General features: G+C 59.5%; 47 protein-coding genes and 2 pseudogenes (1 of these 49 running past the window's edge). 19 read left to right on the top strand and 30 right to left on the bottom strand.

What is annotated here, in order from left to right:
* Positions 1-46: 46 nt before the first annotated feature.
* Both B9N88_RS19440 and tnpB read right to left on the bottom strand, forming a co-directional pair.
* On the bottom strand, positions 47-1,579 hold the full coding sequence (locus B9N88_RS19440; protein ID WP_027604575.1) for an IS66 family transposase: 1,533 nt from the start codon (positions 1,577-1,579) through the stop codon (positions 47-49).
* 18 nt (positions 1,580-1,597) lie between these two features.
* On the bottom strand, positions 1,598-1,957 hold the full coding sequence (gene tnpB / locus B9N88_RS19445; RefSeq protein WP_019412232.1) for an IS66 family insertion sequence element accessory protein TnpB: 360 nt from the start codon (positions 1,955-1,957) through the stop codon (positions 1,598-1,600).
* A gap of 72 nt (positions 1,958-2,029) precedes the next feature.
* Between tnpB and B9N88_RS19450 the strand changes: the two genes are divergently transcribed.
* The gene (locus tag B9N88_RS19450; protein ID WP_143491257.1) at positions 2,030-2,323 is read left to right on the top strand and encodes a hypothetical protein; all 294 of its coding nucleotides are present in this window, start codon (positions 2,030-2,032) and stop codon (positions 2,321-2,323) included.
* A 107-nt stretch (positions 2,324-2,430) separates the two neighbouring features.
* On the opposite strand, the gene B9N88_RS19455 is transcribed toward B9N88_RS19450, so the two are convergent.
* From B9N88_RS19455 to B9N88_RS19505, 14 genes are all read right to left on the bottom strand, one after another.
* Positions 2,431-3,678 carry an MFS transporter gene (locus tag B9N88_RS19455; RefSeq protein ID WP_027605653.1) on the bottom strand — a complete coding sequence of 416 codons (1,248 nt, stop codon included), beginning with the start codon at positions 3,676-3,678 and terminating at the stop codon, positions 2,431-2,433.
* A 2-nt stretch (positions 3,679-3,680) separates the two neighbouring features.
* Entirely contained in the window at positions 3,681-4,661 is a 981-nt protein-coding gene (locus B9N88_RS19460; protein WP_143491258.1) for a HesA/MoeB/ThiF family protein, read from the bottom strand.
* A complete protein-coding gene (locus tag B9N88_RS32385) occupies positions 4,654-6,087 on the bottom strand; it encodes a hypothetical protein (RefSeq protein WP_143491259.1) in 1,434 nt (477 codons plus the stop codon). Before B9N88_RS32385 ends, B9N88_RS19460 begins: the two co-directional genes overlap by 8 nt.
* A gap of 39 nt (positions 6,088-6,126) precedes the next feature.
* On the bottom strand, positions 6,127-7,356 hold the full coding sequence (locus tag B9N88_RS32390) for a hypothetical protein (protein ID WP_143491260.1): 1,230 nt from the start codon (positions 7,354-7,356) through the stop codon (positions 6,127-6,129).
* 151 nt (positions 7,357-7,507) lie between these two features.
* The gene (locus tag B9N88_RS19465) at positions 7,508-8,494 is read right to left on the bottom strand and encodes a cupin-like domain-containing protein (protein WP_256221192.1); all 987 of its coding nucleotides are present in this window, start codon (positions 8,492-8,494) and stop codon (positions 7,508-7,510) included.
* A gap of 90 nt (positions 8,495-8,584) precedes the next feature.
* The gene (locus B9N88_RS32580; protein WP_155954377.1) at positions 8,585-8,725 is read right to left on the bottom strand and encodes a hypothetical protein; all 141 of its coding nucleotides are present in this window, start codon (positions 8,723-8,725) and stop codon (positions 8,585-8,587) included.
* Between the two features lie 427 nt (positions 8,726-9,152).
* The gene (locus B9N88_RS19470) at positions 9,153-10,568 is read right to left on the bottom strand and encodes an efflux transporter outer membrane subunit (RefSeq protein ID WP_027605654.1); all 1,416 of its coding nucleotides are present in this window, start codon (positions 10,566-10,568) and stop codon (positions 9,153-9,155) included.
* Positions 10,565-13,744, bottom strand: a complete 3,180-nt coding sequence (locus B9N88_RS19475; RefSeq protein WP_027605655.1) for an efflux RND transporter permease subunit — start codon at positions 13,742-13,744, stop codon at positions 10,565-10,567. The genes B9N88_RS19470 and B9N88_RS19475 overlap by 4 nt, the downstream gene beginning before the upstream one ends.
* A 15-nt stretch (positions 13,745-13,759) precedes the next feature.
* Positions 13,760-15,001, bottom strand: coding sequence for a multidrug efflux RND transporter periplasmic adaptor subunit MexE (gene mexE, locus B9N88_RS19480; RefSeq protein WP_027605656.1), 1,242 nt, complete (start codon positions 14,999-15,001; stop codon positions 13,760-13,762).
* A 287-nt stretch (positions 15,002-15,288) separates the two neighbouring features.
* Positions 15,289-17,502 (bottom strand): GMC family oxidoreductase, encoded by a 2,214-nt coding sequence (locus B9N88_RS19485; protein ID WP_027605657.1) that lies wholly within the window; start codon positions 17,500-17,502, stop codon positions 15,289-15,291.
* Positions 17,499-18,011 (bottom strand): sorbitol dehydrogenase, encoded by a 513-nt coding sequence (locus tag B9N88_RS19490; protein ID WP_027605658.1) that lies wholly within the window; start codon positions 18,009-18,011, stop codon positions 17,499-17,501. The genes B9N88_RS19485 and B9N88_RS19490 overlap by 4 nt, the downstream gene beginning before the upstream one ends.
* Entirely contained in the window at positions 18,008-19,375 is a 1,368-nt protein-coding gene (locus B9N88_RS19495) for a hypothetical protein (protein ID WP_027605659.1), read from the bottom strand. Before B9N88_RS19495 ends, B9N88_RS19490 begins: the two co-directional genes overlap by 4 nt.
* A gap of 156 nt (positions 19,376-19,531) precedes the next feature.
* Positions 19,532-20,047: a sterol desaturase family protein gene (locus B9N88_RS19500; RefSeq protein ID WP_027605660.1), complete on the bottom strand. Its 516-nt coding sequence runs from the start codon at positions 20,045-20,047 to the stop codon at positions 19,532-19,534.
* 119 nt (positions 20,048-20,166) lie between these two features.
* A complete protein-coding gene (locus B9N88_RS19505; RefSeq protein WP_027605661.1) occupies positions 20,167-21,081 on the bottom strand; it encodes a LysR substrate-binding domain-containing protein in 915 nt (304 codons plus the stop codon).
* 105 nt (positions 21,082-21,186) lie between these two features.
* Between B9N88_RS19505 and B9N88_RS19510 the strand changes: the two genes are divergently transcribed.
* Complete coding sequence (locus B9N88_RS19510; protein ID WP_027605662.1) at positions 21,187-21,999, top strand: phytanoyl-CoA dioxygenase family protein; 813 nt, start codon at positions 21,187-21,189, stop codon at positions 21,997-21,999.
* A gap of 79 nt (positions 22,000-22,078) precedes the next feature.
* On the top strand, positions 22,079-23,047 hold the full coding sequence (locus B9N88_RS19515; RefSeq protein ID WP_027605663.1) for an ABC transporter substrate-binding protein: 969 nt from the start codon (positions 22,079-22,081) through the stop codon (positions 23,045-23,047).
* Between the two features lie 113 nt (positions 23,048-23,160).
* Here B9N88_RS19515 and B9N88_RS19520 read toward each other — a convergent pair whose 3' ends face one another.
* From B9N88_RS19520 to glnH, 5 genes are read right to left on the bottom strand one after another with little or no spacing between them, the layout of a single operon-like run.
* Complete coding sequence (locus B9N88_RS19520) at positions 23,161-24,066, bottom strand: MurR/RpiR family transcriptional regulator (RefSeq protein WP_027605664.1); 906 nt, start codon at positions 24,064-24,066, stop codon at positions 23,161-23,163.
* A gap of 40 nt (positions 24,067-24,106) precedes the next feature.
* Complete coding sequence (locus tag B9N88_RS19525) at positions 24,107-25,168, bottom strand: acyl-CoA--6-aminopenicillanic acid acyl-transferase (protein ID WP_043293534.1); 1,062 nt, start codon at positions 25,166-25,168, stop codon at positions 24,107-24,109.
* Positions 25,169-25,177: 9 nt separating this feature from the next.
* Positions 25,178-25,900 (bottom strand): glutamine ABC transporter ATP-binding protein GlnQ, encoded by a 723-nt coding sequence (gene glnQ / locus B9N88_RS19530; protein ID WP_027605666.1) that lies wholly within the window; start codon positions 25,898-25,900, stop codon positions 25,178-25,180.
* On the bottom strand, positions 25,897-26,553 hold the full coding sequence (glnP, locus tag B9N88_RS19535) for a glutamine ABC transporter permease GlnP (protein WP_027605667.1): 657 nt from the start codon (positions 26,551-26,553) through the stop codon (positions 25,897-25,899). Before glnP ends, glnQ begins: the two co-directional genes overlap by 4 nt.
* Positions 26,554-26,583: 30 nt before the next feature.
* Complete coding sequence (glnH, locus tag B9N88_RS19540) at positions 26,584-27,327, bottom strand: glutamine ABC transporter substrate-binding protein GlnH (protein ID WP_027605668.1); 744 nt, start codon at positions 27,325-27,327, stop codon at positions 26,584-26,586.
* Positions 27,328-27,686: 359 nt separating this feature from the next.
* Here glnH and B9N88_RS19545 point away from each other — a divergent pair, with 359 nt between their 5' ends.
* Both B9N88_RS19545 and B9N88_RS19550 read left to right on the top strand, forming a co-directional pair.
* Positions 27,687-29,015, top strand: coding sequence for an aspartate aminotransferase family protein (locus B9N88_RS19545; protein ID WP_027605669.1), 1,329 nt, complete (start codon positions 27,687-27,689; stop codon positions 29,013-29,015).
* Between the two features lie 11 nt (positions 29,016-29,026).
* Complete coding sequence (locus B9N88_RS19550) at positions 29,027-29,590, top strand: carboxymuconolactone decarboxylase family protein (RefSeq protein ID WP_027605670.1); 564 nt, start codon at positions 29,027-29,029, stop codon at positions 29,588-29,590.
* Between the two features lie 18 nt (positions 29,591-29,608).
* Here the strand turns inward: B9N88_RS19550 and B9N88_RS19555 are convergent, their stop codons facing one another.
* From B9N88_RS19555 to B9N88_RS19570, 4 genes are read right to left on the bottom strand one after another with little or no spacing between them, the layout of a single operon-like run.
* Positions 29,609-30,118: a response regulator gene (locus tag B9N88_RS19555; protein WP_027605671.1), complete on the bottom strand. Its 510-nt coding sequence runs from the start codon at positions 30,116-30,118 to the stop codon at positions 29,609-29,611.
* Positions 30,115-32,430 carry an ATP-binding protein gene (locus B9N88_RS19560; RefSeq protein ID WP_027605672.1) on the bottom strand — a complete coding sequence of 772 codons (2,316 nt, stop codon included), beginning with the start codon at positions 32,428-32,430 and terminating at the stop codon, positions 30,115-30,117. Before B9N88_RS19560 ends, B9N88_RS19555 begins: the two co-directional genes overlap by 4 nt.
* A 10-nt stretch (positions 32,431-32,440) precedes the next feature.
* The gene (locus B9N88_RS19565) at positions 32,441-33,094 is read right to left on the bottom strand and encodes a response regulator (protein ID WP_027605673.1); all 654 of its coding nucleotides are present in this window, start codon (positions 33,092-33,094) and stop codon (positions 32,441-32,443) included.
* A complete protein-coding gene (locus B9N88_RS19570) occupies positions 33,091-34,269 on the bottom strand; it encodes a sensor histidine kinase (RefSeq protein ID WP_027605674.1) in 1,179 nt (392 codons plus the stop codon). Before B9N88_RS19570 ends, B9N88_RS19565 begins: the two co-directional genes overlap by 4 nt.
* 163 nt (positions 34,270-34,432) lie before the next feature.
* Between B9N88_RS19570 and B9N88_RS19575 the strand changes: the two genes are divergently transcribed.
* The 3 genes from B9N88_RS19575 to B9N88_RS19590 all read left to right on the top strand — a co-directional run bounded on the left by B9N88_RS19575 (position 34,433) and on the right by B9N88_RS19590 (position 37,580).
* Entirely contained in the window at positions 34,433-34,951 is a 519-nt protein-coding gene (locus tag B9N88_RS19575; protein ID WP_027605675.1) for an SgcJ/EcaC family oxidoreductase, read from the top strand.
* A 904-nt stretch (positions 34,952-35,855) separates the two neighbouring features.
* Positions 35,856-36,014, top strand: a complete 159-nt coding sequence (locus B9N88_RS32585; protein WP_155954378.1) for a hypothetical protein — start codon at positions 35,856-35,858, stop codon at positions 36,012-36,014.
* 234 nt (positions 36,015-36,248) lie between these two features.
* Complete coding sequence (locus B9N88_RS19590; RefSeq protein WP_027605676.1) at positions 36,249-37,580, top strand: ABC transporter substrate-binding protein; 1,332 nt, start codon at positions 36,249-36,251, stop codon at positions 37,578-37,580.
* A 3-nt stretch (positions 37,581-37,583) separates the two neighbouring features.
* Here the strand turns inward: B9N88_RS19590 and B9N88_RS19595 are convergent, their stop codons facing one another.
* Genes B9N88_RS19595 through B9N88_RS19615 form a run of 5 tightly spaced genes read right to left on the bottom strand, consistent with a single transcriptional unit; the run spans position 37,584 to position 45,137 of the window.
* Positions 37,584-39,215: a dipeptide ABC transporter ATP-binding protein gene (locus B9N88_RS19595; protein ID WP_027605677.1), complete on the bottom strand. Its 1,632-nt coding sequence runs from the start codon at positions 39,213-39,215 to the stop codon at positions 37,584-37,586.
* Positions 39,212-40,096 carry an ABC transporter permease gene (locus tag B9N88_RS19600; RefSeq protein ID WP_027605678.1) on the bottom strand — a complete coding sequence of 295 codons (885 nt, stop codon included), beginning with the start codon at positions 40,094-40,096 and terminating at the stop codon, positions 39,212-39,214. Before B9N88_RS19600 ends, B9N88_RS19595 begins: the two co-directional genes overlap by 4 nt.
* 3 nt (positions 40,097-40,099) lie before the next feature.
* Positions 40,100-41,050 (bottom strand): ABC transporter permease, encoded by a 951-nt coding sequence (locus B9N88_RS19605; protein ID WP_027605679.1) that lies wholly within the window; start codon positions 41,048-41,050, stop codon positions 40,100-40,102.
* Positions 41,047-42,660, bottom strand: coding sequence for an ABC transporter substrate-binding protein (locus B9N88_RS19610; RefSeq protein ID WP_043293540.1), 1,614 nt, complete (start codon positions 42,658-42,660; stop codon positions 41,047-41,049). The genes B9N88_RS19605 and B9N88_RS19610 overlap by 4 nt, the downstream gene beginning before the upstream one ends.
* Before the next feature lie 44 nt (positions 42,661-42,704).
* On the bottom strand, positions 42,705-45,137 hold the full coding sequence (locus tag B9N88_RS19615) for a TonB-dependent receptor plug domain-containing protein (RefSeq protein WP_027605681.1): 2,433 nt from the start codon (positions 45,135-45,137) through the stop codon (positions 42,705-42,707).
* Positions 45,138-45,642: 505 nt separating this feature from the next.
* On the opposite strand from B9N88_RS19615, the gene B9N88_RS19620 reads away from it, so the two are divergent.
* The 11 genes and pseudogenes from B9N88_RS19620 to B9N88_RS19665 all read left to right on the top strand — a co-directional run.
* Positions 45,643-48,516 (top strand): PAS domain-containing sensor histidine kinase, encoded by a 2,874-nt coding sequence (locus B9N88_RS19620; protein WP_027605682.1) that lies wholly within the window; start codon positions 45,643-45,645, stop codon positions 48,514-48,516.
* Positions 48,516-49,145, top strand: coding sequence for a response regulator (locus B9N88_RS19625; protein WP_027605683.1), 630 nt, complete (start codon positions 48,516-48,518; stop codon positions 49,143-49,145). Before B9N88_RS19620 ends, B9N88_RS19625 begins: the two co-directional genes overlap by 1 nt.
* A gap of 634 nt (positions 49,146-49,779) precedes the next feature.
* Positions 49,780-50,490, top strand: coding sequence for a methyl-accepting chemotaxis protein (locus B9N88_RS33335; protein ID WP_371263376.1), 711 nt, complete (start codon positions 49,780-49,782; stop codon positions 50,488-50,490).
* Positions 50,491-50,503: 13 nt separating this feature from the next.
* Entirely contained in the window at positions 50,504-50,872 is a 369-nt protein-coding gene (locus B9N88_RS19635) for a response regulator (RefSeq protein WP_027605685.1), read from the top strand.
* Between the two features lie 33 nt (positions 50,873-50,905).
* Complete coding sequence (locus B9N88_RS19640) at positions 50,906-51,223, top strand: STAS domain-containing protein (RefSeq protein ID WP_027605686.1); 318 nt, start codon at positions 50,906-50,908, stop codon at positions 51,221-51,223.
* 4 nt (positions 51,224-51,227) lie between these two features.
* On the top strand, positions 51,228-53,360 hold the full coding sequence (locus B9N88_RS19645) for a chemotaxis protein CheA (RefSeq protein ID WP_027605687.1): 2,133 nt from the start codon (positions 51,228-51,230) through the stop codon (positions 53,358-53,360).
* Between the two features lie 23 nt (positions 53,361-53,383).
* Positions 53,384-54,901: pseudogene (locus B9N88_RS32960) on the top strand (MCP four helix bundle domain-containing protein); the annotation flags it as partial.
* Positions 54,902-54,964: 63 nt separating this feature from the next.
* A pseudogene (locus B9N88_RS32965) lies at positions 54,965-55,681 on the top strand (methyl-accepting chemotaxis protein); the annotation flags it as partial.
* 123 nt (positions 55,682-55,804) lie between these two features.
* Positions 55,805-56,317, top strand: a complete 513-nt coding sequence (locus B9N88_RS19655; RefSeq protein WP_371263367.1) for a chemotaxis protein CheW — start codon at positions 55,805-55,807, stop codon at positions 56,315-56,317.
* Between the two features lie 105 nt (positions 56,318-56,422).
* The gene (locus tag B9N88_RS19660; RefSeq protein ID WP_027605690.1) at positions 56,423-56,947 is read left to right on the top strand and encodes a chemotaxis protein CheW; all 525 of its coding nucleotides are present in this window, start codon (positions 56,423-56,425) and stop codon (positions 56,945-56,947) included.
* A 21-nt stretch (positions 56,948-56,968) separates the two neighbouring features.
* Positions 56,969-57,671: the 5' portion of a CheR family methyltransferase gene (locus B9N88_RS19665; protein ID WP_027605691.1), read on the top strand. 101 nt of this gene lie beyond the right edge of the window; 703 of the gene's 804 nt are visible here — the first part of the coding sequence; it begins with the start codon at positions 56,969-56,971; its stop codon lies beyond the right edge, outside the window.

Consider the following 57,671-nt stretch of genomic DNA (forward strand, 5'->3'; position numbering starts at 1 on the left):
CGTAAGCGCTCCATAAACCCCACCTGTTCAAAAATAGGCGGCGCGCTTAGCTAGGCGATGCGGGCGAACAGTTCCACGGCAGCAAGGCTTCGTAATCTTCAACCGAGGTTGCCTGTGGCAGGCGCTCAAGGGCGTGGCGCAGCCACGCATAGGGCTCTTGGCCGTTGGCTTTAGCCGTCTCGACCAAACTGTAAAGTTGAGCGCTGGCCGTCGCGCCTTTGGGCGTGTCGCTGAACAGCCAGTTCTTGCGCCCGATCACGAAGGGCCGGATCGCACGCTCGGCCGCATTGTTGTCGATCGGCAAATATCCGGCTTCGGTGTAGCGCACCAACTTGATCCAGTTGCTGGCCAAGTAGCTGATGGCTTTGCCCAGTGCATTTTGCGCCGTCACTTGTGGCTGGGTTTTCTCCAACCATGTTTGCAATTGGGCCAACACCGGCAAGCTGTTTTGCTGTCGGCTTTCGTGGCGATGTTCATCGCCGACTTCTTTTAAATCTCGCTCGATACCGTACAGCTTGTTGATCAGATTCAGGGCGATATCGGCACGCCCGGTTTTACCTTTAGGCTGCACCTTTTGCGCCTCGACAAACTTGCGTCGTGCATGGGCCCAACAGCCTAAACGTTCGACACCGGACTGCGCGCCCAAGGCGTTGTAACCAACATAATCGTCGGTCATCAGGTAGCCGCGATAACCTTCGAGCAGGCGCGACGGAACCTCCTGCGCCCGGCTGGTCGAGTAGTCAAAAAGGATCACAGGCTGATTAGGCGGTCCGCCGGTTTGCACCCACATCCAGGATTGACTGGTCGGCTCTCGATCAGGCTCTTTCATCACCTGTACACGCGTTTCGTCGCAGTGGATGATGCGACTTCCCAGCAGTCGATCCCGCATCAAGTTGAGCAAGGGTTGCAGGTGTTCGCCGCACTGGATAACCCAGCGCGCCAAGGTCTGGCGTGGGATATCGATACCGTGGCGGCCCAGCACTTTTTCGAAGCGGTGAAGCGGTAAGCCATCGACGTATTTGGTCGTCAGCAGCATCGCCAGGACACTTGGGCTGGCCATGCTTTTTTCAATCAGTTGAGCGGGCTTGTCCGCGGTAACCGGTGCGGTCTCGCAATCGCGGCAACCGTAGATCTTGCGGACATGTTTGATCACACGGATTTGCATCGGCACGATCTCCAGCTGCTCGCTGATTTCCTCACCAATGGTGTGCTTGCGGCAACCGCAGGCGCAGGTCAGTTCGTGCTCGGGCAGTTCGTGGATGACGTCGATGCGCGGAAGATCGGCGGGCAGAGGCTTGCGTTTACCGCGATGTTTGGTCGGAGCGACAACCTCTTCTTCCACCGTTTCGTCGACAGACTCGGCCACGCTTTCAACTTCGTTGAACAAGGCCATTTGCGGGGTCGCGGGATCGGCTGTCTGCTCTGACTTACGCCCGAAAAGGCGCTGACGCAACAACGCGTTTTCTTCTTCGAGATGAACGATCTTGCCCTTATCCGACTCGCGCTCACTCAGCATTTGCTCAAGCAGTTGCTTGAGCAAAGCAGGGTCGTCAGGAAGGTCTTTGGGCATGGAAATCATGCCCTGGATTATACCGAATCAGGCGACAAATCGAGGCGTCAAAACTTGATGCGGGCGGTTGCGCCACAAATCAAAACCATCCAATAACCAGTTGAGTTCTTGAACCGTCAGCACGATGGCTTCATCCGAACAATCCGGCGATGTTTTGAAGCGCTCGGACTCCAGCCGCTTTAGCCAAAGGCAAAAACCGTTACGCTCCCAATACAAAATTTTCACTCGGTTTCGAGGCTTGTTGAGGAACACGAAAAGTACCGGGTCAAACACCGCGACCTTAATGTCCAGTTCGACCAGAGCGGCTAGGCCATCGATGGATTTTCGGAAGTCGACGGGTTTGGGGTAGAGATAGACTTTTTCGACTTTTGCGTCGGGACGCATCATGAGGTGCTGGCTCCGGAAAGGAATCGGGAGCACAGCATCGGGGATCAGATGGTGACTTTGAATGTGGGGTTCATGGAGCGCTTACAAAACAACCGGCCCTTGTACGAGGAAAATGTGAAAGCGATTCAACAGGCGCTGGACAAGGCCAAGGCCACAGGTGGTGTAATTACCGAACAATTGCCCGTCAGGATTATTCGCAAGCGTGCAGTCAGCAGCGCTCCTTTGCCGCGCTTTGTACTGATGCGCCACGACCAGACGGGCAACATCGTCCAGGTGCTGGAGCGGGTCCCCCGGCCTGGGAGGCACGGGCCTCACGCTCCACGGTCTGTCAGCGATGTCGTTCAAGAGGTGTTCAAGTGGCACTGAAGCGCATGTTTGAATGCACCTGGGGAAGCAACGGCTTGGCTGAAATTTGCCGTTTAAAACCACGATAGTTCAACGACTCGACTGCCCCGTGGAAAACCTGGGACGATTCAAGCTTCTTGTTTTTTTAAATGGTCTTTTTGCCCACTTGACAGCAATGTTGTACTTACACCCAATAAACCAACAAAACAGGAGACTGCAACGATGATCAACGTCACCGAAAAACCATATGCATCCAGCAAACCGCCGAAAACAGTATAGGAGATACCGATAATAACTGAGTTAATCAGGTTCGCAACAGAGAGACACGATGCTCGGATGTGTGACTCAATATTTTCATGAATATAGGTTTCGTATGAGGTTTCATATATGGCAGGGAGCGACATGATTAGAAGGAAGCTCGCGACCGAAGTGGTTGTACCGATATTCAATGAAAGAATGAAAAGAAGAAAGGTGGCAATAAGGGTGGTAGAGAAAGCAATTATGCCGAGAGAAAAACGAGAACAAAAAAAGCCAGCAGCCATGAACATTAATGCCGATAGGGCTTCAACAGCAGCATAAATGCCAGCGATGATAGGTACCTCTAAACCCCGCATGGAAAAAAAGGGTTGGCCATAGATGAACAAGGGGATCGTTGAAAGCTCGAATAAAGCATATCCAATAAACAAAGGTATAAGAAATGCGCCTTTTTTAGACCGAAAAAAATTAATCAGCAAGGTGAGATGTCCCTCCGTTTTTTCATTAATTTTGTGACTTTTTTTATTCAAATTCAGTGAGAACGCCGGGAGCTTCATTTCGGGAATGAATGTCACAACAACAGCTCCAATGAGCTTTGATGCCGCAAAACAAATATAAACACTGTTCCAAGACCATGTGTCTTGTAATACGCCACCAAGCAGCATAGATAAGCCTAATGAAATCGCACCAATGGCACGGGCGCGTGAGAGTATTTTAGGATACTCTTCGGCGCGATGCTGGGCCAGTAAGTTATCATACAGTAATGCCCTGTCCGAACCGGAGCCCATGGCAATGCTGGCGCCGAACAGACAAAATATTATGGCGAAAGGAATAAAGGAGGAAAATAGCAGAAATCCAATGCCGCTTATAAATAGCCCTAAAAAGCCGAGTATGAGAGAATATTTACGACCATATCGATCCGCGAGCAAACCGGATGGGATTTCTAACGCTACGGAAGAGAAGAATAAAAAAGATTGAAGAATTCCTATTTCTCCTTGTGTGATTCCAAGTTGCAGCAGGTAAAGGACAAACAGGCTTCTTTGGACATCAAGATTCATAAAAATTGATAAAGAGTAATATAGGTTGTCGTTTTTATTATTTGGAAATTTAGAAGCGTCCATTTTTATTTAAATACCTGTTTTTTTGTAAGTTCGAAAGATTTGAAGTTTAAGTTTAAGATGCATGCATCTACTTTTGAAGGGCCAATTTTTGCCAAATATTGAAAAGCTTCCCAGGCTATAAGGTTGGCAATAATCGAGTTTGTGATTCCATTGGATGGAAAACGTGCAGGAATAATTATTTGCCCACAAACTCTGTGTATCTCTCCAATCCAGCGTAGATAGTTTTGAAATGAAGATATATCTTTGAGAAGCGGTCCAAGTATACCGTTGTTAATACCAACGGCACCGAACAGCGCTGACGTCCCTGCTTTTACTGCTGCGTTAGCAACGTAACTCTGAATGGCTCCCTTAGGTTCATCAGCACAACAGATTATTAAATCCGCTCCCGCAGCTAACTTTGCTAGCTGTGTGCTGGATGTTATCTCGGATATAACAGGTTTGGCATTTACTACTTTTTGATTCTCTCTTAGCTGCTTGGCAAGTATATTGGCCTTATATTGACCGATATCTTGTGCGCTAAAAACAAATTGACGATTAAGATTGTTCATTTGTACTTTGTCAAAATCAATCAAAACAAAAGAACCTACACCTGAACCTGCAAGGCTTTGTGCAACTAAAGATCCGGTGCCGCCGCATCCAACAACTACTATTGATGATTTTTTTAGCTGTTGACTCATTTCTTGGTTTGGTGCAACAGCTTCATTCCACGACCATTGTATATTCTGTAACGGAGTCAACCCATAAGGAGGGGCAGTATGAATGAGATTAGCATTCATTAGTTCTTGAAGAAAATTTCCTTCTAGACTCTTATCGAACTCCAGCGCGACTCCTGTTGTACTAAGTAGATGGAGTAGTTTAGTGATGTTGGAATTATGTGCCTTGATGCTTTTTATGCCGTTCTCTGCGACAAATTTTAGTTGATTGCCTTCGCTAAGAACAACAACATCGCCACGCAATACCCATCGGTTCTCTTTTTTAAGCAAGGGAGGAGTCCTCTGTTATATTCGCATCGCCTGTGTGTTTAAAAAACATAGCCATCGGTCTATAAACGGTTTCAGCTAACAGCATGGGTAAAACAGTACTACTGGATTTTGAGTAAAGTTTTAGAAAGATAGACCTAATAAAGTTAATGGATTCAACGGAGGTATCCAAGCCAGATATTTTTCTTTGGAAGAGAGTTAGACGCAAACTTTTTTCACTTGCGGCATTTACAATTAGTGTCTTCAATTTTTCTTTTTCTTCATTTGTGAGCTCTTGCAAAAGTTGACTGCACTCCGTAATTAGGTGAAGCGGTTTTTCTTTGTTTTTTTGTCGTGGTTCAACAAATGTTTGAAGCAAGGTCTCTTCGTGACTCATTATTTCAAATGGGCTATTTAATCGCTGATAGCTTGCAAGAATAGGGAAGGAGTAATATGAAGAGAATGCAGACCACGATAATAGTATTTTTGTATTTGTATTGGGAATTACATCTAGTGCCTTAGTTAGTCCAATGCCACGAAACTGTGGATGTACAATAACGCGAAATGATTGCAATATATATTTATTTATTTCTGAGAACTCAGGAAATATCTCAAATGCTTTTGGCCATGGACGAATACATAGATTAACACCAATCAGCTCTCCTTTAGAGTAAGCGGCGACAATATGATCAACTAGAGGGGCTAATGTATTAATATCATTCGGGTTGTCATTTTCATAATGATAACGAGAAAGTTTTTTGTAGTCGTCTATAGTGCCTTTTTTAATTTCTATTTCTAGGCTTTCTAATATGCTGGTGCTTTTTATTTTTTTATTAAGAACACAATGTTTTCCATTTGAGTGAAGCTCAATGTGGACATCTGGCTTTAAAAAATCGACGATGTCATCGTGACAACTTGCAATGAAAGCACTTTGTTTATTGGAGCGAAGAATTTTCCCTAAATTTATAGCGACAATCTGGGCTGTACGTCTGTCTAATCGTGTAGTGAACTCGTCAAGGATAAGTGGCCCTATTCCTTGGAGTAAAGCTGAAGCAATAAGGAAGCGTTCTTTTTGTCCATCAGATAGTTGAGAGAAAGTACCAATAAGAATACGTGGTTCTCCCAACCCAAATTTTGAAAGATAACGAATGACTTCCCCTGCATCTTCATAAGAAATAATTTCTGCGATAGATTTATCTTCGTCAATGTGAGTTGGGATTTTTATTGTTGTTGGAAAGTGCTGGGATATATTTTTTAATAGCAAGCTTTTACCTACTCCGCTTGCGCCCGTTATTAGAATAATTCCATCTGCAGGAATATCCAAATTTGATAATGACTCCATCCACCCTTCTTCAGAGAGGCCAAAAGTTTTGATTATATCTTTACAAACTTTGCTCGAGCTATTTAGCGGGGGGATATGTAGGTCTACTTTTGTGTTTATTATGTTCATAACGCGACTCACGTTAACTTGTTGGCCTCGGCAGGCATATTAATTTTTAAAATTAACATTGCTCAAGCAGATACTTGGAATGGCACCAATCATCACGCTTGGACATAAATCGTCTAATAAGTCATCGAGCAATTTTTTGTGTGTACTGTTAAATACAGATGATTTTAATATGCTTACATATAGTCTTTGAGCTTTTGATTCGCTTCGCCAGGCGGGACATAATGTTAATGACGCGTATCTACTCCAAGCATCATCGGTTGGGCCTGAAACGATCATTAGTCGCATAGCGGCTTTAACTTTAGGATTTGAATAACTGTCAGAAACGGGAGTGCAAGGTATACCGTATTTATGAAGTGTCGTCGCAATAGACCAAGCAACTGTAGCGTTAGGGTAATAATCGGGAAATGCTAGAATAAGACCGTTTCTCGCTGCTATAGGAGACCAATCTAGAGTTATTAAATTTTTTAGTGGCGCTGGATCATCAGAGGGTGTCGATGCTTTTGCCCAACCTACATGTTCTCCGCAGTTGGTATTTTTTAAAATATTTTTTATTTCTATTCGAAGTGATCTTTTGTCATCTCCGCCAAGCTCACCTGAAAAAACAAGAATACCTCTAAGAGAGGTTTTTTTAATGATACGCTGTCCATTTGCTGATGGGGTTGAGTTAAATGGGGTCGCGGTGTCTGCAGTTTGATTAATAATTCCTTTTTCGTAAAGAATGACATTTTCTTCAGCGTTACGAACAACTTCTATAAGAATAGAGGGGGTTCTATTGTAGGGGCAAAAGGCCTCCCAGCGATTAGGGGAAATTTCACGAATTTGCCGTGCTCCCGGCCATTTATCACCACGGAACGGTATCCAGGCAGGGGATGATAGCAACCCTTCAAACGCTGGAACTTTTTCCTGGAATCTGATAATAGCACTGCCATCTTGTGTTAATCCTAACTTTGCTTTAGTCATGATTAGATGGCGGACAATAACATCATGACTAGCTAGGAAATTAAGCCCGTTCAAATAGTCTTTCCCTGAAATATTATCTTTACAGCTACTATTGACTCTGGGGGAAAGAGTATATGTATGCCCCTCATCTCTAATATTTATATCACAGCCGCCCTCTATGCTCACGTTTGGGAGTGGTGTAGACAATGGTGCTCGTGGAGGTAGCGCTCCCAAACTTGCTAATTGTAGAGCTCCATAGTTACGAGGAGACCTCAATGATCCAGGAGCTGCATCCACAGCAATTCTAATTAACTTATTGTTCTCCTCCATAAAGCCTCCTTGGTTTCTCGGTGCCAGTTTTATAGGGATGTTAAATTTTAATTTTTCTTCGGCTCTAGTTGTTTGTGTTTTTTGAAAAAATATGTGCAAAAAATATATAATCAATGTTTTGTTGGTTTAAGCTTTGTGAGTGATTTTTTATTTAGCTGCTAGAGTTATTTAAATAATAGCTGCTTAGAAAATCTTCAGACCTTTTTGCTGAATCTTTAAGGCGCGTAATATAGTTTTTTTCATGTTCAATAAAACATCCAATCTGATGAGATAAAGGGGGGGGAAGTGCTTTTTCTGCTTTGAATAGTTCTTCTCTGGCCTCCCTTCCTAAATTTTCGATTTTAGTTAATATGGGTAAAACTAATCCGCGTATTTGCTGTTCAAAAAGTGGAAATCTATAAGTGTCTACATGTAAGTTTTGTACGGCGATAGTGAAGCCGCAGTTGATTACGTTATGCCACCACCCAGGCGGGATATAAAATGCATCACCTTCCGATATTGTACCTTCAAAAATATCTGCACCTTGCTTGAGCACTTGCTTAGCAATTTCGGGGTTAAATAAATCTTGTCCATTTGAAACTGCAAATGTATGGGATGGCGACACCATGCGTGCTTTTTTTTCACCCACAATCATGGTTAATACAGAATTAACGAAAAATGAATCTGTATGGAGTGGACTTGATACATTTTTATATCCGATGATTAAGTTTGTCGGTGGTATTGAGATTGAAGGTGGCAGTTTGTATAGCCAGTTATCAGGAAAACAAGGCAGCATCATATCTATATCATCTAAAAGCTCAGGGAACTCTTCGTAATAGATCCATCCGCCCAAATATGGTAACTCGACGTCACTGTCGATGTGGTTGTTTTTTTCTGCTAAGCATATATATTCCTTTAGAGGTATTTTAACTTGGTCTCTGTAGCGCTCTTGCTGTTTTGTCTTGTAGTAGCAGACAGGCACTTTAATGTGCCCATAGGTGTTTTTAAAAAAAGTAGCGGACCAACGTCTAACTGCAGGCCAATCCTTGCCCATTCCTTTTATAATGACTGGCTTTTCATTCATGAGATAGTTCTTTTGGAATGCTATGGAATCGCTAGCATTAATGCTCTCAAGATGAATTATATTTTTATTTGACAAGGGGATAATCCTTGCTTTATGGGTTGCTGTTGTTTTTTAAAAAGGTCACTCATAATGAATGACCTTTCTTGTAATAGTCCTAGCGAACTATTAACAGCGGCTAAAAACAGCCTGAAGCATTAATTCATCATCTGCCGCGTCCATGAAGAAAGAGACGTCTTCACTTTCATTCTGGGCGGCGAAGGCATTGTCTGACTCTAGAGTGTATTCAATCATGTCTTCATTTTTCATTTTATATTCTCTCATTGGTTAATCGGTAAGGTAGTGTCAAGCTTAGATTAAACGGTCGCTGATTATATTTCGGTCCAGAACCACGCGGGATAGCCTGATTTGTCGGTGAGGATCCGCGAAATTTCTGAACTAATCAGCGACTCCTAGAGTAAAGACCATCTTGCCGGTATAACGCAAATGCACACATTGCGATTTTATGTATCAGTGCTTCGATAATAGAAGAAATGGCAGCCGCAATAAAAAGCATGTACTCCTGATTGCCAGGCGCAGCGCGGTATTAGGAAGTGACCTACGAAGGACTTCTTGTTTCGCTTACAGAAGTAACTTTCAACATTTTAGGACGCTCCAAACAAAAAAAGCCCCATAACCAAATAGGCTACGGGGCTAAAAATTGGCTGGATGCGACCAACCAAAGGAGCTCTTTACGTTACTGGGCAGTCGCCACGACGGTGTCCGGCTTCCAGCCACCCCCCAGCGCCTTGTAGATCGCCACGATTCCGCGATACAGGTCCACTTCGGCCTGGGCCTGGGAGTCTTCGGCGGCCAGGCGTTCCCGTTGGGCGTCGAGCAGGACGAGGAAGTCCACGGTGCCTTCGCGGTAGCGGATCGCGGCGAGGTCGGCGGCGGCGCGGCTGGATTCGCTTTGGCGGATCAGCGAGACCAGGCGTTGCTGACGCTTGCCGTAATCGCTGAAGGCATTTTCGGACTCTTCCAGCGCCAGCAGTACTTGCTGCTCGTAGGTCGCCAGGGCGCCATCGGCTTCGGCGTCTGCGCCACGCAGACGGGCGCGTACGCTGCCCAGGTCGAAGGCGGCCCAGGTGATGCTCGGGCCCAGGGCCCAGGCATTCGCGGCGGATGAGCCGATCTGCGAACCGCGTCCGGCGGTGAAGCCGAGGAACCCGCTGAGGCTGACCCGTGGGAACAGGTCGGCCTTGGCCACGCCGATACGCGCGGTGGCGGCGGCCAGTTTGCGTTCGGCGCTGAGGATGTCCGGGCGCCGTTGCAGCAGTTGCCCCGGGTCGCCGATCGGCAACGCCTTGGCAATCGCCGGCAGGTCTTTCGGGCTCAGGTCCACGGTCAGCTTGTCGGGACGCTGGCCGAGGAGGGTGGCGATGCGGTTGCGCTCACGCACCTGTTCGGCCTGCAGTTGCGGCACGCTGGCTTCCACTGCGGCGAGGCGTGCGTCGGCACGCTCCACGTCGAGTTGGTCACCCACACCGGCATCCCGCAGGCTGACGGTGATGGTGCGCGAGTCCTGCTGGTTCTTCAGGTTGTCGAGGGCGATGCGTTCACGCAGTTGCGCGCCGCGCAGTTGACCGTAGGCGTCTACCAGTTCGGCAATCAGGGTGACTTGCAGTTGGTACAGGTCGGCCTCGGCGGCTTGCTGGTCGGCATCGGTGGCTTCCAGGTTGCGCTGGATGCGCCCGAACAGGTCCAGTTCCCAGGCCATGTCCAGGCCCAGGTCGTACCGCTCGGTCTTGACCCGGCTGGTGGTCTGGCCGGGGATCTGGCCCTTGCCCTGGTCGCTGCTGACGCGGCTGGTAATCGTCGGCATGGCGTCATTGCTGGCGTCATCGCGGATTGCACGGGCAGCACGCAGACGGGCAAACGCCACGCGCAGATCACGGTTACCTTGCAGCGATTGCGTGACCAGCTGGTTGAGGGTCGGGTCGTCGAACTGCTGCCACCAGATGCCTTCGAACTTGGCGTGGTCATACTGCTTGGCGTCCGCGGCGGCGGTGATGTTCGCCGCCTCCGGGGTCTGGGTCTTGTAGTCCGGGCCCACGGCACAGGCGCTCAGCGCCAGGACCAGCAAGCTCGGCAGGAATACTTTCACACTCATTGCTGTGTCTCCAGCTTCAAGGCCTTGGCCGCTTTGCGCGCTTCGCTGCGCTCCACATAGCGACGGATCAGTACGTAGAACACTGGTGTCAGCAACAGACCGAAGAAGGTCACCCCGATCATCCCGGAGAACACCGCCACGCCCATGGCATGACGCATCTCGGCACCGGCGCCGCTGGACAACACCAGTGGCACCACACCCATGATGAAGGCGAACGAGGTCATCAGGATCGGCCGCAGACGCAGGCGGCAGGCTTCCAGTACCGCAGCGAGCGGGTCGAGGCCTTCCTGCTGTTTGTCCTTGGCGAACTCGACGATCAGAATCGCGTTCTTGCACGCCAGGCCCACCAGTACGATCAGGCCGATCTGGGTGAAGATGTTGTTGTCGCTACCCGAGATGATTACCCCGGTAATGGCCGACAGCAGCGTCATCGGGACGATCAGGATCACCGCCAGCGGCAGGCTCCAGCTTTCGTATTGGGCGGCCAGGACCAGGAACGCCAGCAGTACGCAGAGCGGGAACACGAACAGCGCGGTGTTGCCCGAGAGGATTTGCTGATAGGTCAGGTCGGTCCACTCGTAAGTCATGCCGTTGGGCAGTTCATCCTTCAACAGTTTTTCAATCGCCGCCTGGGCCTGGCCGGAGCTGTAGCCCGGTGCCGCGTTGCCGTTGATTTCAGCGGTGATAAAGCCGTTGTAGTGCATCACGCGGTCCGGCCCCGAGGTGTCGCTGACCTTGATAAAGGTCGCCAGCGGGATCATCTCGCCCTTGTTGTTGCGTACTTTCAGCTGGCCGATCTGGTCGGCGTCCTGGCGGAACTGTTGTTCAGCCTGCACGTTGACCTGGTAGGTACGCCCGAAGCGGTTGAAGTCGTTGGCATACAAGGAACCCAGGTAGACCTGCAGGGTGTCGAAGATGTCGCTGATCGCCACGCCGTGGGTCTTGGCCTTTTCGCGGTCGATGGCGGCATCGACTTGGGGCACGTTGACCGTGTAGCTGGTGAACAGGCCGAACAACTCGGGCACGCCACGGCTCTTGGTGATGACGTTCTGCACTTCTTTGTACAGCTCGTCATAGCCGAGGTTGCCACGGTCTTCGATCTGCAGGCGGAACCCGCCGATGGTGCCCAGGCCCTGTACCGGCGGCGGTGGGAAGATCGCCATGTAGGCTTCTTCGATGTTGGCGTATTGGCCGTTCAGCGCACCGGCAATCGCACCGGCGGACATGCTCGGGTCTTTACGCTCATCGAACGGCTTCAAGGTCACGAACACGATGCCGCTGTTCGGGCTGTTGGTGAACCCGTTGATCGACAGGCCAGGGAACGCAATCGCAGCTTCCACACCGGGCTGCTTCAGGGCGATCTCCGACATGCGCTTCATCACGTTTTCGGTGCGGTCCAGGCTCGCAGCATCGGGCAGTTGGGCGAAGGCCACCAGATATTGCTTGTCCTGGGCCGGTACGAAACCGGTCGGGGTGTGGGCAAACCCGAAGAAGGTCAGCACCATCAGGCCGGCGTACACGAACAGGGCAATGCCCGTGCCGCGAATCACCCGGCGTACGGTACCCACGTAGCCATGGCTGGACTTTTCGAAAAAGCGGTTGAAGGGACGGAACAGCCAGCCACCGAGGAGCTTGTCGAGGACCTTCGAGAAACGATCCTTCGGTGCATCGTGACCGCGCAGCAACACGGCGGCCAGGGCAGGGGACAGGGTCAGCGAGTTAAACGCCGAGATCACCGTCGAGATCGCAATGGTCAAGGCGAACTGTTTGTAGAACTGCCCGGTCAAGCCACTGATAAACGCCGCTGGAATGAACACCGCACACAGCACCAGCGCCGTGGCGATGATCGGGCCGGTCACTTCGCTCATGGCTTTTTCAGTCGCCGGGAACGGCTCCAGGCCCAGCTCGATGTTACGTTCGACGTTCTCCACCACCACGATAGCGTCGTCCACCACGATACCGATGGCCAGTACCAATCCGAACAGCGACAGCGCGTTGAGGGAGAAGCCGAACAGGTGCATCACCGCAAAGGTCCCGATCAACGAGACCGGCACCGCCACCAACGGAATGATCGAGGCGCGCCAGGTCTGCAGGAACAGGATCACCACCAGCACCACAAGGATCAGCGCTTCGAACAGGGTGTGCACCACCGCTTCGATGGAACCGCGCACAAAGATCGTCGGGTCATAGGCGATGCGGTAATCCATGCCGGCCGGGAAGCTCTTTTTCAGCTCGGCCATCTTGGCGCGCACATCGTTGGAGATGTCGATGGCATTGGAGCCGGGGCGCTGGAAAATCGGAATTGCGACGGCCGGCTGGTTATCGATCAGCGAGCGCAGCGCGTATTGGCTCGACCCCAACTCGACCCGGGCGATGTCCCTGAGGCGCGTGATTTCACCGTTGGCGCCGGCGCGGATCACAATGTTCTCGAACTCTTCCTCGGTGACCAGGCGGCCCTGGGTGTTCACCGACAACTGGAAGCTGGTGTCCGACGGTGCAGGCTGGGCGCCCAGGGCACCGGCTGCCACCTGGCGGTTCTGCTCGCGGATCGCGGTGACCACATCGGTCGCAGTCAGGTTGCGCGAGGCGGTCTTGTTCGGATCCAGCCAGACACGCAGGGAGTAGTCGCCCATGCCGAACAACTGCACGTCGCCGACGCCGCCCAGGCGGGCCAGTTCATCCTTGATATTGAGGATCGCGTAGTTGGACAGGTACAGCATGTCGTAGCGCTGATCCGGGGAGGTCAAGTGCACCACCATGGTCAGGTCGGGGGAGGCCTTGTCCACGGTGATACCGATGCGCGTCACTTCCTCAGGCAGTTTTGGCTGAGTCCGTGTCACCCGGTTTTGCACCTGCACCTGCGCATTGTCCAGGTCGGTGCCCAGGGCGAAGGTGATGGTCAGGGTCAGCTTGCCGTCGGCCGTCGATTGCGAGGACATGTACAGCATGCCCTCGACGCCGGTGATGGCTTGCTCCAGCGGCGCGGCCACGGTTTCACCGATGACCTTGGGGTTGGCGCCCGGGAAGTTGGCGCGTACCACCACGGTCGGCGGCACGACTTCCGGGTATTCGCTGATCGGCAATTGGAACAGCGAGATCGCACCGGCGATCAGGATCAGCAGCGACAGCACCGCTGCGAAGATCGGCCGTGAAATGAAGAACTTGGAAAAATTCATCTTGAGTCGTATCCCTTAACCGCGTGGAGACGCAACGGCTGCGAGCTTGGGCGCGGTTTTTTCCGGCGCCACTTGCTCCAGGTTGCTGGCTTCAAGCGCTTGTCGTTGTTGGGCCAAGGCGGCGAGGGTTTCCTTGCTGGCCATCGGAATGGTTTCCGGGGCGACCGGCGAGCCGGGGCGCGCGCGTTGCAGGCCCTTGACGATAATGGTGTCGTCCTTGTTCAGGCCGCTGCGCACGATGCGCAGGCCTTCGATCTTCGGCCCCAGTTCCACCGCGCGATACGCCGGCTTGTCGCCTTCCATCACCAGCACGAACTTCTTGCCCAGGTCGGTGCCGACGGCCTCGTCGTTGATCAGCACGGCGGAGTAGGTGCCGCTGCCGACCAGCTTCAGGCGCGCATACAGGCCAGGGGTGTATTCGCCCTTGCTGTTATCGAACACGGCGCGCCCACGGATGGTGCCGGTGGCCGGGTTGACCTGGTTGTCGACGAAGTTCATCTGGCCGAGGTGCGGGTTACCGGTTTCATTCGACAGGCCCAGGTACACCGGGGTGGTGGCGCCACGGCGGCCTTGGCGAGCCAGTTCGGTGTACTTGAGGTACACACGTTCATCGGCGTCGAAGTAGGCGTAGACCTTGTCGGTGGAGACCACGCTGGTCAGCGCGGTAACGTCGGCGGTCACCAGGTTGCCGGCGGTGATTTCGGCACGGCTGACACGGCCGCTGATCGGCGAGGTCACGCGGGTAAAACTCAGGTTCAGCTTGGCCAGGTCCAACTGCGCCTGGATCCCGGCGACGGCGGCGCGGGCTTCCTGGGCGGCGGTGGTGCGCGAGTCGGCCAGTTCGGCGGAGATCGCATTGCTCTGGCGCAGGCGTTCGCCGCGCTGGGCTTCGTTATCGCTGCGGGTGGCGGCGGCTTTGGTTTGAGCCAGTTGGGCTTCCAGGCGGCGCACTTCGGCCTGGAACGGACGCGGGTCGATCTGGAACAGCAGGTCGCCTTTCTTGACCAAGGCGCCTTCGGTGAAAGCGACTTGGTCAATCTGGCCAGACACCCGTGGACGAATCTGTACGGTTTCGGGCGCTTCCAGGCGACCGGTGAATTCATCCCACTCGTTGACCGGCTGCTCAAGCACCTTGGCCACGCTGACTTTTGCCGGTGGCATGGCGGCCGCTTGGTCCGGGGTCTTGCCGCACGCGCTCATCACCACCACGGCCAGGATCGCCAGGGGGAAGCGCAAATGTTTGAGTGACTGTTCCATGAGGTGCATCCGCCAATGTATTTGAGATGGGCGGATCATGCGCGGCGACGCGGTATGTCACGAATCGAATGAAGCAAAGGTAACTATCATTCGGAATGATATAAGCGCGGGATTAGCCCTCTAGCATGGGGCTTTCGTTAGGGGGCTATCAATGGGCGTGATGACAAAGGACTGTTGTCGAGGGTGCAAGGAACTATTTCAACAGCGGTTTGCAGGGGGCGACGAAGGCCAGGATGGGTAAAAAAACGCCCGGTTCACCTGAGCCGGGCGCCAATCTCCAGCGTGCGTCAGGCGGTACCGAACCCCACCTGCACCGTCAGCGCCCCCTGGTTATCCCCCAAACCAATGCCATAACGCCCCTCCAGATCATCGTTGATACACAGCTGCAATTCCCCGGTCTGCCCCGCCGGAATCTCCGCCAGGTCACCCACCAGAAACGGTGTCCCGCTGCTGCCCACCCGGCCAATCAGCGCCCCCTCATTGGCGCCCGGCAAGGTGTAGCCCGCCTTGGCGATCAGCCCGGGGCTGCCGTTGCCATCGACCATGCCGCCCACCGGGCTGGCCAGCCACTTGCCGCTGACATACCGCACCCGGCGCGGGCTCGGGCCGCTGATCTGCACGCCGGTGCCTTGCCATGGCTGGTTGGCCTGCACCTGTAGCGTCGCGGCCTTGAGCTCGTTGCACAGGGTGTCGCCGGCCTGGATCGACAGCGCGGCGATGGTCAGGCTGGGGTTGGAGGTGCCGGTGGTGGGGAACACGCCGTCACCCACCAGGAACAGGTTGTTGTGGTCCCAACTGCGTTGGCTCTTGTCCACCACCGAGGTCTTGGGGTCGTCCCCCATGCGGTAGGTGCCCATCAAATGCCCGGCACCCTGGAACGAATAGGATTGCCCTTGGTAGGTGAACACCCCGGGCGGGATGTCGGCAGTCAGTTCGGTAGCCCCGAGCAGTTCGGTGATGACATGGCTGGCCAGGATCCGCGCCTGTTTGAAACCTTCCTTGGTGTAGTCGGACAGGTCGTAGTGGATTTCCGGGCGCGGGATGCCCAGGCGGTCCTTGTATTGGCTGGAAGGCACGATATAGCAGTTGGCGTTATTGGGATCTTCCTCCACTTGCTCCACCAGGAAACCTATCCGAAATTGCCGTGTGAGCAGGTTGTTCAGCTGTTGCACCAGCGCCGTGCCGAACAGCACCTGGGGCGCGCCCGTGGCGTTTGGCAGCGGGTTGGTGTGGCTGACGTTGGTGCCATCGATCAGGTCGGCGACGGTGGTGTAGGGATCGCCGATCGGCCAGTTGAAGCCCTCGTTGCCGATCTCGATCCGCCAGGCCGCGCGCTGGCTGCGGAAGGCGCCGTCGCGCAGGCTTTCGATGCCGGAGGTGGACACCGGGCCGCGATACGGGAACACCGTCTTGCCTTCGGGCATCAGGCCCCAGGCCAGGTAGATCGGGTGGTCCGCCAGGCTGCGCCCGACCTGGCCGCTGCTGTTGGCCACGCCGTTGGGCCAGGCGCTGCTGGTGGAATTGAGCAGCAACTTGGGCGTCTCGATGGCATGGGCGGCGATCACATAACGTTGCCCCACGGCCACGCCGGTGCCGGTCGGTGGTCCATCGCCGAGTTGGTACTGGATGAACTCGATACCGCTGATGCTGTTGTCCGCCGCCACGGTGACCTTGCTCGCCACGGTCTTGTACAGCACCCGCACATTGCCGGTGTTGAGCGCGTTGTTCATGGTCACCGTGGCATCGTACTTGGCCTGGATCGGGCAGATCGGCGTGCAGTTGGTGTTACCCGCGCACACCCGTCGCCCGGCATACGGCTGCGAGTTGCGCCCGGCCGGCGTCGGGCTGACCACCAGGGGCAGGCCCTCGAACGACTGGCCCTGCACCGCGCTGACGAAGCTGCCATCGACCAGCGACAGCGGGATACTGGTCATCGGGTATTCATAGTTGGCCGGGAAGGTAATGCCCAGGTACGCCTGGTCCGCTACATTCGCGGCCACACCGATTTCCGCCTCGGCACGGCAATAGGCGCTTTGCAGGTCGTTGTAGCTGATCGGCCAGTCCACCCCTACGCCATACAGCGTCTTCATCTTGAAGTCATTCGGCAACATACGCAGGCAGGTGGCGACCCAATGCCAGGTGGTGCCGCCGCCCACGCGCTCATAGGTACTGGTGAACGGCAGCGGGCCTTTTTGCACCAGGTAGCTGACCTCGGGGTTTTTCCAGTTGTCATTGATCAGGTCGGCGATGGTCGCGCGCGGTGCGTTCTGTTCGGCGGGGTTGCGCGCCGGGCTCAGGGTGCTCACCGGCGGGTAGGGTGATTCGGGGGTCTTCAACGTCGCGGTATAGAAACGCTCCAGGTACTGGTTACGATTGGGCGGGATCTCCGGCCCCGATTCCAGCACCAGCACTTGCACCCCGGCCAGGCCCAATTGATAGGCAATGAGGCTGCCCGCAAGGCCCGCACCGACAATCACCACATCTGCTTGTTCGCTACTCATGACGATGCTCCTGGCTGCGTGCTGGCGTTAACCCCGGTGAAGTCTTCCAGGCTGGGCGGCGGGCTGTTCCAGTAGCCGAAGAAGAACTCGCTGTAGCCCATGGGGTGGGCCTGGGCAATACTCCACGCCCAGCTCTGGGTGTAGGCCTCGTCACTCACCACGGTTTGCTCGTCGACCGGGAAGGCACCCTGGGTATACGGCTGGTACCACACGCCCAGCAGCCAGAGCTTCATGATCGCGCGTGCCACCTGGGCGGTTTGCGTCGGTGCCGGTTGGCCGTTCTGCATCAGGATCGCTGTGCCGATTTGCTGCGGTGTCGCCTGCTCGGCCGCCAGCGTGGCGTACTGGGCCAGCAGGGCGCTGAGCACGCTTTGGCCGACACGCGGGCCGATGAAGTTGAGAAAGGTGCTGGGCAGGCCGATGGGATCCACGGAGGGCGCCAGCAGTTCCTGATCGATGCCGGTGAGCACCACGCTCAGGCCGGTGAAATTGTCCAGGTCGGTACTCATGGCTGACTCCTTGTCACACCGGTGGATTGGGCGCGCTCGAGCAGGTAGGTGAAGTCCGCGAAGCTGGTGCGCGGCGACTGGGTCACGTGGGTGGCGGCATTGCCGTGACAGGCGATGCAACTGGACGACGCCTGGGGCACGGTGCCCTGGATATAGGTCTCCAGCGTGGCATTGGCGAGGAACGACGGCGCCGGGTTGCCCAGCGGCCGGGTTGCGGAGATCTGGCACGGCGGCTGGCCGCTGAGCGTCGGCCACTGGGTGCTGATCAACTGGTAGTTGGCCCATACGCTGTTGGGATTCACCGTGCGCAGCAGGGTCTGGTAGGTGGTGTTGAGGGCCTTGGTTTCATCCGTCAACGGTATCTCGCGCACGATCTGCGAGGGCGTGGCCTTCACCGCCGGGTTCCATGGCCTGGGCGGCGGCTGGTTGACCTCGGCCTGGCTGCTGGCGTTGTAGAACAGGTACGGGCCTTTGCGCTCGGCGGGCGGCGTGGTCTTTTCCGGCACATTGTCGACGTGTTCGAAGGTCGACCACACCCACTGCGGCGCGCTGGTGGTCTTGTGCACGATATGCAGGCCCACCAGCCCGACCGGCTCGGCCACGCAGGACTCGGTCACCACCGGCCCCTTGCTCGGGTCGCTGTTGCCCGGCGTATACACCAGGGCATCGACACTGTGGAAACTGGCGGGATTGTCGTTGCCGTCCAACACCTTCCACGCGGCCTTGACCATCAGCGAACCCACCTCACTGGTGTTCGGGTTACCGCAACTGAACGCCACCGCATTGGTCGGGCTGGCGGCAAAAAACGCCTGTTGGCCCTGGATGCTGTAGAGGCCGTTGTTGACGATGCCGTCGAACATGGCTTGGTTGACCACGATTTCATTGCGCGTGTACACGCCGCTCTGGTCCACCAGGGGGCCGCTTTCAAACGGCTGGATAAACTCGTCGAGCACATCCGGAACCTTGCCCATCTGTTGCAGCAAGCGCCCGGAACCCTTGCCTTCACAGGCTTTCGGCACGCTGGCGGGCGCATTAAAAGGCAGCGGCTTCTGCCCTTGGGCCAGGAATATCTGATAGCTCTCCTTATAGCTTTCCCACACGGTGGCCGCGTCCTGCTGGCCGATCTGCACAGCGCTATTGGGTTGACCCGTGTCCAGGGCCGGCCAGTTCAGCGCGATGAACGTCTGCCACGACATTTCATCGAAGTTGGCTTGCAGGCTGGACAGGGAAAAGGGCGGGGTCGCCGTGACATCGAAGGGTATTTGCGTAGACAACGTGGGGGCCGCGACGACCAGGGGGCTCAGCAACGCGCCAAACAGCGCACAGCCGAACCCGGGCCGGGGGCGATGGGTTTCCATTCTCATCGGTATCTCCTAGGCATCAGGCGCCGGGAGACAGTGGGTCCGTCATGGACTCTTCAATGCGCCTCCTGGCACGGGCTAGAGCGTAGATAAGGTTGGCGGCGCAGGTGTATGGGCGGCTAGATTTGTTCGTAATAAAAACAATCGCCAAGAGGCGGTTCAGGCGCGCCCTGTTCGAATGTAAGTGCGAAACACATGGTCCCACAGCGGCGAAGACACCCCGAAGTTCTTCTCGATGCCTTTGCGATGATGCAGGTCGTGATTGGCCACCAGCCCCGGAATAAATCCATAGGCCCAATGCTGCGGGCGGTGCATCACGTAATGCAGCGAGATGTAGACGAAATAGCCCGCTACGGCGCCGATAAAGGCCGAGGCGAGGCCGGTGGACCAGGCGAGCAGCAACAGCACGGCGAAGGTCGAGCTGGTTTTCCAGCTGGACACGCCGATGTAGGCCAGCACGTCGATGTGGTGGGTCCAATGCTCGCGGCGATACAGCGAGTGGAACAGGAAACGGTGCGCCGAATATTCCACCAAGGTCCAGGCCAGCAGGCCGGCAAGGGCGAGGGTCAGGTCAAACGGCGCGAGGTAAAGGGCAAGGGCGACGAACAGCGGAACGGTAAAAAAGTCGAGGTAATAAGCGACTGACGACATCAGCCATTTATTTGAAGCAGCCATGTGCGGAATATCCCTGTAGTGCGCGATGGATGAATGGAGGCGCGAGTGTCAGCTTTCGCGGCTCTGCACACAACTGGCAGCGTGGGCACCGGTGACAGGATGAGTGTTGCGTCACATCGTCAAAACGTCGCAAACGGTTGTCGCTGTGAGAACCACGCCAACGCGTGCGCCTTGAACGCCTCGGCGGGCGGTGTCAACGGGTAGCGCTGATCGTAGGCGAGCACGATACGTTGCGCAGGCAGCTGCTGTTTGATCGGCCGGCACACCAGCGGCTGGCCGTCGTAGCTGTGGTCGCCGAAAGGGCGGGTGTAGGTGAGCGCCACGCCGAAACCATTGGCGACCAGGCTGCGCTGGAATTCGAAACTGTGGGTGGGCTGAACGCTGGCGGGCACCAGGCCAAAAGCGTTGAACAGGTCGAGGATGTGCTGCCAGCTGTGGATCTGGTCCATCACCACCAGGTTGCACGCACTGAGCGCGGCCATGTCCACCTGCCTTTCTGCCGCGAGCGGATGATCTGCCGCCAGCAGGGCGTGGGCGGTCAGTTGGCAGAGTTCGACGCGCTCCATGTTGGCCGGCAAGCCCAGGTCGTAGGTCAAGGCCAGTTCCAGGGCCCCTTCGCCGAGCCGTTTGCCCAGGTATTCAAACCCGCCTTCGCGCATATCCACCCTGACCCGAGGCGAGACTTGCTGCAGGCGCTTGAGAATTTGCGGCAAGCAATACGGCGCGAGGTCCGCATAACAGCCCAGCACCAGGTCCCCGGCGAAGTCATCGGCTTGGCTGCCGATGTCCGCGAACGTCTGCGCCTCGGCGAGCACGCGCTTGGCCTGGGCCATGACGGTGCGCCCAAACGGCGTCAATGACACGCCCAGCCCGCGCTGGCGAACGAACAACGGTTGCCCGTAGAGGCCTTCCAGCTCGGTGATCGCCGTGGAGATGGACGGCTGGGAAACATGCAACTCTTCAGCCGCCAGGGTGAGGTTGCCGTGCTTGGCCGCCGCCAGGGCATAGCGCAATTGTCGCAATGTAAAGTTCATAGGTTTTTCTTGGGTGATATATCAAGACTTATTATTTTATCTTACTTGGTTGTCATGGAATATTGGCCCTGCACAACTTTCATCTTGTTAAGGGAGTACCCGGCCATGACCCACAGCTCATACACCGTTGGCCAAGAAGACATCGACGCCTTCCAGCGCGATGGCGCGGTGTGCCTGCGAGGCATCTTCAGCGATTGGACCGCGCAGATCGCTGCGGGCATCGAGCGCAACCTCGCGGAGCCTGGCGTGTACGCAAGCCGCTACATCGAGCAGGGCGGGCAGTCCGGCGGTTTTTTCGACGACTATTGCAACTGGCAACGCATCCCCGAATTTCGCGCGATCATCGAGCAGTCGCCGGCCGCCGCGATTGCCGCGCAGGTGATGCAGTCACGCACAGCACAGTTTTTTCATGACCATGTGCTGGTCAAGGAGCCCGGTACGCAAAAAGCCACGCCTTGGCACCAGGACATCCCGTACTACTTCGTCGACGGCAGCCAGTCCGTGAGTTTTTGGATTCCCGTGGACCCGGTACGCGAGTCAACCCTGCGGCTGCTGCCCGGTTCCCATCGCTGGGATAAAGGCATCCGGCCGGTGCGCTGGGCCGACCAGAGCGACTTCTACCAAGGCGCGGATGACTACCGCGACGCACCGGACCCGGACGCGGAGGAGGGTATGCCGGTGTTGGAATGGGAAATGCAACCGGGTGACGCGGTGCTGTTCGACTTTCGCACGGTGCACGGCGCCCGGGGCAATGGCTCCGCGCAGCGTCGACGGGTACTTTCGTTGCGCTGGGTCGGGGATGATGTGCGCTATCTCGAACGCCCGGGGCGTACGTCCCCACCTTACCCAGGCCACGCCATGCAAACCGGCCAGCGCCTGCGCGAAGACTGGTTTCCAACGATCCATACAGCTGGCTGACGCACAACTTTTAGAGCGTAATTTCGCTGACATCTGCCCCTCCCTGATCTGACCCTTTCACTGCATAGGTGCATCGATGATGAAGCTGAATAAAAACGTGATGGCATGGCTGCTTTCTTGCGGGCTGTTAGCGGGCAGCGCCACGACCCAGGCTGCCGGATGGTGCGAATCCGGCAAACCGGTGAAGTTCGCCGGCCTGAACTGGGAAAGCGCGATGCTGCTGACTGATGTGCTGCAAACCCTGCTCAAGGATGGCTATGGCTGCGCGGTCGACACCTTGCCGGGTAACTCCATCACCATGGAGAGCGCGCTGGGCAGCAACGACATCCAGGTGCTGGCCGAGGAGTGGATCGGGCGCAGTGAGGTGTGGAACAAGGCGGCGGCCAGCGGCAAGGTGGTGGGCGTCGGCGCTCCCATCGTAGGCGCCACCGAAGGCTGGTACGTGCCGCGTTACCTGGTGGAAGGGGATGCCAGGCGCGGGCTGAAAGCCAAGGCCCCCGAGCTGAAGAAGATTGCCGATCTGGCGCAGTACGCCCAGCTGTTCAAGGACCCGGAAGAACCCGGCAAGGGCCGCTTCTACAACTGCCCGGCGGGCTGGACGTGCGAGCTGGAAAACAGCGAGATGCTCAAGAGCTATGGCCTTGAAGCCAGCTACACCAACTTTCGCCCGGGCACCGGCCCGGCGTTGGATGCGGCGGTGTTGTCGAGCTACAAGCTCGGTGAGCCGATCCTGTTCTACTACTGGACGCCGACGCCACTGATGGGGCAGGTCGACCTGGTCAAGCTGGAGGAAAAACCGGGCGTGGACAAGAAGATCAGCATTCAGGTCGGCTTGTCCAAAGCGTTCCATGAACAGGCACCGGAGCTGGTGGCGGTGCTGGAAAAGGTCAACCTGCCGATTGACCTGCTCAACCAGAACCTGGCGCGGATGACCAAGGAGCACATCGACTCTCCCAAGCTGGCCAAGCTGTTCTTCAAGCAGCACCCGGAGATCTGGCATGGCTGGGTGAGTGAAGCGGCGGCGAAGAAGATCGAAACGACGTTGTAGGTCGTTCCAGGGCAAGGATGCCTTGCTTCACGAGTAAAAGAGATTAATCAGCACGTCCGCGGCGATTAACGCCCCGGCGAGGATAAACAGTACCCGAAGGCTCATGAGGGCGCTTACAGCGATGCGTTAAGTTCGTCGATCAGCGTCTCTCGGTACTTCAGCGCCGATATCGACAGCTCACCGAGCTTGCTGGCAACCGCGCTTAACAAACCCTGCGCCAGCAACATAAAGGCACACATGCTGTTGCTGAAGAACAAGCTGTGATTGGGGACATAGAAGCTGTGCAAGGCCACCTTCGCCAGTGGCGAGCTGGCAGAGTCGGTCAGTGCGATGACCTTGATCCCATGGCGAGCGGCGACCTCGGCCGTGGCCAGGACGCTGGGTGTGTAGGGAAAACAGCTGGACACCACCAGTACGTCACCCTTGTCCAGTTGTGCGAGGGCATCCGCAACACCTTGGCGACTGGAATCCAGGGCCGCCACATCCGGACGCAACATACCCAGGCCGTAGGACATGAACAGCGCCAGTGAATTGAACTGGCGCATGCCATGGATCCGAACCCGGCGGGCACTGGCCAGCAGTTCCACCGTCTGTACAAACACATCGGGATCGACCTGCTCGATCATGCTGGCGATGTTGGCGTTTTCCTGGCGGCCCAGGCGCGTCAGCTGATTGAGGATGTCCTTGTCTTCATGATTGATGACCAGCCGTGAGGCCTGATCACTATAGAAATGCTTGCCTTCGGTGATCTCTCGGCGAAACACATCCTGCAATTTGCTGAAACCGCCATAGCCCAGCCGTTGCGCCAGCCGGGACAGGGTCGAGGCGTTGACATCCAGTTGCTGCGCCAGCTCGCTGATCGAACACACTGCGGTGCGTTGGGGGGATTCGATCAGCGCCATCAGCACGCGCCTGGAGCTGCTGCCCAAGGCAATATCGACCTCACGCCGCTCGATGGCCGCGAGCAGTTGCTTGAGGCCGTCCAACGTGTCGGGAAGTGCTGCCGGGACTTTATTCATTAACGGTATCCATTATTCAGTGAGCGCCTGCGCTCCACCCTCAACGACCCGAACAAGCGTCAATCAATGAGCGGTGGACCACACCTTCAGCATCAGGCTGGTCAGGGTTCGGTTGCGTATAGACGCGCCACTCTACAGTGTTGGCGCTGATCAGAAAAACACCGGTTGCCAGGGTATTTTCGTTGTCCGAATCATCCGCTGCGCAGCGGTAGACAGGCAGGTCCTGCCCCGAAGTGTCGCGCAGGATACCCAGCGCGACGTCGGCGTCCAGGTCGCCAGGAAGGTGTTGCAGGCGCTGGTCGATACACCGCTGTCGGGCGCCTGAGCTGGCGGTGATGCGCTGTTTCACCTGGCTCAACGACAGCGATACCAGGTGGTTTGAATGCCCCGCCGGCCATTGGATTTCGCTGACATTGCTGCCCTCGGCGCTGGCCTCGACACTGACGACTCGGGCGCTCCCTACCTGGCCGAAGGTGTGGTGAAACGCCCCGGCGCGATCCTTGCGGGTCACCACGGCAATGGCTTCGTCGAGACTGCCGGCGTCGAGGGTCGCGCGCGCCAGGATCTGTCGAGGAATGCCGGCGGGAATGCGCGCCGGACGAATGTTGTTGACGGTCGCCACCAGGCCGCGTTCATTGATCGCCAGCGTGTGCCCGGGCAAGGACCCTGGATAGATAAAGCTGCTGAACGCAAGGCCCGATTCGGGCGTGGCATGCAAGAGCGCGCAATGCCCCTTGAGCTGCGGCAGGCCGTCTTCGTTATGGGCGATCAGCGTACCGGTGCGGGTTGGGCCGAACACTGTCGTGCAGCCATCCACGCTCTGTTCATGTACGTAGTCACCTCGGCAATTCCACATGAACACTTCGTCAAGTGGCAGTTGCAATCCGTCGGCCAGTCCCTCGATTTCCTGCCAGTAACGGGGGAACTCGGTCCTCACCTGTTGACGCATCTGCAACGCCGCGGGGGTTTGAGCCTGCAAGGCCAGGTATTGCCAGAGTGCAAGAGGGCGTAAGTGCCCATGCACGGCGTCCCGACCGAAGACACCCAGCCCGCGACCAATCGCGTAAGCGCTTCCATCAAGATGAATAGAGGGCAGTGTCATGGCATCTCCTCAGGATACGTGTTGCAGGAATTCCCGCAGGCGGGCACTGGGTGGGTTGGCGATCAGTTCAGCGGGGGCACCGTCCTCGGCGATGCGGCCCTTGTCGATGAAGATCAGGCGCGTGGCGACCTTGCGGGCGAAGTCCACTTCGTGGGTGACGATGACCATCGTCATGCCCTCATCCGCCAGTGACTTCATGACGGTCAGCACCTCGTGGCGCAACTCCGGGTCGAGGGCGGAAGTCGGCTCGTCGAACAGCATCAACTTCGGCTTTACCGCCAGCGCCCGGGCGATCGCCACGCGTTGCTGCTGTCCGCCCGACAGCTCGGAAGGGTAGTGATCGGCACGGTCGGCCAGGCCGACTTTGGCCAGGAGTTCGGCGGCGAGTTTCTCCGCCTCCTGGCGGCTGGCGCCGCGCACGCGCACCGGGCCGAAAGCGACGTTCTGCAGCGCGGTCATCTGTGGGAACAGATGGAACTGCTGGAACACCATGCCCGCTTCCTGGCGAATCAGGCGTTCGTCGACCTTCGGGTTATTGACCTCCAGGCCATCGACCATCAGTTGGCCGTCGGTGACTTCCTCCAGTTTGTTGATGCAGCGCAGCAGCGTCGACTTTCCCGAGCCCGAAGGACCAATGATCACCACCACTTCGCCGCTGGCGATCTTGAGGTTGATGTCGTGCAACACTTGGGTGCTGCCGAAGTGCTTGGAAACACCTTTGAACTCAATCATAGGATTTTCAGCCTCGATTCCATGCGCCGCAGGACATAGCTCAGCACCAGGGTAATGATCAGATAAATGACGGCGACTGCAGACCAGATCTCCATGGCGCGGAAATTACCGGCGATGACTTCCTGGCCCTGGCGCGTCAGTTCGGCGACGCCGATGACAATGAACAGCGACGTATCCTTGATGCTGACAATCCACTGGTTGCCCAGCGCCGGGATCATGCGTCGAAACGCCAGCGGTGCGATGACGTAGCGCAGCGTGTCGCGCCTGGACAAACCCAGCGCCAACCCCGCTTCGCGAAAACCACGGTGGATCGACAGCACCGCACCACGGGTGATCTCGGCGATGTAGGCCCCGGAGTTGAGCATGATGGTCACCACGGCTGCGGTGAAAGGGTCGATGCGCACCGGCACCATCATGGGCAAGGCAAAGTAGATAAACATCACCTGCACCATGATCGGGGTGCCACGGATCAGTTCAATGAACACAAGCGCTGCGCGGCTGCTGAAAAAACCGCCGTAGGCGCGGGCAAAGCCCGCGACCACGCCGATCACGGCACCACCGATCAGACCCAGGATCGAAATCCACAGGGTCAGCTTGGCGCCTTCGAGCAGTACCGGCAGCGCATCCCAAATGGCGCTCCATTGGAAATGCATGCTGAATTCTCTATTGATGAAGGGCGGGAGTTATTTCGGGTCAGTGCCGAACCATTTGCGGTAGATCTGCGCATAGGTACCGTTTTCACGGATCTTTTTCAGCGCGGCGTTGACCGGTTCACGCAGTTCGCTGCCTTTTGGGAAACCGATGCCGTACTGCTGGGCGAGCATCTGCTGGCCGACCGCTTTTACCTGGCCTTCGCCGGCGGTCTTGATGTAGTACAGGACGTTCGGCGTATCGTGCATGGCGGCATCGACACGGCCAGTGCGCAATTCAAGGTAGGCATTGTCGATATTGGGGAACTGACGCAGGTCGCTGGCCTTCAGGTTGGCCTTGGCATAGTCCGCCGCCGACGTACCGCTTTTCACCGCCAGGGTCTTGCCGGCGATGTCCGCCTCTCCTTTGATCGTGTCGTTGTCGCTCTTGACCATCAGGAGAAAGCCGCTGTCGTAGTAGCCGTCGGAAAAATCGATGGCTTGCTTGCGCTCTTCCTTAATGGTGATACCGGCCAACGCCACGTCGACATTGCGGGTTTGCAGGGCAGGGATGATGCCATTGAAATCCATGGGTTTGAGCTGGTAGGTCACGCCCATTTCTTTCGCGATCGCCGCCCACAGGTCGATATCGAACCCCACGTATTCATTGCCTTGCTTGAACTCGAAAGGCACGAATGCCGTATCGGTGGCCACCAGCAATTCCTTGCCGGCAGCGAACGAACTTGAGGTGGTGAGCAGTGCCATTACCGCCAGTGAGGCCTTCAGAAAGTTCTTCATGCGTGTTTTCTCTTCAGGGGGATACAAGCCCCAAGGCAAGCCTGGGACGGTGGGGATAGCGGCAGTTGAATTTTTGAGTGATACATCACGACCCACTCCATTTTTTATTGTTGGCCCGGCTAGCCACCCGAGAAAGGAGGCGCACGAAACATTTGCTCTTTCGCAAAATATACATGCATTTAATTTGCGTGCAACTATATTTTGCTTGTCGCAATTCAGTTCGATAGGTTTGTTTTGTCCAGTAAATGCTGGGTTTTGTAACGTTTAAGTCGGGTTTCCTGATGACGAGCGGCTTGCAAAAATTAATTGCATTTAAAATCTATGCATCTATTATTTGCAAAAATATCGGGAGCGGCACCATGAGCCACGTCTTTCATCGCAGCCTTACACATAGCTACACAATGGCCGTCCGCGGCGAAGGACCTTATCTGATCGACAGCGACAACCGTCGCTACCTGGATGCCAGCGGTGGGGCGGCGGTGTCATGCCTGGGCCATAGCGACCCCCAGGTGATCGAGGCCGTGCGTCAACAGGTGGGGCAGTTGGCCTACGCACACACTTCGTTCTTCACCACCCAGGTCATGGAAGAACTGGCGGATTTCCTGGTTGCCCGGGCACCCGAAGGCATCGCATCGGTGTACTTCGTCTCGGGCGGGTCCGAAGCGATAGAAGCGGCATTGAAATTGGCCCGCCAGTATTTCATCGAGGTGGGCCAGCCTCAGCGCAAGCACTTGATCGCCCGTCGCCAGAGCTACCACGGCAATACCCTCGGGGCATTGGCCACGGGTGGGAATGAGTGGCGGCGCAAGCAGTTTGAACCGTTGCTGATCGACGTCAGCCATGTCAGTCCCTGCTATGCCTACCGTGAGCAGCAACCCGGCGAAACCCCGGAGGCCATGGGCGTGCGCCTGGCGGCCGAACTGGAGGCGGAGATCCTGCGGCTGGGGGCAGAAAACGTCATGGCGTTTGTGGCCGAGCCCGTCGTAGGGGCGACGCTGGGTGTCGTGGTCGCAGTGCCGGGCTACTTCAAGCGCATTCGCGAGGTGTGCGACCGCTATGGGGTGTTGCTGATCCTTGATGAGGTCATGTGCGGCATGGGCCGTACCGGAACCCTGTTTGCCGCCGAGCAGGAGGGCATCACGGCTGACCTGATCACCATCGCCAAAGGCCTGGGCGCGGGCTACCAGCCGATAGGTGCAACGTTGGTGAGTCAGAGAATCCGTGATGCCATTGCGACGGGCTCAGGGTTTTTCCAGCATGGTCACACCTATATCGGCCACGCCACCGCCTGCGCGGCCGCACTGGCGGTGCAGAAAGCCATCGAGTCCCGCGGCTTGCTGGACCGGGTCAACCACTTGGGCGCAGGTCTGCGTGAGCGTTTGCTGGCGCAGTTGGGTGAGCATCCGCATGTGGGTGAGATTCGCGGGCGCGGGTTATTCCAGGGCATTGAGTTGGTTGCCGACCGAGCCACCAAAACCCCGTTCGACCCCGCGCTGAAGCTGCACGCCAGACTCAAGCAGTCCGCCATGGCGGCAGGCCTGATGTGCTACCCGATGGGTGGCACGGTGGACGGGCTGCGGGGCGATCATATCCTGCTGGCGCCGCCGTTTATTCTTGAGGACAGCCACTTGGATGAGATCGCCGACAAACTCCTGGGTGCGGTGAACAGCACATTGAAAAGCCTCTGAGGAAATTGCGCATGACGATTCAATCGCGGCTCAGCGAATTGACTGAAACGAGCATGGACGACGCTCAGCGCGCAGTGCTCAAGGACATTCTCGCGGGACCACGCGGGAACCTGGACGGCCCATTCCTGGCGTGGATTCAAAGCCCGGAACTGGCCAATCACGCGCAGCGCTTGGGGGCGTTCTGTCGGTATGGCACTCGGCTCGAACTGCGCCTGACCGAACTTGCGATCCTGTTCACTGCCGCCTGGTGGCAGTCCCAGGCGGAGTGGCAGATTCATGAGCCCATCGCACGTTCGGCGGGGGTGGCTGATGCGGTGATCGAGGCGTTGCGTGAGCGGGCGGTTCCGGTCTTTACGCGTGAGGACGAGCAACTGGTCTATCGGTTAGGCAAGACGTTGTACGAGACGCGTCGAATCGACGACGCGCTGTATGCGCAGGCGATCCAGGCGTTCGGGGAGCCCGCCGTGGTCGAATTGGTCGGGGTCTTCGGTTATTACGCCCTGGTGGCGATGACCCTGAATGTGTTTACCGTTCGCCGTGATACCGACACACCGCTTCCCTTTGCCGAACCTTGAACATCGAGCCCGCGGGCGCTAGCAGCGCCGTATCGCGGTTGATGCCGGCGGCGTCTCGACGTTGCCGGGCGTGGCGGTAGCACCGCGCCGCTGCAACAACTCAATACGGTCCGCCGGCACCAGCGTGCGCAAGGTCTTGTACAGCACCCGGGTTTCCAGCAGGTTCCACACCCGCAGCATGGTTTCCAGCGCATCCAGGGGTTTGCTGATGAAGTCCCGGGCGCCCAGGGCCAGGGCGCGCAGGCGTGTGTCGCGGGTGGCGTCGGCAGTGAGCACCAGGATCGGCAGGTATTCACCCTGGGGGATGCGCCGGTTGAGTTGCTCCAGCACGGCAAAGCCGTCGAATTCCGGCATGTGCAGGTCGAGGATCACCAGGTCCGGCTCGAAGCTGTTGAACAACTCCAGGGTGCGCAGTGGCTGGGTGCTGCTCAGCACGTTGGTCAGCCCTTCGCGCGCCAGCAGTTGCTCCACCAGGTCGAGGTTCGGGCGTTGGTCGTCGATGATCAGGATACGCAGGTCGAGGTTCACGCGGGCTCCGGAAAGGCTTGGTCGAGGTGGGCGAGAAACGCCGGCACGTTGATCGGTTTGTTCAATACCGCGGTGGCGCCGGCCTCCTGCAAGGCCTGGCGGGTAAGGTCGCTGGCGTCGGCGGTGATCATCAGCACCGGTGTGTCGCGGGTGATCGGTGACTGACGCAGGCGTTGCAGCACCTTCAAGCCATTGATGTCCGGCAGCGACACATCCAGCAGAATCAACTGGGGTGCGTGCTGCGCGGCGAGGTCCAGGCCCAGTTGGCCTTGCATGCTCGACAGCAGCCGTATGCCGGGCCGGCGTTGCAGCAGGGTTTCGATCAGCGCCAGGCTGGAGAGGTTGTCCTCGATGCACAACACCTTGCCCTCGAAGGTGTTGACGACGGGAGCTGGGCGCTTCAATTCGGTGTCTATGCCGGGCGTGGCAATACTCTGGGCGTGGGCCACGCGCACGAAGGGCAGTTCCAGGGTGAAGCGCGAACCGACGCCAGGCTGGCTCTGCACCTTGAGTCGGCCGTCCATGTTCTCCAGCAGGCTTTTACTCAGTGCCAGGCCCAGGCCGCTGCCTTCCACATTCGGGTCGGCCCCCAGGCGTTCGAAAGGCTTGAACAGTTGCCCCATATGATCGGCTGCGATGCCGTTGCCGGTATCGCACACAGCCACGCTGACTCGTTGTCCACGGATATCGACCTCAAGGCTCACCTGACCATCGCGCCGGTTGTATTTGATCGCATTGGACAGCAGGTTCAGCAGCACCTGGGTCAGGCGCTGGCGGTCGGCAACGATGCCCGTATCCGCCGCCAGTGCCGGCAGCGGCCGCAACTGCACGCCTGCGTCGGCGGCCATGGGCGACACCAGCGTCAGCGCCTCTTGCAAGGTGCCCGCCAGCGGGATCGGCACGATATTCAACGCCAGGCTTCCGGCCTCGATCTTGGCGATGTCCAACACCTCGTTGATCAGCGTGAGCAGGTGCTGGCCGGCGCGCAGAATGTGACCGACATCGGCCTTTTGCGCCTTGGGCGCGTCCATGTCCAGCAGTTGCGCAAAGCCCAGGATCGAGTTGAGCGGGGTCCGCAGTTCGTGGCTCATGCGCGACAGGAATTGGCTTTTGGCGCGGCTGGCGCGTTCGGCTTCCTCGCGGGCGGTGCGCAGGGCGATCTCCGCCGCGCGGCGGTCGGTGATGTCGCGGGTGATCTTGGAAAAACCGCGCAGGGCGCCGGTGCCGTCGTACTGCGCCGTGATCACCACGCTGGCCCAGAACCGCGTGCCGTCCTTGCGGCAGCGCCAGCCTTCTTCGGTGTAATCACCGTTGCGGGTGGCCTCGCGCAACGCCATGTCCGGGTGCTGCGGGCATTCCTGGGGCAGGTAGAACAGCGAGAAATGCTGGCCGATGATCTCCTGTTCGGTATAGCCCTTGATCCGCTCGGCGCCGTTGTTCCAGCTGGTGACATGGCCCGCCGTGTCGAGGGCGAAGATCCCGTAGTCCTTGACCCCATCGATGATCAGCCGCAAGCGTTCTTCGTTGTCGCGCAAGGCGCGCTCGCGCTCGGCCAGCAACAGTCCGGCCTCCACCAGGCTGGTGCCCAACTGGCCGATTTCGTCTTTTTCCGGCGGCTGTGGCAGCAGCGGCGAGCCCAGGGCCAGGCGCTGGGCATTGCGCTGCACATTCTGCACCCGGGCGACAATGCCCTTGGACAGAAACAGCACCGCGACAATCGCCCCGAACAACCCGCAGATCGCCGCCAACCAGGTCGACAGCAACAAGCGCTGGCGGGTCTCGGACGCAGCGGCGCTGCGCTCGGCCAGCAACGACGCCTCAAGGGTGAGCATGGTGCTGATGTGTTGGCGCAGGGCGTCGAGGATGTGCTTGTTGCTGATCAGGATGGCACTGATGGACTCCGGTGTGGCGTCGCTGTCCTTGAGCATTTCCTCCAGCCCGTCGACCTTGCCGTCGATCAGCGGCTTGATCGCGCTGAGCTGCTCGCGCACCCGTGGATCGCGCACGTTGCGGTCCAGTCGGTGCAGGGCCGACTCGATCTGGGGCTTGGCGTTCAGGTAGCTGGGCAGGAAGTCTTCGCGGCGGGTGAGCAGGTAACCGCGCACACTGGCGGCGGCTTCCGCGAGCAAGGTATGCACGGCCTGGATATCGCCTTGCACGCGTAAAACCCGGCGCACATCCTCTTCGGCACGGGCGGTCTGGCGTTCCGTGGTGTAGATCAGCACCAGGGACAGCAATAGCACCACCAGTGGCAGTGAAATCACCACCAGCGCCTTGCCGCGCAGCGGCAGGTCGGCCCAACGCTTTCTCATTTGGGCCGCCTCATGTGGGTGTCACCAGGCCCAAGGCGATGCCCCGCACGGCGGCCTGGGTACGGTCAGCCGCGCCGAGCTTGCCGATCACCCGCTCGACATGGGCCTTGGCCGTGCCGGTGGTAATGCCCAGGTGTTCGCCGATGGCGCGGTTGCTCATGCCGTTGGCGACCAGGCCGAGGACCTGGCGTTCCCGTGGGGTGAGCGGTTCGCCGGGGGCGGCACCGCTGGCCTGGCGTTCGGTCATGCGCCGCAACAGCCGGGCGCTGACCGCCGTGTTGAGCGCTTCGCCACCGGCGGCCACGTGTTGCAGCGCCTGGATCACCTCGGCGCGGCTGGCGTCTTTGAGCAAGTAGCCCACCGCACCGGCATTCATGGCCGCCTCCAGGTACTCGGGGCTGTCGTCCATGGTGAACATCACCACCTTCACCGCCGGCAGGCGTTGTTGCAGCAAGCGTGCGGCGCCCAGGCCATTGAGCCCGGGCATGCGAATGTCGAGGATGACAATATCCGGCAGCAGTTGCTCACACAGCTCCACCGCTTGCAGGCCATCGCTGGCCTGGCCGACCACCTCGAACTGCGGATGGCCGGCCAGCAGGGAGACAAAGCCGGTGCGCGTGACTTCATGGTCGTCCGCCAGCACCAGGCGCAGGACGTGGGTCATTGGGGGACTCCAATCAAGTGCGCAGGCACGCGCGCGTGCAGCCGGGTACCGCCGTCGACGGTGCTGACGCAGGTGAAGCTGCCGCCCAACAGGCTGGCGCGCTCCTGCATGGTGGCGAGGCCCAGATGCTGGGCGTCATCCGTTGATGGCTCTGCCTTGAAGCCTCGGCCATTGTCGTCCAGCCGCAGGGACGCCTGGCCGTCGTGCAGCGCCAGGGCCAGTTGCACCTGGCTGGCGCGCGCATGCTTGAGCACATTGTTGATGGCTTCCTGGCCGATCCGGAACAAGGCGATTTCCACCTGGCTGGGTAAGCGCGCCTCACAGTACGCCTGCCACACCACGTTGATGCCGGCGTCACGCAGGCGGTCGGCCTCCTTATCGAGGGCTTTGAACAAGCCGAAATCATCCAGCACCGTGGGACGCAGGCCCGCAATCAGTTGCCGGCCCTCGCCAACCGAGTGTTGGGCCAGGGTAAGAATCGCCTCGAGGTCGGCGGCCAATGCCTCCGGCAGCGGCGGGCAGCGCCCGGCAAAGCCTTGCAGCCGCTGGTGCAGGCCCGCCAGGGTTTGCGCCAGGCCATCGTGGAGGTCGTAGGCGACGCGCTTGCGTTCGTCTTCCTGGGCGCGGAGCAAGCGGTTGACCAGGTCGGACAGGGTTTTGTCGCGCAGCTTGAGGGTGCTCAGCAGCCGGTCGTTTTCCAGGTGGGCGGCCAGCAATGTGGCGAGCAGTTGCAGGGATTCGCTGTCTTCGTGCTCCGGCGCCCGCAGGCTGACGCTATTGCCCAGCACCAGTACACCAAAGGCATCGCCGTCACCGGCGCGCAACGGCACTTGCAAGACGCTGGGCACGTCCTCGGATGGCCGCTCCTGCCAACACGCCGTGCGCAGGCTGCGGTCGGCGAGGGCGGCCAGGCTGCCCAAGCGCGACGGGTTGCCATGGCGGGCGCTGGTATAGGCGATGCCCTCGGCGTCCCACTCCTGCAGCAGCCCGTGGTCCATGGCCAGAAACGCGCAGGCCCGCGCGAGCACGCGTTCGCGCATGGCGTCGGGGGGCAGTTGGCGCAACTCCTGGCCGGTATCCACCAACAGCCGCAGGCGCGCCGTACGACTTTGCGATTGGCGAAAGTGCGCGCGCATGGCCAGGGCGCTGCCGGGATCATGGGGCGTGTCATGCATGGTTGATGCTCCATTGCTGCGGGCGCGAGGGGGATCTATTAGACAGGGTCGGACCCCTTGGCGCTATCTGCCAAATGGCATAGGTAAATACCTCCGGTTGGCCGATGGCGGCCGGTGGGCAGGTTGGCAAAGTGGCCGCAACGACGACCACTGGAGTATCGCCATGAAATTCAAGATTGCCCCGATCGCCCTGATGTTTGCCCTGAGCGTACCGTTTGTTCATGCCGCCGAGACGGCCCCGTATGTCTACCGTGAAGTCGCCCAGGCGCCGGCCAATGTCAAAGACCGCGAGATTGCCGGTTTATTCGACCGCTGGAACAGCGCCCTGCAGACCGGCAACGTGAAATCCGTGGTCGACCTCTACGCGCCGGGCGCTGTGTTGCAGCCGACCGTGTCCAACCAGGTGCGCACGACGCCGGAGCAGATCACCGACTACTTCGACCACTTCCTGGCGCTCAAGCCGGTGGGCCAGATCAACTACCGCGAGATCCGCCAACTGGGCAGCAACGTGGCCATGGACAGTGGCGTCTACACCTTCACCCTGACCGAGTCGGATGGCAAGGTGCGTCAGGTGCAGGCGCGCTACACCTTCGTCTATGAGCAGGTGGGTGGCCAGTGGAAAATTCTTAACCATCATTCTTCGGCGATGCCTGAAGTCCAGGCCAAGCACGCCAAGCAGTAATGGTTGGAGGGAAAATGCCCATCCCTTCGTGGGGGTGGGCATTTTTTGTTGGGGCTGGGAGATTGTTCCTGTGACGGCTCGGGAACCGGCGCCTGTCTAACTGATGGTCCGCGACCTGAATGTGGTCGGGCGCTTGTCCCCCCGATGGCCATAGGTATCTACACAACTTTCAGCGGTCTGTGGCTTGCTTCCGTGGCGGCCTTCGGGCCGACCATGTCGTTGGATTTGACCGAGTACATATCCGTTGCTGCGGTCACGACCACCTATGGTTCCGCTCTTACAGCGGGTCACTTTTGGAAGAGCGCCAAAAGTAACCAAAAACGCTTCGCCCCAACACTCGGCACCTCGCCTAGGCTCGGTGTGCCCTCACTCCGGCTTTGGAGCGTGGGCCGCCGCAATGGGCCATCCTTGGCCCAGTGCGGCTAACCCGGCGTCCTGCCGGGTTACCCACGCTCCAAAGCCTGCGTTCGGCCAGCGTGTTTGACGGGGCGATCCCAGATCAAAAACAAAGCGAGGCGGCCTTAAAGCCGACCTGATCTTTGAAGCGTACGCGGTGTGGCTTCTACTTCCTTAATCGCTGACGAAGTCAGCAATCTTTTGATCTGCTCTGGCTCTGGCTCTGGCTCTGGCTTTTGATCTTGATCTCAGGCGCCCCGTTAAACACGCTGGCCGAACGCAGGCTTGAATCCGTGGGTAACCCGGCAGGACGCCGGGTTAGCCGTCCTGGGCCAAGGATGGCCCATGACGGCGGCCCACGGATTCAAGCCGGAGTGAGGGCACACCGAGCCTAGGCGAGGTGCCGAGTGTTGGGGCAAGAGCCCTTTTGGTTACTTTTGGGGCTCTTTTCCAAAAGTGACCCGCTGTAAGAGCGGAACCCTAAGCAGCCGTTACCGCAGCAATGGATATGTACTCGATCAAAACCAACGACATGGTCGGCCCGAAGGCCGCCACGGAAAGCAACCACCCTCACCACTCGGCACCTCGCCCAGGCCCGGTGTACCCGTCACCCGGTGAGTGCAGCGACGCTTTGGCGCCGTCCGGGCCATACCAGGCGTACCCGTAGTAGCGGTTGGTGAGGTTTTTCAGTTGCAGGTCAACCCTGACGACCGAGCGCAGTGTTGGTGGCGCAACAGCGTTTCAATAAAGTGTTCGATTGTCCTGGTCGTGAAGGGTGGCCGGTACAGCGCCAACCCTCGAATGTGAGGGCTTCCAGGCTTGGCATGAATTGTGTTGTGACCCGATTGGCGCTGACCCGACAACGGGAGGGAAACCTCACCTTTCATAAGAAACCACACCCATGCACAACGTCTTGCAACGCACAGTCATCGCCAGCCTGCTGGCACTCGGCGCCTTGGGCGGGCCGGTGGCCCAGGCCGCCAATGATCAACAGTTCATCCCGCTGGCCACCTACCGGGTCGGCGCCTATGCGTCCAGCGGCATTCCGTGGTGGGCGGGGGAGATTGATTACTTCCGCTACATCAACGAGGTCGAAGGCGGCGTGAACGGCGTCAAGCTGGTCTGGCAGGAGTGCGAGACCGAGTGGAAGACCGACCGCATCATCGAATGCTACGAGCGCTACAAAGCCGGCCTGGACGGCGCACCCACCGGGTTCTTCTTTACCCACAGCACACCGGCCTCCTATGCGCTGATGGACCGTGCCGCCATTGACCACATCCCGTTGATCGACGGCGCCGGCGGGCGTACCGAATCCACCGATGGCCGCGTGTTCCCCTACGCGTTCCCGCTGTTGCTCAACTACTACGGCCAGGCGTCGGTGGGCATCAACTACATCGCCCAGCGCGAAGGCGGCCTGGACAAGCTCAAGGGCAAGAAGATCGTCACCGTCTACCACGACTCCGCCTACGGCCGCGAAACCCAGGCGGCCATGCAGTTGCTGGCGCAAAAGTACGGGTTCGAGAACATCCAGATCCCCGTGGCCGATCCCGGCAACGAGCAGTCCACCCAGTGGCGCCAGGTGCGGCAGATCAACCCGGACTGGGTGTTCCTGCGCACGTGGGGCGTGTCCACCCCCGTCGGCATCAAGACCGCCGTGCGCTTTGGCATCCCCGTGGACCGCCTGATCGGCGATGTGTGGGCCGGCTCCGAAGCCGATGTGATACCCGCCGGCACCGCCGCCAAGGGCTACCAGGCGCTGGCGCCGTTCCCCGGTGGCGACAGTTTCGACATCCATAAAAAGCTCAAGCAGTTCATCCTCGATCCCGGCAAGAGCAACCTCAAGGACCCCAGCTACTTCGGCAAGGTCTACTACAACATCGGCCTGATCAACGCCGCGATTGCCGTCGAAGCGCTGCGCACCGGCCAGGCCAAATTCGGCAACCGCGCGCTGAACGGCGAGGAAACCCGCTGGGCGTTCGAGCACCTGGACATCGACGCCGCGCGCCTCAAGGCCATGGGGTTCGAAGGTCTGCTGGCACCGTTGAAGCTGTCCTGTGCCGACCACGAAGGTGGCGGTTCCGCCCGGGTGCAGCAATGGGATGGGCAAAAGTGGGTGCTGGTGACCGACTGGCTGCAGGCCGACCGCGCCACCTTGCGTCCGTTGATCGAAGCCAAGTCCGCCGCGTATGCCCAGGAGAAGGGCATCGTGGCGCGTGATTGCTCGGCACAGTAAACCTCAGGCGGCGCTTGCCGTGACGTGACGGCCAGGGATGGCCGCAATCAATTCACGGGTGTAGTCGCTGGCCGGCTGGTTGAAGACGCGTTCCACCGAGCCCTGTTCAACCACGCGGCCATTGCGCAGCACCAGCACCTCATGGGCGAAGTTGGCCACCACTGACAAGTCGTGGGACACCAGCACGTAGGCGATGCCCATTTCCCGTTGCAGCTCTTCCAGCAGGTCAAGAATGCGCGCCTGCACCGACACGTCGAGGGCGCTGACCGGTTCATCCAGCAACAGCAGGTCGGGTTTCAACGCCAGGGCCCTGGCGATGGCGACCCGTTGGCACTGGCCGCCGGACAGTTCACGGGGCAGACGATCGAGAAAACTCGCCGGCAGGTGCACGCGGCTGATCAACGCCCGCGCCGCCTGTTCCAGGGCGGCACCCTTGAGCAAGCCAAACGACACCAGCGGCTCCACGATGCTGTCGAACACGGTGAAACGCGGGTCCAGCGCCGCGAAGGGGTTTTGTTGCACCAGTTGCAGGCGTTGGCGCAACGGGCGGAAGTCGCGCCAGCTCAGGTCGGTGACGTCTTGCTGCTCGAACCGGACGCGGCCCTGGGTCGGCTTCTCCAGGCCCAGGGCGATACGCAGCGCGGTGCTCTTGCCCGAGCCGGACTCGCCGACGATGGCCAGGGTCTGGCCGGGGTAGACCTCCAGGCTCAGATCCTCCAGGGCCACGAAGGTCGAGGCTTCGCCCTTGACCTTGGGCAGGGCAAACGTCTTGCCGACGTTGTCCAGGCTCAGGATCGGCTCACGTCCCAGGTCGAGGTTGAGCAACGGTTCACGCCGCCTGGCGAAGGCGGGTGCGGCGGCGATCAGCGCGCGCGTGTAGTCGTGGCTGGGCTGCGCGAGGATCTGCCGTGGCGGACCTTGTTCCACCACCTCACCCTGTTGCATCACCAGGATACGGTCGGCACGGTCGAGCGCCACGCCCAGGTCATGGGTGATGATCAGCAGGGAAATGCCGCGTTCACTGACCAGGCGCTGCAAGTGGTCGAGGATCTTGCGCTGCACGGTCACGTCGAGGGCGCTGGTGGGTTCGTCGGCGATGATCAGGCGCGGGTTGCCGGCCAGGGCGATGGCGATCAGCACGCGCTGGCGCATGCCGCCGGAGAGTTCATGGGGGTACTGGCGCGCGCGCAATACCGGGTTGTCGATGCCCACCTGTTGCAGCAGCTCGACAATGTCGGCATCGACGCCGGGGTAGCGTTTGCCCTTGGCGAGTATCAGCGCCTCTGCGATCTGCTGGCCGATGCGCAGCGTGGGGTTGAGGCTGACCATCGGGTCCTGGGGCACCAGGCCGATGGTGCGCCCGCGCAGCTTGCGTTTCTGCCGTTCGCTGGCGTGGGTCAGGTGGTGGCCATCCACCCACAGTTCACCGGCGCCGATCTGCGCATTCTCGGGCAGCAGGCCTAGGATCGCATTGGCCAGGGTGGATTTGCCCGAGCCGGACTCGCCGACAATCGCCACGGTCTCGCCCTGGGTGAGTGAAAACGACAGGCTGCGCACCGCCGGATTGAGCTGGCCGCCGGAACGGTAGTCGACACTCAGTTGGCGCACATCGATTAAAAGCGGCTGGCTGCTCATCGCTGGATCTCCTCGAACGTGCGGGCGATATGGTTGAGGCTGAACACCACGGCCACCAGGAACAGGCCGGGCAGCAAGGACACCCACGGTGCAGTGATCAGGAAGTGGCGGCCGTTGGCGATCAAGGTGCCCCATTCCGCCGCCGGTGGGGCGGCGCCGAACCCGAGAAAACTCAAGCCTGCGGTGGCGAGGATCGCGGCGCCGAAATCCAGGGTCGCCAGCACGGCTACCGGGCCCCAGGCGTTGGGCAGGATGTGCCGCAACAACGTGCGGCCCCAACTGGCACCGCCCAGGCGAGCGGCTTCGACATAGGGCAGGGTTTTCACCCGCAGCACTTCGGCACGGGTGGTGCGGGCAAAGCCGGGAATGATGCCGATGCCCACGGCAATCGCCACCGGTACCGTACCGAAGCCGATGGCCGTGACAATCGCCAGGGCCAGCAACAGGCCGGGCAGGGCCAGCAGCACATCGACAACGCGCATGATCAGCGCATCGATACGGCCACCGGCAAACCCGGACAAAATGCCCAGCCCCAACCCGCCCACCAGGGCGATGCCGACCGCCAGGGAGGCGGCCAGCACTGACAGGCTGGCGCCGTAGACCACGCGGGTAAACAGGTCGCGGCCCAGTTCATCGGTGCCGAACCAGTGGGTCAGGTTGGGGGCGCTGAGTTTGGCGGCCGGCGCGGTGGCGTAAGGGTCGAAGCTGCTCAGCAGCTGCGGCGTCACAGCGGCGACCAGCGAGAACAGCACCACCAGCACCGCCAGGCTGAACCCTGGGCGGCGCAGCAATGGCAGGAGTGTCGCCGTTGCGCGTTGTAAGGGGCTGCGGCGGCGCCAGAGTGTTTCGCTGCGGATCAGTTTCCGGGTAAGCGTCGTCATGGTCTAGGACACCTTGGGCGTGTGGGAGATGCGCGGGTCGAGCCAGGGATAAAGCAGGTCCACCAGCAGGTTCACCAGGACAAATGCCGCCGCCGACACCGCGACGATGGCCAGCACCACCGGAATGTCCTGGCGCAGCACCGCTTCCTGGGCCAGGCGGCCGATGCCGGAGCGAGCGAAGATGGTTTCCACCAGCACCGCGCCGGACACGGTGTTACCCACCTGCAGGCCGATCAGGGTGAGGATCGGCAGCGCGGCGTTCCTGAACCCATGACGGGCCTGCACCTGGCCGCGGCTCAAGCCCTTGGCGTAGGCGGTGACGATATAGGCCTCTTTCCACACGCCCTGGAAGCTGCGTTGCAGCACCTGGGCGTACACCGCTGCGCTGGGAATCGCCAGGGTGATCGCCGGCAGCACCAGGCTTTCAACCCCGCGGCTGCCGGTGGCGGGAAACCAACCCAGGCCAAACGCAAACACCTGGATCAACAGCAACCCCATCCAGAACACCGGCACCGAAAAGCCCAGGGACGGCAAGCGCGCGAGTGCCTTTTTCAACGGTTGCCAGCGGATATACGCGGTGAGGTAAGCCAGGCCGATACCGCCGAGCAGCGAGAGCACAATCGCCAGGCCGGCCAGGGAAAGGGTCTGGGGAAGGCGCTCGGCGAGCAATTCGGCCACCGGGCGATTGAGTGATAGCGACTGCCCGAAGTCCCCGTGCAATGCCCCCAGCAGCAGGTCGATATATTGCTCGAACAGGCCTTTGTCCATGCCGTAGTAGGCGCGCGCCTTGGCCAGGTCTTCCACCGACAGGGCGTCGGCTTCCATGCCGGACGCGCTGAGCATGATCGATAAGGTATCGCCCGGCAGCAGATAGAGGATGAAGTAGGTGATGCTATAGGCCCCCCATAGCACCAGCAGCGCCTGGCCGACCCGGCCGATCAGGTAGCGGCTCATGGCGTGCCGACCTCGATATCGCCCAGCAGCGCGAAGCCTTCGGCGGTCCAGCGGAAGTTTTTCACCTTGGGCGACGTCGCGGCCTGCCACACGCGCTCATACACCGGGAACGCCGAGCCTTCGTCGATCAGCAGGTCCTGCAGGTCGCCGTAGGCTGTCGCCCTTTGAGCGCTTTGGGTGGCGGTGATGCCGGCATCGAACAGGCCCTTGGCTTTTTCCAGGGTCGGCGCTGCGTAAAGGTTGGTGGCCAGGGTCGAGCTGTTGGCGGTGCGAGGGTCGAGGATGGTCTGCAAGATGATCGGATCGGCGCGGGTCATGTAGGTGCTGGTCAGGTCATAGTTACCGGCCGAGTTGTTGGCAACCCATTCGGCACGAGTGACCACGTTGAGCTTGACCTCGATACCGACCTTGCGCAGCTGGTCCTGGAGCAGCACATCCCCGGCAGTTTCCGCCGGGGTGATGTTGTAGCTCAGGCTCAGGCGCTTGCCGTCTTTGTGCCGGTAGCCATCGGTGCCCTTGGCCCAGCCGGCCTGGTCCAACAGGCGCTCGGCACCCGCGGGGTCGTAGGCCAGCTTGGCACCCTGGCTTTTGAAGTAGGGCGTGGTGACGTCGTAGATACCGTCCACCACCGGGAATTCGGCGTTGTACACGGTGCTGGCGTAGCTCTTGCGGTCAATGGCCTTTTGCACCGCCAGCCGTACTTGCTTGTCGGCCAGTGCCCGCTCGCCGCGGGTGTTGGGGTACAGGTTCAGCGCCGGCCCCGGCAGCGAGCGGCTCTGGATGGTGGCGCCCTTGGATTGGAACAGTTTCAGGTCGACTTCCGAGAACGGGTTGCGGGGCCACAGGATGTCGGCCTTGCCTTGCAGGAACAGGCCGTTACGCACGCTTTCCTCGGGGATGTAGGTGACGTCCACCGCCTCCAGGTGCGCTTCGCCCTGGTTTTTCATATTCGCCGACGCCCAGGCGTAACCCTTGCGCTTGGTCAGGTGCGCGCCGACTTCCGGGGTGTAGCTGGCCAATACGAACGGGCCGGTGCCGATGATCTTGCCAAGCGAACGCTCCTTGACGCTCAGCGCGTAGGAGGCCGGCGCGAGGATCGCCAGGTTGGTGGTGGAGGTCGCCTGCAGGAAGCCCGCATTGGGCTTGGCGAGCACCAGCTTGACGGTGAAGTCGTCGACTACTTCGGCGCGATCAAAGCCCGCCAGGTACGTCGCGCCGAAGGTGGCCGGCAGCTCGGTCGCCAGCGCCTTGTTGCTGTCAAAGGCGGTTTTCACGGCCTTGGCATCGAAGCGTTCGCCGTTGCTGAAGGTGACGTTGTCGCGCAGGTGGAAGGTGTAGGTCAACGCGTCGTCGCTGACTTCCCAGCTTTTCGCCAGCCAGGGAATGATCCTGCCGGTCTGCGGATCCTGGTCGGTGAGGGATTCGGCGATATTGCGCAGCAGCACCCGGTGTTCGAGCCAATAGACCTGGAACGGGTCGACGCTGACCAGGGTGGTGTTGTCGCCGAAGAAGGCGATGTTCAAGGTCTTGCCGGCCTGGCTGTCAGTGCCCGCAGGCGAGCAGGCGGCCAGGCTCAATGCCAGGGCGCAAGGGGCCAATAGACGGCTCATCAAGTTGGAGGTGTTCAATGGGATGCCCTCGTATGGCGATTGGCTTAGAAGTCGTAGGCCAGCTTGGTGTACCAGTAGCCGCCGCCGGGGTAGAACGGCGGGTTACCGTAGGGCGCCAAGCCCAGGTTGCTGTACACGGCGTGCCGGTCGGGGCGCACGTCGAAGATGTTGGTGCCGCCGATGCTGACGGTGATCTGGTCGACGAAGGTGTAGCTGACGTCCAGGTCGGTGATCCATTTCGCACCGAAGCTGCGGTCGCCGGATGGGTTTACCGCCAGGGTCTTGACCGCACCGTAGCGGCTGGTTTGCAGGTTCACTGCGAGGTCCTCGACCTTCCAGTTGGCGCCCAGGATCCATTTGGTCTTGGGCGAGGCTTGGGTGAGATCGCCTTCGCGGTCGCGGCCCACCAGGGTGACGCCGGAGTTGGCCAGCGCACTCGGGGTGTCCCGTGTGCCTTCGATAGTGGTCTTGTTCCAGTTGAAGCCCAGGCTCCAGCGCACATCGCCCCAGGCATCCAGCGGCGTGGTGTGGTCGGCGACCACGTCCAGGCCACGGGTGCGGGTATCGAAGGCGTTGGTGTAGTAGTTGACCCAGGTCCCCGAGGGCACGCCTTGGGCGCTGAGGATGCCGTTGATCACGCCGTTGCCCTGGTCGTAGATATTGCTGGTCAGGGCGATGCGGTCGTCGATGTCGATCAGGTAAGCGTCGGCGGTGACGCTGGTGCGCGGTGCCGGCTGCCAGGTCAAGCCCAGCCCGAGGTTGCGTGACTTTTCCGGTTTGAGGTCGTCGCCACCCAAGGCCTTGGCCAGGTTGCTGCCCGACGGGGTCAGGCGGGTCACGGCGGGCACCACGTTGCCGTTCACATCCACGGCCACCCGGTTGTCGGCCACGGTGTAGCCGATCTGCGTCAGCGACGGCGCCCGGAAGCCGGTGCCGACGGTGCCGCGCACGGCGACGCTGTCGGTCAACTCGTAGCGCGAATTCACTTTGAGGCCGAAGGTGTTGCCCGAGTCGTCATCGTAATGTTCGATCCGCCCGGCGACGTCGAGAAACCAGCGTTCGGTCAGGTCGAAGCCCAGGTCCAGGTAGCCGGCGTAGTTGTTGCGGATCAGGCTGACTTCATCCTCCGGGCGAATCGTCACCGCCGCCTGTGCGCCCGATGCCGCCGGGTAGGTGCCGGTGATATAGGCTTCGGGGTCACCGGCGAAGGTGCTGAAATGTTCCCAGCGATGCTCCAGGCCGGCCGACACTTGCACCGGCGAGGTCAGGTTGAACAGGCTGTCGTAGCGGCGGGTGACGTCCAGATTGTTCACCCACTGCTCGAAACGGAAGGTGGCCAGGTTGTCGAACCTGGTCGGCGACGCGGTGCCCAGGGACGGGTTGATATTCAGGTCGCTGGAATGGTGGACGTTGTTGCGTCCGTAGGTGGTGCTCAGGTCCCAGTTCCACTCGGCCGCCTGGCCCTTGCCGCCGAACAGCAGTTGGTAGTCGCGGTCCTTGATGTTGTTCAGCGGGTAGTAGCCGTCGGGGAACACCTCGGGCACGGCGGCCCGGCCGGTCGGCAGGCGGAAGTAGTTGGCGGCCTCGGCATCGCGCTCGCCGTAGGTCGAGAACGAGTAGAGCGTCAGGTCTTCCAGGGGCAGTTCGGCGTTATAGGCGAGGTTGAAGGCTTTCAGGTCCGGGTCGCCGTTCTTGATGGCCACGCGGTCCCAGGCCGCTTCCCTGGCCGGGTCGTTGAAAGCGCGCACGCTGCTGTCGGCCTTGTCGTTCCAAGAGGCCTCGCCGCGCTTGCGGGCGTCGGCGGAGAGGTGGAAAAAGCCGCCGTCGCCGAGCTTGAAACCCTGGTCGCCGGCCACCTTGATCGTTTCCCCCTGGCCGGAAAACAACTGGCCGTAACTGGTTTCCAGGTGTCCGCCGCTATTGCCGGCCTTGAGGATGATATTGATTACCCCGGCCACGGCATCGGAACCGTACTGGGCCGCCGCGCTGTCTTTAAGCACCTCGATATGGTCCACCGAACTGACCGGGATCAGGTCGATGTCCACCGCATTGGCGCCGCTGTTGTCGATCGACCCGCGCTGGCCGGTGGCGCCGTTGTGTCGGCGTTTGCCGTTGACCAGCACCAGGGTATAGGCCGGGCCGAGGCTGCGGTTGCTCAGCGGACGCGTCACCGAGTTGTAGCCGGCGATATTGGTGCCGAAGTTGAACGACGGCAGCAGCTTGGCAATCGCCTCGGACAACTCGGCGCGCCCGGTCTTGAGCAGCTGTTCGCTGTTGATCACGTCAATCGGCGCCGGGCTGTCGGCCACGGTGCGTTGCTGGCCACGCAAACCGGTGGAGATCACGGTCACCGTATCGAGCTTGGCCTCGTCGGCGGCGGCCTCGGCGAAGGAGGGTGCGCCGGCCAGCAGCAGGGAACTGGTCAGCAGTGACAGGTGGAATCTTCTGCGGGGTAGGGGGGCGGCGATGTCTGGCATGTCGGAAAGGGTCCATGTAAGCCTGCTGAAGGCTCCTGGTGATCGGGGGTACGTCCTCCGCCAGGCATGGGGTCGGTGTGTGGAATGAAGATATCCCTATAAAAAACCGTGGGGAAAGTCTTTTTTGGAATAAGCTAATTATTAGATATTGTTATCTTGCGAATTTGTAAGATCATCTATTTTTATTATGTGCAGGGCCTTGGCGTGGGTTGAGTTTTCGACATCCAAAACATCGACGTGGGGTGGCATGCCGGAGGCCGGCGTGAGGATTCCTTGCGGCTGAACGTAAATCTTTAGTCTGGCTGGCGCCGGCTGTAAATGAGACTACGATAGTCTCCATCAAGTGCCGGGCAATGCTATCCATAGGGTGTTGTTTTTGTGGGCACCCGTTGGGCATACATTCAATTGAATGGGTTTCAGGCTTTTATGGAGCGAGCCAGCACGGACTGATGAAGTATTTACGCTGGGTTTTTCATCGTAAGCGTGAACGCATGCAGGAGCGGTAATGGCAGACAAGGATGTGCTGCAAACCCTTGAAGGTGTGCTGGATTGCCTGTCGGGCGCGGTTGTGGTCCTGGATCGATCTGCCCGGGTCGTGTTGGGCAACCCTGGGTTTTCAAGGTTGCAGTGCCAGAACGGCGTCCCTCCCGAGACGACCACTGAGTTTCTCTCCTTGCTGCGCCCCCAGGACAGCCGGCTTTTTTATGCGGCACTGGAAAAGGCCGATGGGCGATCCCGGGTGTGTTTCGAGGCGACCGCGAGGCAGTCCGGCCGGTTGAACCTGTCGATGACACCGTGGCGCGACGACTATTTTATTGTTGAAATCCTTCCCCTGCCTGGGCCCCCAACCGCGCATTCCCACAGCGAGCGCTTCTCCGAGATCCCCCTTGAAGCCATTTTCGATTCCTCCGGCACCGGTTTGGCGCTTGTGTCACTGGACGGTCGTTGGCTGAGGGCCAACAGCGTCATTTGCAGGCTGCTTGGCTACAGCGAGGCACAGCTGCAAAACACCACGTTCATGGCATTGACCCACCCCGAAGACCGCGAAGTGGGCAAGCAGCTGATAGAAGAGTTGAAGGGCGGTACACGGCAGGGCGCCACCTTGCATAAACGCTACATCCACCACGACGGCCAGGTTGTCTGGGTGCGCCTGACCGTGGGGCTGGTGCGGGACGACCAGGGGCAGCCGATCTGTTTTGTCTCCCAGCTGGAAGACATCACCGAGAACTGGCAGCTTCGCGAAACCTTGCTGGGCAGCGAACTGAAATTCCTCACCCTGGCGGAGAATTCACCCAACATCATTGTGCGCTACGATCGCAACCTGTCGCGTACGTACGTCAACCCGACGTTCCTGCTCTTGACCGGCATGTCTTATGACGAAGCCATAGGCGCCGGCCCCGAGGAGCAGCCCGGCGATTACCTCGACCATCTGCGCCATGTGGCATCCACAGGCCAGACCGCTCAATTCCTCAACAGTTGGCCGGCCGGCCCCGGTGGTGAAGCGGTGAGTTGTGTCGTCAGCCTGATGGCTGAGCGCAGCCCATCCGGTGAGGTGGCAGGCGTGCTGGCACTGGCCCACGACATCACTGAGTTGCGCAAACAGCAAGTGCTTGAGGACGCACGTCTGCGCATCTTCGAAACAATGGCCACGGGCGCCTCACTGGACGAAACCCTGGGGTTGCTGGTGAGTTATCTTCAACTGGCCTTGCCTCACTGCTCCTGTGGCGTCGTGCTTGCTGACCCGCAAAGCCCCGGCTCGGGGGAGTCCATGGCTTCTTCCCCAGGCTGGTACGAGCCCATCCTCGGCAATCAGGGGCAGGTCCTTGGGGCTTTCGCGTTGTCGCGCTCACCCGGTTCTGCGCTGGACGAGAGCGACCGGCAGCGCGTGCGCCAGACCTGTCACATTGCCGCGATTGCCATCGAGCGCTGGCGCTCCGAATCCTTGCTCAGGGAGCGCGAGCGCCGCTACCGGGATATTTTCGACCATACCCTGGACATGTTGTGCCTGCTGGAGGCTGCGCCACGGGGTGAGCTGCGCTGTGTCGAGGTCAATCCGGCCCTGTTGCAGGTGCTTGGGAAACCCCATGGCGAGGTTATTGGCGAGACGCTGGCGTCGATATTTGGCCGGCTCAACGCGGAAAGAATCCAGACCCTCCATGACCAATGCAGGGCCGCCGAACGGGTGGTGGAGTCTGAGGAGAGCATGGTGCTGCGCAACGAAGTGCGCAACCTGCACTTTACCCTGGTGCCGGTGGCCGACTCGGGCAGTGTGGGCCCGCGGGTGTTGGTGATCGGTCGTGATGTGACCCATTTGACCCGGGCCCGGCAGAAAGAACTGGAACGCCAGCACGACATCAACGCCCTGGTGGAAAACAGCCCGGACGCCGTCGCGCGCTTGAGTGTTTTCGGGGAGGTGCTCTACGTCAATGCGCAGTTGCGAAAATGGGTGGGCGGGGCCTGGCCGGAACTGATGGGCATGCCCATGGATGAAGTGGTGCCGCTGAACGCCCAGTCCCAGCTTTTTCGAGAATTGGTGGCCCAGGTGATTCGCCAGAACAAAGCCACGGAACAGGAGTTCTTATTGTCGGGTTTGAAAACCGCGCCCAAGGTGGTGTTGATCCACTTTGTTCCCGAGGTCGACGGCCAGCGGGTCGTCAGCGTGCTGGCCGTCGGGCGCGATATTTCCAAGCTGCGCGCGGCGGAGCGGCGCCTGGCCAATTCCAACGCGCAATTACGCGACCTGTCGACCCGCCGGGAAACGGCGCGGGAAGAGGAACGCAAACTGATTGCCAGGGAGATCCATGACGAACTGGGGCAGCACCTGACGGCGCTGCGCATGGGCATCTCGTTGCTGAGGTTTCAGTTCGGCACCGATACGCCTGAACTCACCCCTCAGGTCGAGCGGTTGATGGCGCTGACCGACAAGACCATCCAGGTGGTGCGCAACGTGTCCACGAGCCTGCGCCCCTCCGCGCTGAACCTGGGGCTGGTGTCCGGTCTTGAATGGCTGACAGCCGAATTCGTCACCCTGACCCAGGTCCCCTGTGCGTTGAACCTGCCGCTGATTGCCCTGACCCTTCCGGATACCCACGTGACCGCAGCGTTTCGCATCGTGCAGGAATCGCTGACCAATATCGCGCGTTATGCCGAAGCGACGCAGGTCAGCGTCACCCTGAGCCCGCAGGAGACCCACTGGGTGCTCGAGGTCCAGGACAACGGCAAGGGCTTTGACCCGGATGCCGTCGGCCGCCAGACCCTGGGCTTGGCCGGCATGCGTGAGCGCGGCCTGATGCTGGGCGGCAAAGTGATCATTTTCAGTCATCCTGGGCAGGGCACTACGGTCCAGGCGTTCATTCCGATGCACAAGGATAGGTATTGATGATTCGCATGCTGATCGCCGATGACCACACCATCATGCGCGAAGGGCTCAAGCAACTGTTCTCGCTGGTCGCCGACGTGCAGGTGGTGGCCGAAGCCGAGAGTGGCACGCAACTGATCGAACTGTTGCGCCAGGTCGAGATCGACCTGCTGCTGCTCGACATGAATATGCCGGGTATCAGCGGCGAGATTCTGATTGCGCGCCTGCATGCCCAATACCCGAGCCTGCCGATTCTGGTATTGAGCATGCATAACGAAATCCATATCGCGCAACGGGCATTACGTGCCGGTGCACTCGGCTACCTGACCAAGGATCGTGATCCCGAAACCCTGTTGGTCGCGATGCGTCGAGTGGTCAGTGGCCAACGCTACCTCGACCCCGGGCTGGCGGAACAGATCGCGCTGCAAAGCAGTGGCTTGAAGCAGCAGACCTTTGTCGAGAGTTTGTCCGATCGCGAGTTCCAGATCCTGCGCCTGCTGGCGCACGGCATGAGCGTCAACCAGATCGCCGAGCAGTTGGTCATCAGTAACAAGACGGTCAGTACCCATAAGACCCGGCTCATGGAAAAGATGGGGTTCTCCTCCACCGCCGACATTGTGCGTTTCGCCATGACCCTGGGTATTTCCTGAAGCGTGTACGGGGGTAGGGATTTTCCTAGGCGGTTTTCCAGGATCCCTACCCCAGAATAGGGATGCTCCGATGGTGGCAGTGCCATTATCGGGCCAGTATCTCTTTCAAGCAGTCGAATGGCCGGTCAGGTCGTGACGACATGCCTTGACAGGGAGACAGACTGTGAGCGCACCGACACCACCCCCTTCCGCTGCTTTGACCCTGTTTCCGGTTGCGTTCGCGGGCCTGCTGGGCGGGCTTGCGATTGCCTGGAGCGAGCGCTTCAGCATCGGGGCGCTGGCCGCCGGCGGCGCGGTGTTGGCGTTGTGTATCGGCATGGGCCTGTGGGCAAACGGCAGGAGCCGGGCGCAGTGGAGGGGCCTGCAGCAGCTCGATCAACAGGCATCCATTGCTCCGGCACTGGCCGTCGATAACGGCCTGGCACAGGTGTGCGTCAGCGTGCTGCCGATCTGGTCGCGGCAGATAGAAGCGGCGCGTTCGATCAGTGAAACCTCGATTCTCAGCCTCAGCGAGCGTTTTGGCACGCTGTCATCCAACATCAGCCACAGCGTCTCCAGCAATGGCGGCCAGGACGCTTCGCAACAATTGGTCGACTTGCTGGAGGTCGGCCAGGCCGACCTCAACTCCATCGTCATGGCCCTGCGCGCCGCGCTCACCAATAAGGAGAATGAGCTCAAGGAAGTCATGCAGCTCTCGAGCTTCACCGAGCAGCTTCAGCAGATGGCCAAGTTTGTCGGTGACATCGCCAGTCAAACCAACCTGCTTGCCCTCAACGCGGCTATCGAGGCTGCGCGAGCCGGGGAGGCGGGGCGAGGGTTTGCGGTGGTCGCCGATGAAGTGCGCAAGTTGTCGAGCATGTCCGGCGAGACCGGGCGCAAGATCAGCGAAACCGTGATCACCGTCAACGCCGCCATCGCCCGCACGGTGCAGATGTCCCGCCACCACGCCGAACAAGACACCCTGACCCTCGCCGATTCGGAGCGCGTGGTGTCGGAGGTTATCGAACATTTTCGCACGACCGCCCAGACCATTGTGCGCAACAGCCATGACCTGCAGCAGCAGAGCGCCAACGTCGCCGACGAGATTGCCCAGGTGCTGGTTGCCCTGCAGTTCCAGGACCGCGTCAGCCAGATGCTGACCTTGATTACCCGCGACCTGGACAAGTTGCAGCAGCAGTTGGACGAACGTCATGAGTCGAGCCTCAGCGGACAGTCCCTGGCGCCAATGAGCAGTGACCGTTGGCTGCAGGAGCTGTCAACGGCCTACACCATGCCGGAGCAGCACGCCATTCATGGTGGTAAGGCGCCTGCCCAGGCCGATGCCAACGAAATCACGTTTTTCTAGAGGAGTTTTTCCGATGAGCAAGACCATTCTGATCGTCGACGACTCGGCCTCCATCCGCCAGGTGGTGAGCATCACCCTCAAAGGCGCCGGTTACGACGTGATCGAAGGCTGTGATGGCAAAGACGCCCTGAGCAAACTGGACGGCCGCAAAATCCACCTGATTGTCAGTGACGTGAACATGCCCAACATGGATGGCCTCAGTTTCGTCAAGGCGGCCAAGCTGTTGCCGGCCTACAAGTTCACGCCGGTCATCATGCTGACCACCGAAGCCAGCGATGCGATGAAGCAGCAAGGCCAGGCCTCCGGCGCCAAGGCCTGGATGGTCAAGCCCTTCCAGCCTGCGCAAATGCTGACCGCCGTCTCCAAGTTGATCCTGCCATAGCGATGACCAGCGACCGCTGGCCAGGAGGTTTACATGAAAAGCGCCGTCCCGATGCTACGTCGAATCCAGGTCATGGAAGGCCCCCTGACGATCTACACGGCTGCCGAGCAAAAGGACGTGCTGTTGTCGTTGTTTCCCCTGGCCCATGAAGTGGAGTTGGACCTGTCCAGTGTCGATGAACTCGACAGTGCCGGTTTGCAGCTGTTGATCCTCATCAAGCGCGAGTCTCTCAAGGAAGGCACCCAGTTGTTGCTGAGCAACCCCAGTTCGACGGTGAGCGAAGCTTTTCGCCTCAGCGGCCTTGACGACTACTTCACCAATGCGAGTTTCACCCAGTCGGTCGGAGCGTAAGCGTATGAACATGGATGACGTGCTGCAGACGTTCATTGCCGAAAGTCGCGAGCTTCTGTTGCAAATGGAAGATGCGCTGCTGCAGATCGAGAAGTCGCCCCAGGACCTGGACACCATCAACGGCCTGTTCCGCGTGGCCCACACCATCAAGGGGTCGGCCGGCCTGTTTGGCTTGATGCCGATCGTTGAGTTCACCCATGTCGCCGAAAGCGTGCTGGACCGGGTGCGCAGCCTGGAAGTGCGCGTCGACGAGGCGTTGAGTGCGTTGTTCCTCGACGCCCGTGACCATATTGGCCAATTGATCGACCTGCTGGCCGAGGACGGCAACCTGGATCGCCTGGACGAACCAGTGCGGGCTCAGGGTCAATCTATCATTGAGCGGCTGTCGCTGTATCTGGACGCGGCGGTCTCGACCCCGGCGCCGGCCCTTCAAGCGCCGGCGCCGGCGGATGAGCCAGGCGGCAGTCCCGGCCATTGGCATTTGTCGCTGCGCTTCGGCCCGGATGTGTTGCGCAATGGCATGGACCCCTTGGCGTTCCTGCGTTACCTGAGCACGCTGGGGCGTTTGCTGCGCACCGTTACCTTGTTCGATGGGTTGCCGCCCATGACCGCCATGGACCCGGAAACCAACTACCTCGGGTTTGAACTCGCACTGGCCAGCGACGCGTCCCTGGAGGTCATCGATGGCGCCTTTGATTTTGTCCGCGAGGACGCGCTGGTTCGCATCCTTGCACCGAATGCCACGGTGCAGGCGTGTCGGACCCATCTCGACGGCTTGCCGGAAGATAACGCCACGCTGGTCGAGCTGCTGGTGCGTTGCGGCACATTGACCGAGGCCCAGGCCTTGCTCGTGACCCAGGACGCCGAGCAGGCACCGGTCGAAACGCGCAGCGAGCCTGATGTCCAGGAGTCGACAACGCCGCCGGTCAAGGCCGGCAAAAGCGCGGCGAGCAACGAAGGCAACCTGATTCGGGTCGATGCCGCCAAGCTGGACCAACTGATCAACCTGGTCGGTGAGCTGATCATTGCCGGCGCCGGCGCCAACCTGGTGGCGGTACGCAGTGGGATTGGCGAGATGATCGAATCCACCAGCCTGTTATCGCGGCTGGTCGAGGAAGTCCGCGACTCGGCGCTGACCCTGCGCATGGTGCAGATCGGCGCAACCTTCACGCGGTTCCAGCGTGTGGTGCGGGACGTCTCCAAAGAGTTGGGCAAGGACATCGTGCTGCACATCGGCGGCGGTGAGACCGAGCTGGACAAGACCGTCGTCGAACGCATTGGCGACCCGCTGACCCATTTGGTGCGCAATGCCATGGACCACGGCATCGAGCCTGCGTCGACGCGCCTCCAGCGGGGCAAGCCGGCCCAGGGCACGGTCCGCCTGAATGCCTATCACGAATCCGGCAGCATCGTGATCGAGGTGTCCGACGACGGCGGTGGCCTGGCCAAGGACAAGATCCTGGCCAAGGCCCGTGAGCGAGGTTTGGTGGGAGAGGGCCAGCAGCCGTCGGACAAAGACATTCTGAATCTGATTTTCGAGCCGGGATTCTCCACCGCCGACCAGGTCAGCAACCTGTCCGGCCGTGGCGTAGGCATGGACGTCGTGAAGCGCAATATCACGGCGTTGCGCGGCAGTGTCAGCCTCGAGAGCGAAGTCGGGCAGGGCACCACGGTGCGCATCCGCCTGCCGCTGACGCTGGCGATCATTGACGGTTTCCTGATCGGGGTGGGCAAGGCTTCTTACGTGATTCCGCTGAACATGGTGGAGGAGTGCATCGAGCTGGCACCTCAGCGGGGCACCGAAACCGGCTACCTGGACCTGCGGGGCGAGGTGCTGCCGATCCTGCGGCTGCGCGACATGTTTGATGTGCAAGAGCCTGGAGGCAACCGGGAAAACGTGGTCGTCGTGCAATACGCAGGTTTGCGTGCCGGCCTGGTGGTCGATCGCCTGCAGGGGGAGTTCCAAACCGTGATCAAGCCACTGGGCAAAGTGTTTGGTGATGCCCATGGGCTGGGCGGGTTCACCATCCTCGGAAGTGGAGCCGTTGCGCTGATCCTGGATATCCCGAATTTGCTAGGACAGGTTGCCAAGGAACCCCCCCATCGTTCGATCCCAAGCCCTTTATCGACTCATTGAAGCGTCATCAGGAGTGCCTCGCCATGACTGTTATCAGAAATATCATGTTGCTGGTTTTCACAGCCATGCTGGGTGTCTTCGTGTTGGGTGGCACCAGCCTGTACCTGGCCGGTGAAATCAATACGAGCGCCAGCTATGCCAACGTCAATACGGTGCCCAGCCTGTTGGAGATCGACCGCGCCGCCGCGGCCTTCACCGACCTGCACGCCTTGCAATGGCAACGCTTGAACGAGACCGACAAAAACAGCGTGCCGGCTTACGCGGCCAGCGTGGCGCAGGATTTCAGCGCCGTTGGCAAAGCCCTGGATCGCTATCAGGCCGAGTTGACCTCCGACGAGCACGATGCGGCGTTGTTGAAACAACTGCGCGGCCACTTGGCTGAGTTTGCGGCGTTGCAGACCCACTTCGACAAGCTCATCGATGACGGTGACCAGGCCTCGGCCCGTGCATTGATCGAGACCAGCCAGCCCCTGCAGACCGCCGTGCTCGCGGCGATCGGCGAGCTGCGTGAATACAACCTGGAACTGGGGCGCAAGGGCCAGGTGCTCGCCACCACCACCGAGAAGAACGCACGCACCCTCATCCTGCTGGTGAGCGGCCTGACCCTGGTGGCTACCCTGCTGATCGGTGTCTTGCTGGGGCGCAATCTGATGCGCCGGCTCGGGGCGGAACCTACCGTGGTGCAAGCCTATGCGGCACGCCTATCGGCCGGCGAATTGAATGCCAAGGCAACGCTCAAGGCGGGAGACACCACCAGCCTGATGGCGAGCATGCAGCAGTTGGGCGCGAACCTGCATGACTTGATCGTGGAGATGGACCGTATGTCCAGTGAGCACGACAAGGGCGAGATCGATGCACAGATCGATGCCGGCCGCTTTCATGGCAGTTACCGCTCCATGGCCCAGGGCATCAACGATATGGTCAACGGCCACATCGCGGTGAAGAAAAAAGCCATGGCCTGCATACGCGCCTTCGGTAACGGTGATCTGTCTGCGCCCCTGGAACAATTCCCCGGCAAAAAAGCCTTTATCAACGACAGCATCGAGCTGTTGCGCAGCAACATCCTGGCGCTGATCAATGAAATGCAGCACATGTCCAGCGAGCATGAAAAAGGTGACATTGACGTGATGATCGATGTCGAGCGCTTCGCGGGTTCGTACCGGGATATCGGCCAGGGCATCAATGACATGGTCAACGGCCATATCAACGTGAAGAAAAAGGCCATGGCCTGTATTCGCGCGTTCGGCGAAGGGGATTTGTCCGCGCCCCTGGAGCGTTTCCCCGGCAAGAAAGCCTTTATCAATGAAAACGTCGAGCAACTGCGCGCCAATATCCTGGCCCTTGTGGAAGATACCAGCGAGATCAGCGACAGTGCGCTGATCGGCAAGCTGGACACCCGCCCTGACGCCGCCCGGCACCAGGGCGATTTCCGCCGCATCATCCTCGGTATCAACGGTTCTCTGGACGCGATCATCGTACCGATCACCGAGGCCATGGAGGTGCTGTCGGCGATGGCCGCCGGCGACCTGACCCGCAACATTACCGGCGACTACCAGGGCAAGTTCCTGGAGCTGAAGCACTCGGTCAATGGCACCGTGGAAAAACTCTCGGAAATCATCGGCGAAGTGCGCGGCTCGGCGGACTCGCTGTCGAGTGCTTCGGAAGAGATTTCCGCCACCGCCCAAAGCATGGCCCAGTCGGCTTCCGAGCAGGCGGCATCGGTCGAACAGACCTCGGCGTCGATGGAGCAAATGTCAGCGTCCATTTCCCAGAACACCGAAAATGCCAAGGTCACCGACGGCATGGCGGGCAAAGCCAACAAGGAAGCCTCGGAAGGCGGTCGAGCCGTGAAGGACACCGTGGCGGCGATGAAAACCATCGCCGAAAAAATCGGCATCGTCGATTCCATTGCCTACCAGACCAACTTGCTGGCGCTCAACGCGGCAATCGAAGCGGCACGGGCCGGCGAGCATGGCAAAGGCTTTGCGGTGGTCGCGGCCGAAGTGCGCAAACTGGCGGAGCGCAGCCAGATTGCCGCACAGGAAATCAGTGAGGTGGCCAAGAACAGCGTGGCCTTGGCCGAACGGGCGGGCAACCTGCTGGACGAGATTGTGCCGTCGATTGCCAAGACCTCCGACCTGGTGCAGGAAATTGCGGCTGCCTCGGAAGAACAATCCATCGGTTCCGAACAAATCAACAGCGCGATGTCGCAGATGAGCCAACTGACCCAGCAAAACGCGTCGGCCTCCGAGGAGCTGGCGGCGACGGCCGAGGAAATGAGTGGCCAGGCCGAGCAGTTGCAGGAACTCATGGGGTTTTTCACCGTGCAAAGCAAACGTGCCGGGCGCAATGTCTCGATGCCCCAGATCAGCCGAGCCATGTCCACCCAGGACCTGGACAGTCGCTCCTCGGACGGCGGTTTCGTCCGCTTCGGGAGTTGACCCATGGGCACCTCAGCGGGCATGCAGGGCGCTGTCGAAGCTGCGTCGCCAGTGGATGAACCCTTGCAGTACCTGACCTTCCTGGCGGCCGAGGAGATGTACGCGGTCAATACCCTGAGCGTTCGTGAAATCATCGAATACAACCAGGTGACCAGCGTACCGATGATGCCGGAATTCCTGCGGGGGGTTATCAACCTGCGCGGCTCGGTGGTGCCGGTCGTGGACCTCAAGGCGCGTTTCGGCAAGGGCACGACGGTACTGGGCAGTCGCACCTGCATCGTCATCCTTGAGGCGGCGAAGGAGGGCGAATCCCAGGTCCTGGGGGTGGTGGTGGACTCGGTCAGCGAAGTGATCGAGATACTCGAGATCGATATCAAGCCCGCTCCGGCGTTCGGCAATCACATTCGCACCGACTTCATCGGGGGGATGACCAAGGTGCGAGGCGAGTTTGTCACGCTCCTGCAGATCGAGCATGTGCTGTGTGTCGATGAGATAGCCGGCCTGATCGCTGTCTAGGTATCTCCCCGGCGGATAGAGCTGTTGTGGTGAGCGGGCTTGCCCAGCGCCGGGGTGCGAAGCGCCCCTGATGAAGACGAAAACGTATGTGACCCGAGGTGAATCATGGCCCCACCCATCGACAGTCCAGGCAATGCCAGCGTCTCGAGCCCGAGCCAGTACCTCACCTTTGTGCTGGGGGAGGAGATGTTCGCCGTGGGCACGCTCAACGTTCGGGAAATCATCGAATACGGGCCGATCACCAGCGTGCCGTTGCTGCCTCCCAGCATACGTGGGGTGATTAACCTGCGTGGCGCGGCGGTGCCCGTGCTCGACCTGGGGGTGCGCTTTCGCGGCGAACGCTCGGTGCAGACTCCAAGGACCTGCGTTGTGATTATCGAGGTGCAGGCCAATGCCCAGCGCAAACCAGTGGGCATCATTGTCGATGCGGTCAGCGAGGTCCTGGAAATCGCCGACCAGGACATCGAGCCGTCGTTGAATTTCGGCACCGATGTCAGGGCCGACTTTTTACTGGGCATCGGCAAACTGGAGAGCGGTTTCGTGCTGTTGCTGGACATCGGTCGCGTGTTGTCCCTGGAACAGGTCGATGCGCTGGTCAACCTTGAGTCTTCGCTACCTTCGATCGCCTGAACAGGCTGGGGGAATGTCCTGGTGAACGTGATCCTCTCTGACGCCGAGTTCGTGCAGTTTCGTGACCTCATCTATCAAATCGCCGGCATCAGCCTGTCCGATGCCAAGAAACAGTTGGTGAGCGCTCGCCTGGCCAAGCGACTGCAGGTGTTCAAGCTCAATACCTACGGCGCTTACTACAAGGTGCTGATGAAGGACAGCGTGGAGTTGCAGGTAGCGGTGGACATGCTGACCACCAACGAGACCTACTTTTTCCGTGAGCCCAAGCATTTTGACTTCCTGCGCGATGTCGCGCTGCCCGAGCTGCGGGGCAGCGGGCCGTTGCGCATATGGAGTGGCGCCTGCTCGACCGGCGAAGAACCCTACACCCTGGCAATGGTCCTGGCGGACAACCTCGCCGGCCGGCCCTGGGAGATTGTCGCGTCGGACATCAGCAGCCGGGTATTGGAAAAAGCCCGCCTTGGGCGTTATCCCCTCGACGGCATACGCGGCATCCCCGAGGCGCTGTTGAACAAGTATTGCCTCAAGGGCGTGGGCGCCAACCACGGTTGTTTCATGGTCGACCCGGCGCTGGCGGCGAAGATCGATTTCCAGTCGATCAATCTGAATAACCCGCTGCCGAAGCTGGGGATGTTCGATGTGATCTTCCTGCGCAACGTGATGATCTATTTTGACAACGACACCAAAGTACAGGTGGTCAAGCGCCTGGTCAGTCACCTCAAAC

Source organism: Pseudomonas sp. LAMO17WK12:I1 (genome assembly GCF_900177315.1).
GTDB lineage: Bacteria > Pseudomonadota > Gammaproteobacteria > Pseudomonadales > Pseudomonadaceae > Aquipseudomonas > Aquipseudomonas marginalis.

Coding starts and splice junctions, on each gene's coding strand:
- B9N88_RS32585 (WP_155954378.1), top strand. CDS start 35,856: ATGTACTCGATCAAAACCAACGACATGGTCGGCCCGAAGGCCGCCACG.
- B9N88_RS19565 (WP_027605673.1), bottom strand. CDS start 33,094: ATGACCCACGTCCTGCGCCTGGTGCTGGCGGACGACCATGAAGTCACG.
- glnH (WP_027605668.1), bottom strand. CDS start 27,327: ATGAAGAACTTTCTGAAGGCCTCACTGGCGGTAATGGCACTGCTCACC.
- B9N88_RS19640 (WP_027605686.1), top strand. CDS start 50,906: ATGAAAAGCGCCGTCCCGATGCTACGTCGAATCCAGGTCATGGAAGGC.
- B9N88_RS32580 (WP_155954377.1), bottom strand. CDS start 8,725: ATGAAAAATGAAGACATGATTGAATACACTCTAGAGTCAGACAATGCC.
- B9N88_RS19625 (WP_027605683.1), top strand. CDS start 48,516: ATGATTCGCATGCTGATCGCCGATGACCACACCATCATGCGCGAAGGG.
- B9N88_RS19615 (WP_027605681.1), bottom strand. CDS start 45,137: ATGCCAGACATCGCCGCCCCCCTACCCCGCAGAAGATTCCACCTGTCA.
- B9N88_RS19470 (WP_027605654.1), bottom strand. CDS start 10,568: ATGAGTGTGAAAGTATTCCTGCCGAGCTTGCTGGTCCTGGCGCTGAGC.
- B9N88_RS32385 (WP_143491259.1), bottom strand. CDS start 6,087: ATGAACATAATAAACACAAAAGTAGACCTACATATCCCCCCGCTAAAT.
- B9N88_RS19645 (WP_027605687.1), top strand. CDS start 51,228: ATGAACATGGATGACGTGCTGCAGACGTTCATTGCCGAAAGTCGCGAG.
- B9N88_RS19520 (WP_027605664.1), bottom strand. CDS start 24,066: ATGAATAAAGTCCCGGCAGCACTTCCCGACACGTTGGACGGCCTCAAG.
- glnQ (WP_027605666.1), bottom strand. CDS start 25,900: ATGATTGAGTTCAAAGGTGTTTCCAAGCACTTCGGCAGCACCCAAGTG.
- B9N88_RS19660 (WP_027605690.1), top strand. CDS start 56,423: ATGGCCCCACCCATCGACAGTCCAGGCAATGCCAGCGTCTCGAGCCCG.
- B9N88_RS19590 (WP_027605676.1), top strand. CDS start 36,249: ATGCACAACGTCTTGCAACGCACAGTCATCGCCAGCCTGCTGGCACTC.
- B9N88_RS19545 (WP_027605669.1), top strand. CDS start 27,687: ATGAGCCACGTCTTTCATCGCAGCCTTACACATAGCTACACAATGGCC.
- B9N88_RS19575 (WP_027605675.1), top strand. CDS start 34,433: ATGAAATTCAAGATTGCCCCGATCGCCCTGATGTTTGCCCTGAGCGTA.
- B9N88_RS33335 (WP_371263376.1), top strand. CDS start 49,780: ATGGCCCTGCGCGCCGCGCTCACCAATAAGGAGAATGAGCTCAAGGAA.
- B9N88_RS19495 (WP_027605659.1), bottom strand. CDS start 19,375: ATGAGAATGGAAACCCATCGCCCCCGGCCCGGGTTCGGCTGTGCGCTG.
- B9N88_RS19635 (WP_027605685.1), top strand. CDS start 50,504: ATGAGCAAGACCATTCTGATCGTCGACGACTCGGCCTCCATCCGCCAG.
- B9N88_RS19500 (WP_027605660.1), bottom strand. CDS start 20,047: ATGGCTGCTTCAAATAAATGGCTGATGTCGTCAGTCGCTTATTACCTC.
- B9N88_RS19485 (WP_027605657.1), bottom strand. CDS start 17,502: ATGAGTAGCGAACAAGCAGATGTGGTGATTGTCGGTGCGGGCCTTGCG.
- B9N88_RS19475 (WP_027605655.1), bottom strand. CDS start 13,744: ATGAATTTTTCCAAGTTCTTCATTTCACGGCCGATCTTCGCAGCGGTG.
- B9N88_RS19655 (WP_371263367.1), top strand. CDS start 55,805: ATGGGCACCTCAGCGGGCATGCAGGGCGCTGTCGAAGCTGCGTCGCCA.
- B9N88_RS19550 (WP_027605670.1), top strand. CDS start 29,027: ATGACGATTCAATCGCGGCTCAGCGAATTGACTGAAACGAGCATGGAC.
- B9N88_RS19515 (WP_027605663.1), top strand. CDS start 22,079: ATGAAGCTGAATAAAAACGTGATGGCATGGCTGCTTTCTTGCGGGCTG.
- mexE (WP_027605656.1), bottom strand. CDS start 15,001: ATGGAACAGTCACTCAAACATTTGCGCTTCCCCCTGGCGATCCTGGCC.
- B9N88_RS19455 (WP_027605653.1), bottom strand. CDS start 3,678: ATGGACGCTTCTAAATTTCCAAATAATAAAAACGACAACCTATATTAC.
- B9N88_RS19570 (WP_027605674.1), bottom strand. CDS start 34,269: ATGCATGACACGCCCCATGATCCCGGCAGCGCCCTGGCCATGCGCGCG.
- B9N88_RS19440 (WP_027604575.1), bottom strand. CDS start 1,579: ATGATTTCCATGCCCAAAGACCTTCCTGACGACCCTGCTTTGCTCAAG.
- B9N88_RS19490 (WP_027605658.1), bottom strand. CDS start 18,011: ATGAGTACCGACCTGGACAATTTCACCGGCCTGAGCGTGGTGCTCACC.
- B9N88_RS19610 (WP_043293540.1), bottom strand. CDS start 42,660: ATGAGCCGTCTATTGGCCCCTTGCGCCCTGGCATTGAGCCTGGCCGCC.
- B9N88_RS32390 (WP_143491260.1), bottom strand. CDS start 7,356: ATGGAGGAGAACAATAAGTTAATTAGAATTGCTGTGGATGCAGCTCCT.
- tnpB (WP_019412232.1), bottom strand. CDS start 1,957: ATGATGCGTCCCGACGCAAAAGTCGAAAAAGTCTATCTCTACCCCAAA.
- B9N88_RS19510 (WP_027605662.1), top strand. CDS start 21,187: ATGACCCACAGCTCATACACCGTTGGCCAAGAAGACATCGACGCCTTC.
- B9N88_RS19505 (WP_027605661.1), bottom strand. CDS start 21,081: ATGAACTTTACATTGCGACAATTGCGCTATGCCCTGGCGGCGGCCAAG.
- B9N88_RS19600 (WP_027605678.1), bottom strand. CDS start 40,096: ATGACGACGCTTACCCGGAAACTGATCCGCAGCGAAACACTCTGGCGC.
- B9N88_RS19450 (WP_143491257.1), top strand. CDS start 2,030: ATGGAGCGCTTACAAAACAACCGGCCCTTGTACGAGGAAAATGTGAAA.
- B9N88_RS19560 (WP_027605672.1), bottom strand. CDS start 32,430: ATGAGAAAGCGTTGGGCCGACCTGCCGCTGCGCGGCAAGGCGCTGGTG.
- B9N88_RS19595 (WP_027605677.1), bottom strand. CDS start 39,215: ATGAGCAGCCAGCCGCTTTTAATCGATGTGCGCCAACTGAGTGTCGAC.
- glnP (WP_027605667.1), bottom strand. CDS start 26,553: ATGCATTTCCAATGGAGCGCCATTTGGGATGCGCTGCCGGTACTGCTC.
- B9N88_RS19605 (WP_027605679.1), bottom strand. CDS start 41,050: ATGAGCCGCTACCTGATCGGCCGGGTCGGCCAGGCGCTGCTGGTGCTA.
- B9N88_RS19620 (WP_027605682.1), top strand. CDS start 45,643: ATGGCAGACAAGGATGTGCTGCAAACCCTTGAAGGTGTGCTGGATTGC.
- B9N88_RS19525 (WP_043293534.1), bottom strand. CDS start 25,168: ATGACACTGCCCTCTATTCATCTTGATGGAAGCGCTTACGCGATTGGT.